Raw genomic sequence first — 56,182 nt, forward strand, 5'->3', positions numbered from 1 at the left:
GTGAGCCACAGGGAGGTGGCGAACAATCGAACGGAGTTCGATGGAGAGTCCGGAAAGCCCAAAAGCAAAAACCCGCCTTTTGGGCGGGTTCTCTGAATAAGTGGTGCCCGGACTCGGAATCGAACCAAGGACACGGGGATTTTCAATCCCCTGCTCTACCGACTGAGCTATCCGGGCAACGGGGCGCATTAAACCGTAAAGGCTGCGGGGCGTCAACGGCTTTGTCATAAAAAATCGGTAAAACTGTGTCGACTGCCTGCTTTTCATGCAAAAACCGCAAAAGCTACGCTCAGGTTAACGCGCCGCCCTGACGACACAGCGCCAGGCGAAGGATATCTTCCGCCAGCCGCTTCGCAGTATCTACATCCGCGCGGTCATGTTTAACCAGCAGACGGCTAAGGCACCCTTCCAGCACCAGCTCCATCTGCTCCGCCACCATCGCCGGGTCGTCCACTTCCAGGCGCGTCAGCAGTTCGTGGGTAAACTCCCATGCGGCGCGTTTTTGCTGATCCGCAAGCTGATGAATAGGATGCGAGGCATCCGGAAAGAACGAGCAGGCGGCGATAAACAGGCAGCCCGGATAGCGCTCGTTATCCACGCAGCCAGAGAGCGCGTCGTAGCGCGCCAGCAGTTTATCTTCGTCGCGCATCTCTTCATCATGGATAAGCTGCCTGCGCCAGGCATCGATTTGTTGACTGTGGTAGCGCAACGCGTCGTACAGCAGCGCCTCACGATCCGGCCAGAAACGCTGCATCTCATCTATCGGGTAATCCGCCCTGGCAGCCACCATCCCGAACGTGGTGTTAGCAAGCCCTTGTTGTTCAAGGACATGCAGGGCGTGCTCTAATACTTCTTCACGTTGCACGGTTCACTCCTCCGTTCATCCCAACGGTTTTTTCCACTCAAAGTGTCGTTTACCGCTGTAGATTGCGCAAATGCGAATTAAACGCGTCGGCATTCATAAACCCCGTCACGCGCTCCGCAGGCTGCTCGTTGCCTGCCGCGTCAAAGAACAAAATAGTCGGCAGGCCAAGGACGTTCAGGCGCTTAAGCAAAGCCGCATCCTGCGCGCTGTTAGCCGTAACGTCCGCCTGCAACAGTACCGTATTTTTTAGCGCGTTCTGCACAGCCGGCTCGCTGAAGGTGTATTTTTCAAACTCTTTGCAGGCGACGCACCAGTCGGCGTAGAGGTCCAGCATCACCGGCTTGCCTTTTGCCTGCGCCAGCGCCTGGTTCAGCTCATCGACATTATTGATGCGCGTGAAGTTCAGGTGCGCCTGCGTGGTGGCGGCAGAGGCGCCAAACACCCAGTCCTGCAAGGGCCGGGCGCTCACCAGCGCGGCGGCGAGCAGCGCAACTTGCACTACGCGCAGCCAGGCTTTTTCCGCCTTCAGGCTGGCGATGAAAGCCCAGCCGAAAAAGGCGACGCCAAGCAGGCCCCAGAGCCGCAGCCCCCAGGTTTCTCCCAGCACGCGCTCAAGCAGAAATACCGGCAGCGCCAGGATAACAAAGCCAAACGCGGTTTTAACCTGCGCCATCCACGGGCCGCTTTTTGGCAACAGCCGGTTGCCGAACACCGTAATCAGCATCAGCGGCAGCCCCATGCCCAGCGCGTAAAGGTAGAGCGTGCCGCCGCCGAGCCAGACATTACCGCTCTGGGCGATATAAAGCAGAATGGCGCTGAGCGGGGCGGTGGTGCAGGGCGAACAGATAAGCCCGGCGATAGCCCCCATAGCAAACACGCCGCCTGCCGAGCCGCCCTGCTGGCGGTTGCTCATCAACGTCAGGCGCGTTTGCAGCGAAGAGGGCAGTTGCAGCGTGAAAAGACCGAACATGGAAAGCGCGAGCAGAATAAACACTACGGAGAGCGAAATCAGCACCCACGGGCTTTGCAGCGCCGCCTGGAATTGCAGCCCGGCGGCAGCGACCACAAGGCCCAGCGCGGTGTAAGTTAGCGCCATGCCCTGCACGTAGATAAAGGTGAGCAGCAATGCCCGCCCGGTAGAAAGCCGTTGCCTGCCGCCAAGCACAATGCCGGAGATAAGCGGATACATTGGCAGCACGCAGGGCGTAAACGCAACGCCGATGCCTATCAGCAAGGCCCATAAGGCGGAGAAGGGGAGCGTGGCGGGAGGGGCTTCGTTATTCGCGCCAGGTTGTTCTTTCGCGGCGAAAGGCGCGTGTTCTGCGCCCGCTTCCGGCGAACCGGCCGCCGCGCTGGCTGGAGGAAGCGGCGGCATAAGCGCATTGGGTTTTGTTTTCGCGCCTGGCGCTGGCGCAGACTGCGCTGCGGCGCTTACCGGCACCACGCGAGTCTCTGGCGGATAACAGAAGCCCGCCTCGGCGCAACCCTGGTAAGTCACGCTTAACGAGGCGCCCTGGTCTGCATGGCTGAGCGTAACGGGCAGGCTTAACTGCTGCTTATAAATTTCGCTTTTGCCGTAAAACTCATCTTCATGCCACACGCCCTGCGGCATTGCGACGGGCGCAAGGGTCGCTTTATCCGGCGCGATGGTGATTTGCTGGCGGTAGAGGTAGTAGCCTGGCTTAATCTGCCAGTTCAGCACGACCTCCTGGCCGCGCTGCTGAAAGTCAAAGGCGAAAGCCTGGTCTGCGGGAACAAACTGGCTTTTGCCCGGGGCGTCAAACAGCCCGGCGAAAGCCGAAGCGCTGCATAACAGCAGGATCAGCGTAAGGATGCGTTGAGCCATGAGAGGTAATCATTGTCTCCGTGGAGAACTGGCAGAACCAGCAGTTCAGGGGTCTGGTACGGGTGATGGGTTTTCAGGCAAGTCAACAATGCCTGCTGATGAGCCGCATCGCTTTTCAGCAGCATTTGTACTTCATACTCCTGCTCAAGCTTGCCTTCCCAGTAATAGAGCGAAGAGGCGCCCGGCAGCAGCGTAACGCAGGCGGCGAGCTTTTCCGCCAACACTTTTGCCGCCAGCTCCTGCGCGGTGGCTTCATCCGGCGCGGTACATAAGATCACTACAGCATTCTGAGGAGAAGAGCCTGGCGTTTGCGAGTCCGACATGAGCACCTCGTGAGTCATTGCCCGAAAAGGGAAACGGCTACTATACAATGGCTACTCTCATCTTGTTAGCAACGGTATGTAAAGGCGGGTTAACACGTAAAGGGCGCCGCAGCGCCCTTTAAACTAGCGTTACAGCATGACGCTGCCGAGCAGGAAGCCGAAACAGACCGAGAGCACTACGCCCAGCGTGCCCGGAATGAAAAACGGATGGTTAAACACAAAACGCCCGATGCGGGTGGTGCCTGTATCATCCATCTGTACGGCAGCGACCAGCGTCGGATAAGTTGGCAGAATAAACAGCCCGGAAACGGCGGCAAAAGAGGCCACCGCCGTCAGCGGCGACACGTTCAGCGCCAGCGCCATCGGCATCAGGGCTTTCGCCGTTGCCGCTTGCGAGTAAAGCAGCGCGGAAGCGATAAAGAAAATCAGCGCCAGCAGCCACGGGTGGCCCTGAATCACGCTGCCCGCCGTCGCCTTGATCCAGTCAATATTGTGGGAAACAAAGGTATCGCCGAGCCAGGCGACGCCAAGAATACAGATACAGGCGCTCATACCGGCTTTAAAGGTGCTGGAACTGAGAATGCTGTCTGTTTCCACGCGACAGATAAGCGTGATAAGCGTGGCGACGCTGAGCATGATAATCAAAATGGCGCTGGTGGTGTTCATTAGCGGCGTCGCCACCAGCCCAAGGCTTGGGCTATTGACGATGGCGTAGATAACCACACACACCACGCCCAGCAGGAATAACCAGACGGACGTTTTCGCGCGCGGTTTAATCTCAATTTGCTTATCGCCGCGCAGTTCAATCAGCCCTTCGGCAAATCGCTTCTGGTAAACCGGGTCGTCAGAGAGTTTCGAGTTAAACAGCATCGACACGATAAAAGACATCACCAGCACCGCCAGCAGTGTGGAGGGCATTACCACCATCAGCAGGTGAATGTAACTCACGCCGTGGTTTTCCATGACGGAGGACATATATACCACTGCGGCGGAAATCGGCGAGGCGGTAATAGCGATCTGCGCCGCCACAACCGCCGTGGAAAGCGGGCGGCAGGGTTTTATTCCCTGTTCTTTCGCCACTTCGGCAATAACCGGCAGCGTGGCGAGCGAAATATTCCCGGTGCCGGCGAAAATGGTCAGAAAGTAAGTGACGATGGGCGCAAGCACGGTGATGTATTTGGGGTTTTTACGCAGCAGCTTTTCCGTCTGGTTAACCAGATAATCGAGCCCGCCTGCGATTTGCATCGCGGAGATAGCGGCTATCACCGCCATAATGATAGAGATAACGTCAAAAGGGATATTGCCCGGCTTAACGCCGATGGCGGCCAGCACCAGTACTCCCAGCCCGCCGGCATAACCTATGCCGATCCCGCCAAGCCTGGCGCCAAGAAAAATGGCCAGTAAAACGATGATAAGTTCGACAACTATCATGGTGGCTTCCTTGATGGTTAATTGTTGGATAATTAAATGTTGTAATTTGGTATCCACAAAACGAAAAAGGCACGTCCCTGAGGACGTGCCTTTTTAAGTTTACCCTGAATGGGGCTTATTGTTCGCTTTCATCGGTATAACGTTTTGCTTTGTAGACCGGATGCATCAGATTATGCACTGAGAAGATGTCGTCAAGCTCCGCTTCGGTCAGCAAGCCGCGCTCCAGCACCACTTCCCGCACGCTCTTACCGGTCATGGCGCAAATCTTGCCGACGATATCGCCGTTGTGGTGGCCAATGAACGGATTGAGGTAGGTCACGATGCCGATGGAGTTGTAAACGTAGCCTTCGCACACTTCTTTGTTGGCGGTGATGCCGTTAACGCATTTTTCCAGCAGGTTATAGCAGGCGTTAGTCAGGATGTGGATAGATTCAAACATCGCCTGGCCGATAACCGGCTCCATGACGTTGAGCTGCAACTGTCCAGCTTCGGAAGCCATGGTCACCGTGGTGTCGTTGCCAATAACTTTGAAGCACACCTGGTTTACCACTTCCGGCACGACCGGATTGACTTTGGCCGGCATGATGGACGAGCCTGCCTGTAGTTCCGGCAGGTTGATTTCGTTCAGGCCCGCGCGCGGGCCGGAAGAGAGCAGGCGCAGGTCGTTACAGATTTTAGAGAGCTTAACCGCCAGACGTTTCAGCGAGCTGTGCACCATCACGTAAGCGCCGCAGTCAGACGTTGCTTCAATCAGATCTTCTGCCGGCACTACCGGCAGGTTGCTCACTTCCGCCAGTTTCTGCACCGCCAACTGCTGGTAACCGTCCGGCGTGTTGAGGCGCGTGCCGATGGCGGTTGCGCCGAGGTTCACTTCCAGCAGCAATTCCGCTGTGCGCAGCAGGTTTTTGGTCTCTTCGTTCAGCAGCACGGTAAACGCGTGGAACTCCTGACCAAGGGTCATCGGCACCGCGTCCTGGAGCTGAGTGCGGCCCATCTTCAGAATCGTTTCAAACTCTACCGCCTTACGCTGGAAGCCTTCGCCTAACTGGTTGATGGCGTCGACCAGTTTTACGATGGAGGCGTAAACCGCGATACGAAAGCCCGTCGGGTAGGCGTCGTTGGTGGACTGGCATTTGTTCACATGGTCATTCGGGTTGAGGTACTGGTATTCGCCTTTCTGATGGCCCATCAGCTCAAGGCCGATGTTCGCCAGCACTTCGTTGGTATTCATGTTGACGGAAGTGCCAGCGCCGCCCTGGTAAACGTCTACCGGGAATTGATCCATGCACTTGCCGTTGTTCAGCACCTCATCACAGGCGGCGATAATCGCGTTAGCCACGCTTTTTGGAATCGTTTGCAGCTCTTTGTTGGCCATAGCGGCGGCTTTTTTCACCATCACCATGCCGCGCACAAACTCCGGAATATCGCTGATTTTGCTGTTGCTGATGTAAAAGTTTTCAATCGCACGCAGAGTATGAACGCCATAGTAGGCGTCCGCTGGAACTTCCCTGGTACCCAACAAATCTTCTTCGATACGAATGTTGTTTAACATGTGAACCTTCTTTGCTTAATGACTAAGTTTGCACCAAACACGCAGGAGATATGTGGTTATGGAGCCGCGATGACCAACATTTTTAGCCTCATTTGGCCTGGTGCCCGTGATGATATGCTGATGATAGCGAAAAGCCGTAATCTGGATCACTTATTGTCGCCGTCGGGATATAACAATTATTAATCTGTGAAATGCATCACCGCTTATTAATTTCAGGAAAAATATCGCGGCAAAGCGATTGAATGTTGGCTACCGCGCCTCCATGTCTGACTAATCTGCTGAAAAAACGTTTACTTGCGACCGCTATAAGGCGTTCGCCCGAACAGGAGGTGCCGGTGCGCTGGATACCCTTTATCGCTATCTTTCTCTATGTTTACATTGAGATTTCAATTTTCATTCAGGTGGCCCATGCGCTGGGCGTGTTCCTGACGCTGGTGCTGGTGATTTTCACCTCAGTGATTGGCATGTCGCTGGTTCGCAACCAGGGGCTGAAAAACTTTCTGCTGATGCAGGAAAAAATGGCGGCGGGCGAAAGCCCGGCGGCGGAGATGGTGAAAAGCGTTTCGCTTATCATCGCCGGTTTCCTGCTATTGTTACCGGGCTTCTTTACCGATTTCCTCGGCCTGCTGCTTCTGTTGCCGCCTGTGCAAAAACACCTGACGCTGAAGCTGCTTCCCCATTTGCGCTTTGGCCGCATGCCGGGCGGCGGATTTAGCGCGGGCGACGGCAATACTTTCGAAGGCGAATACCAGCGCAAAGACGACGGTCCTAAGCGTCTGGAAGAGCGCGATCGCGACGATCGGTAAAAAAGCGAAAAAAATTTTATTTTTCCCCCTTGAAGGGGGAAAAGCCCATCCCCATCTCTCAGGGCACCAGCCGCGAGCATACAGGCTTCGGCGTTACCCATAACTGATACGGACTTTCTCAAAGGAGAGCTATCAATGAATATTCGTCCATTGCATGATCGTGTGATCGTCAAGCGTAAAGAAGTTGAATCCAAATCTGCTGGCGGCATCGTTCTGACCGGCTCCGCGGCGGGCAAATCCACCCGTGGCGAAGTGCTGGCTGTTGGCAATGGCCGCATCCTTGAAAATGGCGAAGTGAAGCCGCTGGATGTAAAAGTGGGCGACATCGTGATTTTCAATGATGGCTATGGTGTGAAAACCGAGAAGCTGGACGATCAGGAAGTGCTGATCATGTCCGAAAGCGACATTCTGGCAATTGTTGAAGCGTAATTTCACGCGCGACTAACTGAACGTACGAATTTAAGGGAAAAAAAGATATGGCAGCTAAAGACGTAAAATTCGGTAGCGACGCTCGTGTGAAAATGCTGCGCGGCGTAAACGTGCTGGCAGATGCGGTTAAAGTTACCCTGGGCCCGAAAGGCCGTAACGTAGTACTGGACAAATCCTTCGGCGCGCCGACCATCACTAAAGACGGCGTATCCGTTGCTCGTGAGATCGAACTGGAAGACAAATTCGAGAACATGGGCGCCCAGATGGTGAAAGAAGTGGCCTCCAAAGCGAACGACGCGGCAGGCGACGGCACCACCACCGCAACCGTACTGGCGCAGGCTATCGTGAACGAAGGCCTGAAAGCTGTGGCTGCGGGCATGAACCCGATGGACCTGAAGCGCGGCATCGACAAAGCGGTGCTGGCGGCGGTTGAAGAGCTGAAAGCGCTCTCCGTACCGTGCTCTGACTCCAAAGCTATCGCTCAGGTAGGCACCATCTCCGCTAACTCCGACGAAACCGTAGGCACGCTGATTGCAGAAGCCATGGAGAAAGTGGGCAAAGAAGGCGTTATCACCGTTGAAGAAGGCACCGGCCTGCAAGACGAGCTGGACGTAGTGGAAGGGATGCAGTTCGACCGCGGCTACCTCTCCCCTTACTTCATCAACAAGCCGGAAACTGGCGCAGTAGAGCTGGAAAGCCCGTTCATCCTGCTGGCTGACAAGAAAATCTCCAACATCCGCGAAATGCTGCCGGTTCTGGAAGCCGTAGCGAAAGCTGGCAAGCCGCTGGTGATCGTGGCTGAAGATGTTGAAGGCGAAGCGCTGGCGACCCTGGTGGTCAACACCATGCGCGGCATCGTGAAAGTGGCGGCGGTTAAAGCGCCGGGCTTCGGCGATCGTCGTAAAGCAATGCTCCAGGATATCGCTATCCTGACTGGCGGTACCGTTATCTCTGAAGAGATCGGTATGGAGCTGGAAAAAGCAACGCTTGAAGATCTGGGCCAGGCGAAACGCGTGGTTATCAACAAAGACACCACCACCATCATCGACGGTGTGGGCGAAGAAGCTGCAATCCAGGGCCGCGTAGGTCAGATTCGCCAGCAGATCGAAGAAGCGACCTCTGATTACGACCGTGAAAAACTGCAAGAGCGCGTAGCGAAACTGGCAGGCGGCGTTGCGGTAATCAAAGTTGGCGCAGCGACTGAAGTCGAAATGAAAGAGAAGAAAGCCCGCGTTGAAGACGCCCTGCACGCAACCCGTGCTGCGGTGGAAGAAGGCGTGGTAGCTGGCGGCGGCGTGGCGCTGGTTCGCGTTGCGGCGAAAATCGCTGGCCTGACCGGTCAGAACGAAGATCAGAACGTGGGTATCAAAGTTGCGCTGCGCGCAATGGAAGCCCCGCTGCGTCAGATCGTTTCCAACGCCGGCGAAGAGCCGTCTGTTGTTGCTAACAACGTGAAAGCAGGCGACGGTAACTACGGTTACAACGCGGCGACCGAAGAGTACGGCAACATGATCGACATGGGTATCCTGGATCCGACCAAAGTTACCCGTTCTGCGTTGCAGTACGCTTCTTCCGTTGCAGGCCTGATGATCACCACCGAGTGCATGGTGACTGACCTGCCGAAAGAAGACAAAGCTGATTTAGGCGCTGCCGGCATGGGCGGCATGGGTGGCATGGGCGGCATGATGTAATCGCCTTCGTCCGCTGTTTTCGGCGGGCGAGTCCCCAGAAATACGTAAACCCCCGTACCAGAAATGGTCGGGGGTTTTTCTTTTGGTCATCTTTTTAGTATAAGGTCTTACCGGGCAGACTGTGTCCAGCATACTGATAATGAGGAATAACATGCGCGTGAAAGTCTCAGCAGGAATGGTTGTGGCAGCACTGCTGCTGGCAGGATGTAGCTCCAGCTCCAGCAATCAGCTGACAGCGGCAGGTCAGGGCGTTCGTTTCGTAGAAGAAAAACCAGGCGCTGCGTGCCAGCTGGTGGGAACCGCTACGGGCGAGCAGAGCAACTGGCTCTCCGGCCAACAGGGAGATGAGGGCGGCTCTATGCGCGGCGCGGCGAACGATCTGCGCAACCAGGCGGCGCAGATGGGCGGCAATGTGATTTACGGCGTGAGCAGCCCAACGCAAAACCTGCTTTCAAGCTTTGTGCCGACCGCCAGCAAAATGACTGGCCAGGTTTATAAGTGCCCAAACTGATTAAGCATTAATTATGGCGGGTGCGCTGCGCTTACCCGCCCAAAGTTTCTCCCGCTGGCGCGCGCTTTTGTGTAAACCCGGCTTATGAATGGCGCAGGGCTTACGTGCTCAAACTCGCCTTAGCGTTGACGCAGCTGTAAATCCAGCGGCGTTTTACTGGGTTCGCCGCCAATTTCACGAGTCAGTTTCGGCACCATATAACCTGAAACCAGCGTCAGCAATTCCCTCATGATTTCCCGCGCTTCTTCGTCGCTCACCATGAAATGCGCCGCGCCCTGAACTTTATCCAGCACGTGAAGGTAATAAGGCATCACGCCTGCATCAAACAACGCGTTGCTGAGGTCGGCCAGCGACTGCGCGCGGTCATTGACTCCCCTGAGCAGCACGCTTTGATTAAGCAACGTAACGCCCGCTTTGCGCAGCCGCGCCATCGCGTCGCGGAACGCATCGTCAATCTCCCGGGCGTGGTTGATATGGTTGACCAGCAATACCTGTAGCGAAGAGCGCGCAAGACGCGCTACCAGTTCATCGGTAATGCGTGCCGGAATGACTATCGGCAGGCGGCTGTGAATACGCAGCCTTTTAATATGCGGGATAGCCTCAAGCCCGGCGATCAACCAGTCCAGCTCTTTATCTTTCGCCATCAACGGGTCGCCGCCGGAAAAGATGATTTCATCAAGCTCGGGATGCGCGGCGATATAATCCAGCGCTGCCTGCCAGTTGCGCTTGTTGCCCTGGTTATCTGCGTAGGGAAAATGGCGGCGGAAACAATAACGACAGTTTACCGCGCAACCGCCTTTGACCAGAAGCAGGGCGCGGTTGCGGTATTTATGCAGCAGGCCTGGCACTACGCTGTTCTGCTCTTCCAGCGGATCGGTGGAAAAGCCGGGCGTGGCGATGAACTCTTCATGCGAGGTAAGCACCTGACGCAAAAGCGGATCGTGCGGGTTGCCCTTCTCCATGCGGGCGATAAATGCGCGGGGAACGCGCAGCGCGAACAGGCGGCGAGCGTCACGTCCTGCGAGCAGTTGTGCATCAGCGTCTATATTCAGAAGCTGGAGCAACTCATCAGGCTCGGTGACAACATCGGCAAGTTGCGATAACCAATCTTCTCTGGATGGGGGATTTAGGGTTACAATATGCGCCATTTTGTGGCTTAGCTACCAGTTAACAATTTCAGAGGGCCTTATGGCGACTTATTCTAGCAACGATTTTCGTGCCGGTCTTAAAATCATGATGGATGGCGAACCTTACGCCGTTGAATCCAGCGAATTCGTTAAACCAGGTAAAGGTCAGGCGTTCGCGCGCGTTAAGCTGCGCCGTCTGCTGACCGGTTCCCGTGTAGAAAAAACCTTTAAATCCACCGACTCCGCAGAAGGCGCAGACGTTGTCGATATGAATCTGACTTACCTCTACAACGACGGTGAGTTCTGGCATTTCATGAACAACGAAACCTTCGAACAGCTGGCAGCAGACGCGAAAGCCGTAGGCGACAACGCTAAATGGCTGCTGGACCAGGCGGAATGCATCGTGACCCTGTGGAACGGCCAGCCGATCTCCGTCACGCCGCCGAACTTTGTTGAACTGGAAATTGTTGATACCGATCCGGGTCTGAAAGGCGATACCGCAGGTACAGGCGGCAAGCCGGCTACCCTGTCCACTGGCGCAGTGGTGAAAGTACCGCTGTTCGTACAGATTGGCGAAGTGATTAAAGTAGATACCCGCTCTGGCGAATACGTATCTCGCGTGAAATAAGTTCACGTCTGGTATGCGGTGTGGCGCCTGCCACACCGTTGCCTCAGGGATGGCTGACTGATGAAATCCTTTATTCGCTTCCTGCTGCTTACCTTCTTTGCCTGCGCCCTCCTCAGCGGCTGTAATACCGCCCGCGGTATTGGCGAAGATATTCAACACCTCGGCAATGCAATAGAACGTGCCGCCAGCTGACCTCAACTTCTCCTAAAAATTTCTTCTTTCCCGTCGCTTTTCGGGATTTTGTCTATGCTTAAGTGGCTATACACAAACAACATTGGTAACAAAAGGACGAAATTATGGCTAAGAAAACAATGGCGGCGCTCTTTTCTGCACTGGTGCTTTCTTCTCTGCTGACGGCCTGCAACACGACTCGCGGCGTGGGCGAAGATATTCAGAGCGGCGGCAGCGCCATTTCCGGCGCAGCGACCAAAGCTCAGCAGTAATCCTGGTAGGCGGTACGGCTGACTGTGCCGTACCGTTTATTCCACTCTCAGCTCATGCTGGGGGACAAAAAGCGAAAACCGGTTGTCCACGCCAAGCTTCATGCGGATATTGCGCTTATAGGTGTAGACCGTCTTTACCGCGATGCCCATATTGCGGGCAATCACTTCATTGGCTATTCCGTCTGTCCACCATTTCAAAATTCGCTCTTCACGTAAGGTAAGCAATGAGGTGACGGTACGCGCTTCGCGCGTTTGCGGCCGCGTCTGCATCGCCTGTTCAATAACGTCCTTCAGGTCGCCTAGCGGAATAGACTTTTCTACCGTTTGCCACGGTTTATGCGTTTCGCAATAGTGCTCCAGCGCTTCGGACATACCGCTTTGCAGCAGCAGTAAGCGAGTATGCTTGCCGCAGGCGGCAAAAATGGAGGAAAGCTGGCTAATATGATGAATATCCGACATAAAGCCATGCAGGTCAGCGATGACCATATCCGGCTGCCACTGCATAATGTATTCCCTTGCACGTAGCAGATGGTCTGTCGCGGTTATCTCAAAAGGCGATGCAAAGTACTCAGAGTGATTGAGCCAGCCCACCATGCCAAGACGGCTAAAATAACAGTGGTCAATCAGTAAAATTTTATACATGGTCAGTTTCGTAATGAGCGGTCGGACAAGAGGTCACTGAATAACCATCATAAAAGGATTTACCGCCGCTGAATCACGGATTTACGCGCTCTAACGCCTCTATTTCTGCGCTTAAGCCTTTGCTTATCCGAAATTAAGCCCCGGTAAGTTGCATTCCGGTTCTGATAACGCGATCATTTATAAGTTTTTCAACTGGCCTTATGGGACGACCCATAAGCGCGTCATATGAACGGGGACGACCCCAGCTCGAACGGGAGTCATCTTTATGTCCTGGATTATCCTTTTTATCGCTGGTCTGCTTGAAGTGGTCTGGGCTGTCGGCCTGAAATACACCCACGGCTTTACGCGCCTCGTACCAAGCCTTATTACCGTTACGTCGATGATTATCAGCATCGTTATGCTGTCATTTGCTATGAAAACGCTGCCTACCGGAACGGCTTATGCGGTCTGGACAGGCATTGGCGCGGTTGGCGCGGCGATAGCGGGCATTGTGTTGCTAGGGGAATCGGCGAGTCTCGCCCGAATCGCGAGCCTCGCGCTGATAGTGGTAGGGATCGTCGGGTTAAAATTCAGCACGCATTAAAGCGGCTTCTGTTTTACCCAGATCAGTTTTTCTACAGCGAAACCCTGCCGCGTCGCGGCATCCAGCATCTCTTGCTTAACCTGCGGGCTGATGGTCGGCGTACGTGAAAGGATCCACAAGTAGTCGCGATTCGGCCCGCACACCAGCGCATGCTGATAATCTTTATCAAGCGCTATCACGTTATAGCCGCCGTAGAACGGGCCGAAAAACGAAACTTTTAGCGCCGCGCGGTTTGGGCTGCCGGTAAAATAGGCTCTGCCATCGGTATCTTGCCATTTAGCGCGATCGGGGTTGTAGCCACGGTTGATGACATTAATTCCGCCATCTTCACGCAGGCTGTATGTCGCCGTCACTTGTTCAAGCCCGCGCTCAAACCGATGGTCGAAACGGGCTATTTCATACCATTTTCCCAGGTAGCGTGTGGAGTTGAAATTCTCAACGACGGTAACGCCTCGTGGCGGTGTCGGCGTGCTACAGGCAACAACCAGAAAAGCAGCGGCAACGGCGGTAACAACGGGCAGGATTTTCATCGCGTATTCCTTTTTAGTCTTTTTGCTAAGTGTAGAATCAGCCGGGCATTTTTGCTTATGGCGGGCGCGGCAAAGAGAGGTAAAAGAAAGAGGGCGCGCATAAAAAAGCCCGCTTTTGCGCGGGCTTTTTGCTGAGGGCTTTTCAGACGGTCACGACGCCGGTCAGCGTGACTACCGTCAGGATAGCGGCCAGGCCGTAGAACACCCATTTGCCGCTCGGCACGTGGATTTTCAGGTCGTGCATGGCGTGATGAATACGGTGCAACCCGCACCATAGCGGCAGCACAATCATCAGAAAAATAAACAGGCGGCCGATATAGCTCTGGGCGAACGCGAGCACGCGCTCGTAACTTAACGCCTCGCCCGGATAAAGACCGAGCGGCAGCATAATGCCCACCAGCAGCACAATAACCGGCGCGAAAATAGCGCCCCACATGCCGCCTGCGCCAAACAGGCCCCAGAATACCGGCTCGTCGGAACGTTTAGGGTTTGAATGAATCACGGTATCCTCCTTACCAGAAAAGAGCCACAAACAGCACGACAGCGGTGACGACGACGGTAACCACCCAGAGTCCTTTTATAATCGGCTCCGGCCCCAGCTTTTCATCTTTGATAATGATATTGGCCGCTTTCGGCGCCAGCTCAAACCAGGTTTTGGTATGCAGCAGCGCCGCCGCCAGGGTGATAAGGTTTAAAATCACGACCACCGGATTTTGCAAAAAGCTCGTAAACGCAGCCCAGCTGTCCGGGCCATTTTTTAACGAGAACAAGCCGCAAATCAGCACAATGCTGAACCAGACGGTGGGAACGGATGTGCCTTCGCGCAGCATATAAAAGCGGTAAAAACCCAGCTTTTGCCACCATGTCGGCGTCATGGTGCGCACATAAGGTTTACGTTTTGTAGTCATTGGGCGCTCCTTAGCGTGGTTTCAGGGTGGCAATCAGGAAATCTTTCGCGCTTTCCACTTTGCCCTGCTGAATGGCGGCGGCCGGATCAACATGCTTTGGACACACCTGCGAGCAGAAGCCGACGAAGGTGCAGGTCCAGACGCCGTTCTGGCCGTTCAGTTGCGCCATACGCGCTTTTTTACCGCGATCGCGGCTATCCAGGTTGTAGCGGTGGGCGAGGGTAATGGCCGCCGGGCCGATAAACTCTGGATTCAGGCCGAACTGTGGGCAGGCGGCATAGCACAGGCCGCAGTTGATGCAGCCGGAAAACTGGTGATATTTCGCCATTTGCGCCGGCGTCTGGTTATTCGGCCCCTGATCCGGCGTGCGCGGGTTGCCGATGATATAAGGCTTAATCGCCTCCAGGCTCTCGATAAAGTGGGTCATATCGACCACTAAATCGCGCTCGATGGGAAAGTTCGCCAGCGCTTCAACCTTCATGCCGCCAGGGTAGTCGCGCAGGAACGTTTTGCAGGCAAGCTTCGGCACATTGTTGACCATCATGCCGCAGGAGCCGCAAATCGCCATGCGGCAGGACCAGCGGTAGCTCAGGTCCGCCGCCAGGTTATCCTTGATGTAGCCCAGCGCGTCCAGCAGCGAGGTTTGCTCATCGTAAGGCACGTCGTAAAACACGCTGTGCGGGGCGTTATCCGTTTCCGGGTTATAACGCACCACCTCTACTTTCAGGTTTTTCATCTCAGCCATTGGCCTGCTCCTTCTTCTCGGCCGCTTCCGCCTCCGCGCCATAGACGCGTTTCGCCGGCGGCAGCGTAGTGATTTTCACGTCACTGTAATCAAGACGAACTGAACCGTCCGCGTTCAGGAAGGCGAGGGTATGTTTCAGAAAGTTAACGTCGTCGCGCTCGGTGCAGCCTTCATCAAGGCGCTGGTGCGCGCCGCGAGACTCTTTTCGCGCCATGGCGGAATGCGCCATGCATTCGGCCACATTAAGGCCATGGCCCAGCTCAATGGTGTAAAGCAGGTCGGTGTTGAAAACGCTGGAGGTATCGGTAATACGTATGCGCTTAACGCGCTCCTGCAACTCTGCAAGCTTGTCGATAGTCTTTTGCATTAATTCCGGCGTGCGATAAATGCCGCAGCCTTCTTCCATCGAAAGGCCCATCTCGTCGCGGATTTTCGCAAAGCTTTCATTGCCTTGCTGACTGGCCAGCGCGTTCAGGCGCGCTTCCACATCCGCCGCCTGCGCGCTGAGCGCCGCGTCGTTGGCCGGTTGCGCTTCGTTTGCCCGCGCCATCGCCTGTTCGCCGGCGAGGCGGCCAAACACCACCAGCTCCGCCAGTGAATTTGAGCCAAGACGGTTAGCGCCGTGAAGCCCTACGCTTGAACATTCGCCCACGGCGAACAGCCCTTTAATACGCGTTTCGCACTGCTGGTCGGTTTCAATGCCGCCCATGGTGTAATGAGCGGTCGGACGTACCGGGATAGGTTCTTTTACCGGGTCGACGCCAACGTACGCTTTTGCCAGTTCGCAGATAAACGGCAGACGCTCCAGCAGTTTTTTCTCGCCAAGATGGCGCAGGTCGAGATAAACCACATCGCCGCGCGGCGTGGCGATAGTGTTGCCTTTGCGCCATTCGTGCCAGAACGCCTGGGAAACTTTATCGCGCGGGCCAAGTTCCATATATTTATTCTTCGGCTCGCCGAGCGGCGTTTCCGGCCCCATGCCGTAATCCTGGAGGTAGCGATAGCCGTTTTTATTTACCAGGATGCCGCCTTCGCCGCGACAGCCTTCCGTCATTAAAATGCCGGAGCCGGGCAGGCCGGTGGGGTGATACTGCACAAATTCCATGTCGCGCAGCGGCACGCCGTGCGCCAGCGCCATTCCCATGCCGTCGCCAGTGACAATGCCGCCATTGGTGTTGTAGCGATAAACCCGGCCCGCGCCGCCTGTCGCCAGCACCACGGCGTTGGCGCGGATCTGCACCAGCGAGCCTTCCATCATGTTCATTGCTACCAGTCCGCGCGCCTGGCCATCATCCACCAGGATATCAAGCACGAAATGTTCGTCGAAGCGTTGAATTTGCGGGAACTGTAAAGAGGTCTGGAAGAGGGTGTGAAGCATGTGGAAGCCGGTTTTATCCGCGGCAAACCAGGTGCGCTCAATCTTCATGCCGCCGAAGCGACGCACATTTACCGAGCCGTCCGGGCGACGGCTCCATGGGCAGCCCCATTGTTCAAGTTGCGTCATCTCTGTTGGACAGTGGCGCACAAAATAGTCCACCACGTCCTGTTCACAGAGCCAGTCGCCGCCAGCGACCGTGTCGTGGAAATGGTAATCGAAACTGTCATGATCCTGAGCGACGGCCGCCGAACCGCCTTCTGCGGCGACAGTGTGGCTGCGCATGGGATAAAGTTTGGAAATCAAAGCGATTTTCGCGTTGGGGTTGGCTTGCGCTGCGGCAATGGCGGCACGCAGACCCGCGCCACCGGCGCCTATCACGGCAAGATCGGCTTGAAAGATTTGCACGACATTCCTCCAGATTATGGTTTTTTCGCAACGCGTTACTGCCCAGGGGTAGTGAAAACGACACGCTGACGCCGCTGCGAAGCAATTCCCCTGCTCCTTTGTGGGTAAGTGAGTATAACCGCGGCAATCATAAGGAAATTTGACCCGATCGATTTTTTTACCGTTCTGCCAGGGCTTTTAACCGCTTGCCCAGGCCTTGAGGTTTAACCCGGCCAGGACGTTATTGCGCAAAATTTGTCTCGTGACGCGCTAACGAGTAGACTTCGTGCCCTTGTTTGTCTTAGGAGAAAAGCACCATGAGCGAGACGGCCAGCTGGCAGCCGAGCGCATCCATCCCCAACCTGTTGAAACGCGCCGCGATAATGGCGGAGATCCGCCGCTTTTTCGCGGATCGTTGCGTTCTGGAGGTGGAAACCCCCTGCATGAGCCAGGCGACGGTGACCGATATTCACCTGTTCCCGTTTAAAACTCGCTTCGTGGGCCCGGGCCATTCTCAGGGGCTCGACCTCTACCTGATGACCAGCCCGGAATACCATATGAAACGCCTGCTGGCGGCGGGTTGCGGCCCGGTATTCCAGCTTTGCCGCAGCTTTCGTAACGAAGAGATGGGACGCCACCATAATCCGGAATTCACCATGCTGGAGTGGTATCGTCCGCATTACGACATGTACCGGCTGATGAATGAAGTGGATGACCTGCTGCAACAGGTGCTGGAGTGCCAGCCTGCGGAAAGCCTCTCTTATCAGCAGGCGTTTTTGCGCCACCTGGATATTGATCCGCTGTCGGCGGATAAAAACCAGCTGCGCGAAGCGGCGGCAAAGCTCGATTTAAGCAACATTGCCGATACGGAAGAAGATCGCGATACGCTGCTGCAATTGCTTTTCACCATGGGCGTGGAACCGCACATTGGTAAAGAGCGCCCGGCTTTTGTCTATCACTTCCCGGCAAGCCAGGCGGCGCTGGCGCAAATCAGTACGGAAGATCACCGCGTGGCGGAGCGCTTTGAGGTTTATTTCAAAGGCATGGAGCTGGCGAACGGTTTCCACGAGCTGACGGACGCGCGCGAGCAGCGCCAGCGTTTCGAACAGGATAACCGTAAGCGCGCGCAGCGTGGGCTTGAACAGCAGCCGGTTGACTATAACCTGCTGGAGGCGCTTGAAGCGGGGCTGCCGGATTGCTCCGGCGTAGCGCTGGGCGTTGACCGCCTGATCATGCTGGCGCTGGGGGCAGAAAGCCTTTCTGAGGTGATAGCCTTTACCGTAGATCGGGCCTGATCAACGATCGCTTGTAAAAAAGGAGCCTTTCGGCTCCTTTTTGTTTACATGCTTCCGGGCGCGCGGGTGGTTTTCCCGGCGGAGGTGAAGGTTCGCGCTGAACGTTTGCCGTCCAGACTTTCAAGACGCATCTGGAAAGGCGGGAAGGGCAGGTCGATGCCATGCTCGCGGAAACCCTGCAAAATCAACTGATGGATTTCGTGACGCAGCGGCATGCGATGCCCCATCTCTGCGGCGTGAATACGCAGTTCGAACAGTTGAATACCCTGCTGCAAATCCACCAAAAAGACTTCCGGCGGTGGGTTATCAATCACATAAGTACACTTCTCAGCGGCGCGGTAAAGCAGCTGCGTGACCTCTTCGCTGTTGGCGTCCACTGGCGCAGGCACCGTTAACACCACGCGGGTGACGGAATCTGACAGCGACCAGTTAATGAACTGTTCGGTGATAAACGCCTTGTTCGGCACGATAATCTCTTTGCGGTCCCAGTCGCTGATGGTGGTGGCGCGGGTGTTAATGCGCGTCACGCTGCCGGTTAAATCGCGAATGGTTACGGTATCGCCGATACGGATCGGTTTTTCAAAAAGGATAATCAGACCGGAAATAAAGTTGGCGAAAATCTCCTGCAAACCAAAACCCAGCCCTACACCGAGCGCGGCGACCAGCCATTGCAGCTTCGACCACTCAATACCAATCATCGAGAAGCCCACCAGACCGCCAAACAGCATCAGCAGATACTTAGTGATGGTGGTAATGGCGTAACCGGTGCCTGGCGTTAAGTCGAGATGCTGCAAGAGCGCCAGCTCCAGCAGCGCAGGCAGGTTACGCACCAGCTGCGTGGTGACGATAAACACCAGAATGGCGATAAGCACGGCGCCGAGGGTTATCGGCTCCAGGCTCTCCACGCCTTTCACCGTGGAAGTCACATCCCAGAGCGTGATGTTTTCAAGAAAGCCAAACGCGGAATGGATTTCTGACCACAGCACAATCACGGAAAGCAGAGCGATGAGCGTGAGGATCGAACGCACCAGCCGCAGCGACTGGGCGCTGATGGTATCGAGATCGATTTCCGCCACTTCCACTTCCGCCGCCCCTTCCGTGCTGTGCGTCGGCGCCTGTTCTTCTTCGCCGCGCGCGCGCTGGGCGAGGATCTCCGCACGTCGCTGCCTGGCGCGGTCAAACGCCAGGCGGCGGCGCTGAATCAGCATCCAGCGGCGGATAATGTGATAGACCACCAGCAGCAGGAACCAGATAGCGACAGAGGTTTCCAGGCGCGCCAGCAGCGCCTGCGCGGTCGCGAGGTAGCCTACCGCCGCGGCGAGAATGGCGGTCAGCGGCGCGCACAGCATTAAATTCCACAGCAGCCGGTTGACCCAGTTGTCGCCGTTGCCCTCTTTATCAAGATAGAGCGGAATGCCCGCGCGCTTGAGGCTTAGCGTGACGATTGCCAGCGCGCCGCAAATCAGCACAAAGCACAGCCGGCCAAGCGAACCGGAAAACTCCCGATCGTTAAGGTTATCGAACATGATAAGCGCCATGATGAGCGGCACGATAAAGCCGATGCTCATCAGGTAGTAGCGCATCGCACGCGCTACCCGGTTGCGCGGCCAGCCGAAATGGACGATGAACAGACCATTGGAGCGGGCAAAGGCAGCGCAAATCATCACCACCCACAGCAGCGGAACGGTTGCCGTTACGCCGTCGCCTACTGCGACCGCAATGGGATAAGGCCAGGCTTCGCGCAGGCCATAACCCAGCGTCGCCCACAGCACCGGCAACGGCGAAGCCACCAGCACAGACCAGAACACGGTGCGCAGCGTAAGGCGGAAATGGTCCTGCGTTACTTTGCCCACTTTTGCGCTCGATCGCTCAAGGAAAGCCGTAAAGTGGCGACGCGAGCTGATGCTAAAGCCCACCAGCAGCAGCGCGCCGAAAAGCGGCAGCAGCGTCTCTTTGCTGGTCACCATCATAATGGCCGCTTTGCCGAGCTGACCGAAGGTGTCGAGCGAAATAAGACGGCGCAGATCCTGCACGATTTCCAGCGGCCAAGCGAACGTGAGCGGGCTAACGTCCGACGTCCAGAACAGGTAGCGGTGGGTCGCTTCATTCACCTCTTTGAGCGCATCTTCAAGCTGGCTGTTGGAGACCTTAAGCTTGGTCAGCTCCAGCAGCAGCGTGTCGCCGCCCTGTAGCAAAGAGCCGAGCAGTTCGCGCTGGGTACGGAGCTGCGCTTCCAAGATCCGGCTCTGTTCAGCGGTCAACTGTTGGCCGTCCAGCTGGCGGATTTGCCGCAGCTGAGGCTGCTTATTGAGCAAATCCTCATAGCGCATGCGATGGACGCGAAGCTGGGCCATTTCGGTATCAAGCTGCTGCGGCTTCGGCATTTCCGGCAGTCGCGCCACCTGGGCGCGCAGCGCTTCGCCAAGCACATTGGAAACGCCCAGCCACTGCGACTGCTCGCGAAGCGTGGTTAACGCCTGGCGTACCTGCAACGTCTGGCTGGTGGCCTGCCGCTGCTGCGAGGCGACGAGATCCATGCGCTGCGCCTGCTGGTTCAGCGCCTGGGAAAGCTCGCGGTTAACTTTAAACTGCTTGAGGATCTCAGGCGGCAGGTTAGCGCTGTTTTCAGCGAGCATCTCGGTGCTTTCCAGCGCCTGCTCGGCTTCTTTCTGCCGCTGGCTGTTAAGATGATTGCGCAGCGCCTGGAGATAGGCATCCAGCTGTTCCGCCTGTTTTTGCGCCAGCTCCGCGCGCAGGCGCGAAAGCTCCTGCCGGTTGCTGGCGGAAAGCTGCGCCAGCTCCAGCTCATCTACCTGCGCCTTGAGGCGAGCCGATTCCGCCTGCGCGGCAAGATTCTGCGCCTGGGCAAGCGGACCGCTGACGCCGTTCTGGCTGCCGGCGCGGCGCTCCACTTCATTCAACTGACGCCGGGCGTCGGTTTGCTGCTGGGGGAGCTGGCTTAACGAGTCGGCGATTTCCCGCGCCCGGTCCTGCTCCTGCTGCGCCTGACGGCTTTTGTCCAGCAACTGGCTGCTGACCTGCACGATCTCCTGATTGAGCGCGTCGGTGGTCAGGCCCGCCGGCACGCTTTTCGGTTCATCGCGCAGGTTATTAAGCTGCTGGCGCAGGGTTTGCGAGAGTTTGGGGAAATTATCGATAACTTCCTGATACTGCTGGGCGCGCTCAAGAGAGGCTTTGCGCTCTTCAAGCGCGTTGAGGGCGGACTGGAGCGTTTCCACCGTTTCCGGCTGGTTGGGCTGATCTTTTGCAGCCTTCGCCTGCTCCAGTTCCTGGGTTATCTGTTTTGCATCGGGGGCCGTCGCAGCGTACGCCCCCAGGCTGAGGCACCAGGCCATCAGTATAGTGATAATCAGGCGCACGTCAGTCTACCTTTCGTTGTGCTGTTAACCTTCGTCTTTCTCATCGACCAGCGGATTAGCTTCCCGCTCGGCCTGCACTTCTTCTGCCGGGATGATAGCTGGCGCAACGTCCGCCGCCACCGCTTCAGTAGAGACCGCCAGCGGTTCGCCAAGACGGGTTACCGACAGGCTTTGCAGGTGGTCAACCAGCTCGACTTTGCCCGGCGCGAACAGGTTAATAACCGTTGAGCCAAGCTTGAAGCGGCCCATCTCCTGGCCTTTCAGCAGCGCTACGGCGCCTTCGTTTTCGCCTGCCGGCCAGGTCCAGCGCTTGATGACCCCTTCGCGCGGCGGCGTGATAGTGCCCGCCCAGACGGTTTCGATGCTGCCGACAATCGTCGCGCCGACCAGAATCTGCGCCATCGGGCCAAATTCCGTGTCGAACAGGCAAATAACACGTTCATTACGGGCAAACAGGTTCGGCACGTTCTGCGCGGTCAGATGATTAACCGAGAAGAGATCGCCGGGCACGTAGATCATCTCGCGCAGGATACCGTTGCACGGCATGTGTACGCGGTGATAGTCGCGAGGAGAGAGGTAAGTGGTCGCGAACGTCCCGTTACGGAACAGATCGGCCATGATGTAATTGCCCGCGAGCAGCGCTTCCAGGCTGTAGTTATGGCCTTTGGCCTGCAAAATTTTATCGTTTTCAATGCGCCCAAGCTGGCTAATAACGCCATCTGCCGGCATGACCAGCACGTTCGGGTCGGTATTCAGCGGACGCACTTCGTCGCGCAGCGGGCGAACAAAGAATTCATTAAAGGTGCGGTAGCTGGCGGTGTCGGGCTTTTGCGCCTCTTGCATGTTGACCTTGTAGTATTTCACAAACAGGTCGATGACCAGTTTGGTCAGCCAGCCGGCACGCTTGCTTGCGCCCCAGCCCGCCAGGCGAGTGAGCCACAGTTTTGGCAGAAGGTATTGAAGCGAAAGTTTGATGTCGTTTAGCAAGATAGCCTCCAGGCTAAGTTTATTGCCAGTCCTGGCCCGTTCCGCGTAGGGCGAAGCGGGCATTGCAGAAAAAGGGGGCGATTTTAGCGACGCCCAGCTTAATTGTCAGTCGTCGCTTTCAGAAAAGCTTTTACGCGTTTTTACCTGCGCCATGCTTTCCAGGATTCGGTGATAGTTGTCAAAACGGCTTTCGGCGATTTCGCCGCGCTCCACCGCCGCGCGAATGGCGCAGCCCGGGTCGTTGCCGTGACGGCAATCGCGGTATTTGCAGGTGCCCAGATAGTCGTGGAATTCGACAAAACCCTGGGTGATTTGTTCCGGCTCCAGGTGCCAGAGACCAAACTCGCGCACGCCGGGAGAATCGATCACATCGCCGCCGTGCGGGAAGTGATAAAGGCGCGCGGCTGTCGTGGTGTGCTGGCCCAGGCCGGAGACATCTGAAACGTCGTTAGTGAGGATTTCATCCTCTTTAAGCCCTAACAGCGCGTTCAGCAGACTGGATTTGCCGACGCCAGACTGCCCGGCAAAAATGCTGATGCGGCCGATAAGCGCCTGTTCAAGCGCCTCCAGTCCATGTTCGGCATGGCTTGAAACCAGCAGCACGCGATAACCGATGCCGCGGTAGATATCCATTTGCTCATTAACAAAATTCATTCCTGCTTCATCCAGCAGGTCGATTTTGTTCAGCACGATAAGCGGCTCAACGTCCAGCGTCTCGCAGGCCACCAGATAACGGTCGATAATATTCAGCGACAGCTCCGGCAAAATGGCAGAGACAATCACTATCTGGTCGATGTTGGCGGCGACCGGCTTCACGCCGTCATAAAAATCCGGGCGCGTAAGAACCGAGGTACGCTCATGCACCGCCTCGACGATGCCGTTGATGGTGACCCCTTCTGCGGCGTCTTTCGCCGGGCGCCACACCACGCGATCGCCCGTTACCAGCGAACGGATAGTGCGGCGGATATTGCAGCGGTGTAAGGCGCCGTCCGCCGACTCTACGTCCGCATGCATGCCAAACCGGCTGATGACCGTGCCTTCGCGCGGTTCGCCGAACAGGTTGTCATCGTAATCGGCCTTCTCCGTTGATTGCTTAAGCCGACGCTGATGATTGGCCTTTACGCGGCGCTGCTGACCTTTGGAGAGTTTATTTTTACTCAATCGCCCTGGCTCCTGGTCGCCCGTTATGGGCAAAACCTCTATGATACACGCTATTTTATACGAATTAACCGAGAGTCACCGTGGGGTGACGCGAGAAGGGTGGAAAATAACATGAGTGGAACTGAAAACAATCTGATTTGGATAGACCTGGAGATGACCGGGCTTGATCCAGAACGCGACCGCATTATCGAAATCGCCACCCTGGTGACCGACGCGAACCTGAATATCCTGGCGCAAGGGCCGGTCATTGCGGTGCATCAGTCTGATGAACAGCTGGCGCTGATGGATGAGTGGAACGTGCGCACCCATACGGGCAGCGGGCTGGTAGAGCGCGTGAAGGCGAGCACGATGGGCGATCGCGACGCGGAGCTTGCGACCATCGCGTTTCTGAAAGAGTGGGTGCCAGCAGGGACATCGCCCATCTGCGGCAACAGCATCGGGCAGGATCGCCGTTTTCTGTTTAAGTACATGCCGGAGCTGGAAGCCTATTTCCACTACCGCTACCTGGACGTGAGCACGGTGAAAGAGCTGGCGCGCCGCTGGAAGCCGGAAATTCTTGACGGTTTTAAAAAGCAAAATACCCATCAGGCGCTGGATGATATTCGCGAGTCGATTGCAGAACTGGCTTATTACCGCGAACATTTTATCAAGCTGTGACCGGGAGAGGGGTTTTAACCCCTCTTTCGCCGATAAAATCATCAGTCTGGCGAATTAATCAGCATTCAAACAAAAAGCACGAAAAAATTCGTTTAAGGGGTTGCGGTGAAAATCATTTCTCGTATAATGCGCCTCCCGTGACGACACAGAAATGTTAAGCACGCAGAGCGGGAATAGCTCAGTTGGTAGAGCACGACCTTGCCAAGGTCGGGGTCGCGAGTTCGAGTCTCGTTTCCCGCTCCAAAATTTGAAATGCCGTCAGGCAGCACCACCCAAGCGGGAATAGCTCAGTTGGTAGAGCACGACCTTGCCAAGGTCGGGGTCGCGAGTTCGAGTCTCGTTTCCCGCTCCAGATTTCTCCATAACGTATAAATTATCCACAGCGCCAGAGCCTGCTGTTGCTGATGATTTTCACTTCCGTTAAAAACTTCTGAACAGAGTTATCCACAATCCGGAACGGCACCGTCGCGCCTGGAAAACGTTATTTTTGTTTACATTATTTATTTAACTTATTGTTATTTAAGAAGTTAATTAGATTTCAAAATATTAATACGCGACGCTGTTTATTTTTTGTGCATTGAATGACAAGGGTTTTTTAATTTTATTCACAGGCTGTGGAAAGCTCAGGCATCCCTCGGCAACCCTTTCTCCACCACTCTCACCAGCCGCTGTTTCTTCGGTAATTGCACTTCAACGACATTGGCGTTACGCCTGGCTATTTGTTGCGCAATCGCCCATTCAATGTGTTCATCCAGAAGTGGGTGCTCACCTTTTCTGCTTTCCAGCGCCCGCAGGTTAGCTTCATCCCATGGCGCGTTGCCGAGCGCAACGGCGATATTTCGCAGCCAGCGTAAATGGCCTATGCGGCGGATCGCCGACCCTTCCGTTACTTTCAGAAAATGCGCTTCGCTCCAGCCGAAGAGTTCCACCAGCCTGGGCGCATGCAGCGCCTGACGCGGGCTGAAATCTTCTTCATCCGTCAATTGAGAAAAACGGTTCCAGGGACAGATAAGCTGACAATCGTCGCAGCCGTAAATGCGGTTGCCGATGAGCGGGCGAAACGCCTCAGGGATGGCGCCTTCCAGTTCGATGGTGAGGTAAGAGATGCAGCGGCGCGCATCGACCGTGTACGGCTCGACAATAGCGCCGGTGGGGCAGATGGTCATACAGGCTACGCATTTTCCGCAGCCTTCCTCAACGGGCTTATCCACCGGCAACGGCAGGTCTATCAGCAATTCCCCTAAAAAGAAAAAGGAGCCTGCATCGCGGCTAAGGATAAGGGAATGTTTACCCGTCCAGCCTAATCCTGCTTTTTCCGCCAGCGGTCGTTCAAGCAGCGGCGCGGAATCGACAAAAGGTCTAAAATTCAGCGACGCGCACTGTTGCTGGATGCGCTCGCCGAGCTTTTTAAGCCGGTTGCGCAGCAGCTTATGGTAGTCGCGGCCCAGCGCATAACGGCTTACGTAGCCGAGCGAGGGATCTTTCAGCGTGCGGGCGAAGGCGGCGTTGGCGGGCAGATAGTTCATCCGCACGCTAATCACCCGCAGCGTGCCGGGTAAGAGTTCATGCGGGCGCGCGCGCATCATGCCGTGGCGCGCCATCCACTCCATCTCGCCGTGATATTGTTTATCCAGCCACGCCTGCAACGCGCCTTCGCTGGCGCTCAGGTCGGTATCGGTAATACCAACCTGCTGAAAACCCAGCTCCGCGCCCCATTGTTTTATATCGAGCGCTAACTGGTTGAGATCGAGGGGAGCAGACATGACGGACCATCAGATGAAGAAAAACGGGCGTAGTATACCACACTCTGTCTGGCCCGCAGACTGGCTGCGGGCGGCAGAAAAAGAGGCGGCGGACAGCATGGGCCTGACGCTGTTCGAGCTGATGCAGCGCGCAGGCGAAGCCGCTTTTCATATCGCCCATGACGCTTACCCCCAAAGCCAGCACTGGCTGGTGCTGTGCGGCCACGGCAATAACGGCGGCGACGGCTATGTGGTCGCGAGACTAGCGCAGGCGGCGGGTATTCGCGTGACCCTGCTGGCGCAGGAGAGCGACTCGCCTTTACCGGAAGAGGCAAGCGCCGCGCGCGACGCCTGGCTGAACGCCGGAGGCATGATTCATTCGGCGCAAATGTCCTGGCCGGACGGCGTGGATCTTATTATTGACGGCTTACTCGGCACCGGCCTGAAAAGCGCGCCCAGAGAGCCTGTCGCCCGCCTTATTGAACACGCTAACCAGCATCCGGCGCCGGTTGTGGCGCTTGATATTCCCTCCGGGCTGCTGGCGGAAACCGGCGCCACGCCAGGCGCGGTAATCCACGCCGCGCATACCATTACGTTTATCGCCCTTAAGCCCGGCCTGCTTACCGGCAAAGCGCGGGATGTCACGGGCGTGCTCCATCATCATGCGCTGGGGCTGGAACCCTGGCTGGCTGGCCAGCAGGCGCCCATTGTTCGCTATGACGCCTCGCAGCTGGCTTACTGGCTACGCCCGCGACGCCCGACAAGCCATAAGGGCGACAACGGCAAGCTGGTGATAATTGGCGGCGATCACGGCACCGCCGGAGCGATCCGCATGGCGGGCGAAGCGGCGCTACGTGCGGGAGCAGGGCTAGTGCGAGTACTTACTCGCATAGAAAATATCGCCCCCCTGTTAACGGCGCGCCCGGAACTCATGGTGCATGAACTGACCCCTCAGTCGCTTAGCGAAAGCCTGGAATGGGCCGATGTGGTTGTCGTGGGGCCCGGGCTTGGGCAGCAGGCATGGGGCAAGCAGGCGCTGCAAAAAGTGGAAAACTTCACCGGCCCGATGCTGTGGGACGCCGACGCGCTGAACCTGCTGGCAATCAATCCGGATAAACGTCACAATCGCATTCTCACGCCGCACCCTGGCGAAGCCGCACGGTTGCTGAATATTTCCGTATCAGAAATTGAAAGTGATCGCTTACTTTCTGCCGATCGTCTGGTAAAACGGTATGGCGGTTGCGTCGTGCTGAAAGGCGCGGGCACCCTCGTGGCGAGCAACGACGCGGGGCCTGGCATTATTGACGCCGGAAACGCTGGCATGGGCAGCGGCGGCATGGGCGATGTGCTGAGCGGCATTATAGGCGGCTTGCTGGCGCAAAAGCTCACCCCGTATGATGCGGCTTGCGCAGGGTGTGTGGCGCATGGCGCGGCGGCGGATTATCTCGCCAGCCGCTACGGTACCCGGGGCATGCTGGCGACCGATCTGTTCTCAGCGCTCCACCGTTTTGTTAACCCGGAAGTGAATTGACGTAAACCATGATTAATCGTGTTATCCCTCTACCCGACGAGCAGGCGACGCTCGCGCTTGGCGCCCGCGTGGCGCAGGCCTGCGAAGGCGCAACCGTCATTTATCTTTATGGCGACCTGGGCGCGGGTAAAACCACCTTTAGCCGTGGTTTCTTACAAACCTTAGGCCACAACGGCAATGTGAAAAGCCCCACCTACACGCTGGTGGAGCCTTATGCATTAGAAGCATTGACGGTCTATCATTTCGATCTTTATCGTCTGGCGGACCCTGAAGAGCTGGAGTTTATGGGCATTCGCGACTATTTCGCCAATGACGCCATTTGCCTCGTTGAATGGCCGCAGCAGGGGGCTGGCGTGTTGCCCGAGCCGGATATCGAGATCCATTTATCGTATCAGGCGCAGGGGCGCGAAGCGCTCGTCAAAGCGGTTTCCGCATCAGGTAATTCGTTACTGGCTCGCTTAGCCGAATAACAAGGGTGACGGGATGATGACTCGCGTAAAAGGTTGGTTGATGGCGGCTCTGCTGGCGCTGTGTTCGCAGGCCGGAGCGGCAGTGTTGTCCGATATTCAGGTTTCCAATGGCGATGACCAGGCCCGCATCACCTTGAGTTTTATGGGCGACCCGGAGTATGCCTTTTCGCAGCAGGATAAACGCAGCGTGGCGCTGGATATCCAGCAAACTGGCGTTATCCAGGGGTTGCCGCTGGTGTTCAGCGGCAATAACCTGGTGAAAAGCATTCGCTCCGGCCAGCCGAAGGATAACCAGTCACTGCGGCTGGTGGTCGATTTAACAAAGAACGGCAAAACCCGCGCCGTGAAACAGCAGAACGGTGCCAGCTATACGGTGGTCTTTACGATTAACGCCGATGCGCCGCCGCCCCCGCCCCCTGTGGTAGCGAAACGCGTAGAGCCGTCTGCGCCGCGCGCTTCAGCCCCGGCAAAGAACCCGTTCAGCTCGGAAAATAACCGTGTAACCAGTGTGGTAGGCAGCAATACCGCAACGCGTCCTGCGCGCAGCAATACGGCTATCTCCTCCGATCGCGTTATCGTGGCGATCGACGCCGGTCACGGCGGACAGGATCCTGGCGCCATCGGCCCGGGCGGCGTACGCGAGAAAAACGTGACTATCGCTGTGGCTCGTAAATTGCGCGCGCTGCTTAATGACGATCCGATGTTTAAAGGGGTGCTGACCCGCGACGGCGATTACTTTATCTCAGTCATGGGGCGCTCAGACGTGGCGCGCCAGCAAAACGCTAACTTGCTGGTGTCTATTCACGCTGACGCCGCGCCGAACCGGGAAGCCACAGGCGCATCGGTATGGGTGCTGTCAAACCGTCGGGCCAACAGCGAAATGGCAGGCTGGCTCGAACAACATGAAAAACAGTCTGAACTGCTGGGCGGCGCAGGCGATGTGCTTGCAAACAGCCAGGCGGACCCTTATTTAAGTCAGGCGGTGCTCGATTTGCAGTTCGGCCATTCGCAGCGCGTCGGGTATGATGTCGCTACCAGCGTTCTGAGCCAGTTGCAAAGGGTGGGCGATATCCATAAGCGCCGCCCGGAACATGCGAGCCTTGGCGTATTGCGCTCACCGGATATTCCTTCTTTGCTGGTGGAAACCGGGTTTATCAGCAACAGCGGCGAAGAAAAGTTGCTGGCGAGCAGTGACTATCAGGAACAGCTTGCCGAGGCCATTTATAAAGGCCTGCGCAACTATTTCCTCGCGCATCCGTTACAATCCGCGCCGAAAAATAGCAGCGGCTCGGGCCAGACCGCCCGCGCCGCCAGCGACGCTGTCAATCAGGTCGCGGTGACCAACTAAGGAGATTTCATGCCGATTCAGGTTCTGCCGCCGCAGCTCGCGAACCAAATCGCCGCCGGCGAAGTGGTGGAACGTCCTGCGTCGGTCGTGAAAGAGCTGGTCGAAAACAGCCTTGATGCGGGCGCCACCCGCATCGACATTGATATTGAGCGCGGCGGCGCGAAGCTTATCCGCATTCGCGATAACGGCTGCGGCATCGGCAAAGCGGAACTGGCGCTGGCGCTGGCGCGTCATGCCACCAGTAAAATCGCCACGCTTGACGATCTGGAAGCGATTATCAGCCTTGGCTTTCGCGGCGAAGCGCTGGCCAGCATCAGCTCCGTCTCGCGCCTCACGCTGACTTCCCGCACAGCGGATCAGCAGGAAGCCTGGCAGGCTTATGCCGAGGGGCGCGATATGGACGTGTCCGTCAAGCCTGCGGCGCACCCGGTCGGCACTACCCTTGAAGTGCTCGATCTCTTCTATAACACGCCGGCGCGGCGCAAGTTCATGCGCACCGAGAAAACCGAATTCGCCCATATTGATGAAGTGGTGCGGCGCATCGCGCTGGCGCGTTTTGACGTCACCATCAACCTTAACCACAACGGCAAGATGGTGCGCCAGTATCGCGCCGTGCAGCCTGAGGCGCCTCGCGAGCGCCGTCTGGGCGCTATCTGCGGCGCCGCATTTCTTGAGCAAGCGCTGGCTATCGACTGGCAACATGGCGATTTAACCCTTCGCGGGTGGGTCGCAGACCCGAAAGGCACCACGGCGGCGCTGGCGGAAATCCAGTATTGCTATGTGAATGGCCGCATGATGCGCGACCGGCTTATCAATCACGCCATCCGTCAGGCCTGTGAAGATAAACCTGGCGCGAATCAACAACCGGCGTACGTGCTTTATCTGGAAATCGATCCGCATCAGGTCGATGTCAACGTCCATCCCGCCAAGCATGAGGTGCGCTTTCATCAGTCGCGGCTGGTACATGATTTTATCTATCAGGGCGTGTTGAGCGTCCTGCAAGCGCAGCAGTCCAGCGCCTTGCCGCTTGAGACGCAAGAGGCGCCGCGCTGGCAGCCTGAAAACCGCGTGGCGGCAGGGAAAAACCATTTTGCCGAGCCGGCGGCGGCGAAAGAGCGCGCTGCGTCAGACTATGTATCTTCAGGCAGCGGCGGCGCCTCTGCGCGCGCATCCGGCGCTGGCGCCTCAAGAAGCGCAGGCGCAAGCTGGCCGCATGCTACGCCTGGTTATCAGAAGCAACAGGGCGAGATTTATCGTCAGCTGCTTGAGACGCCGCAAGCGCCGCCCGCGATGAAAAAGCCCGCGCTCGCGCCTGCGCAGCCCGCCCTTGAAGGCCACGCGCAAAGTTTCGGGCGCGTATTGACGATAGTTCGCCATAACCTTGCCCTGCTGGAGCGAGACGGGCAGCTTATGCTGCTGGCGCTTGAAGTGGCGGAGCGCTGGCTAAAACAGGCGCAACTGTTGCCGGGCGAAGAAAAGCCTTGCGCGCAACCGTTGCTGATTCCGGTGCGTTTCAAAGTCTCTGCCGAAGAGCGCGAAACCCTCGTCAACGCTAAGCCTTTCCTCGCCAGCATGGGCGTAGAACTGGCCAGCGATGCGCATTATGTGACGATTCGGGCAGTGCCTTTACCCTTACGACAACAAAATTTACAAATCTTGATTCCTGAACTGATAGGCTACCTGGCGCAGCAGAGTCATATTGACGCAGCGGCTATTGCGCTGTGGCTGGCGCGCCATCTGGCGAGCGAGCATGAACAGTGGAGCGTGGCGCAGGCTATCGCGCTGCTGGCTGATGTCGAACGGCTCTGCCCGCAACTGGTGAAGTCACCGCCTGGTGGTTTATTACAATCTGTTGATTTACAACCGGCGATGAATGCCCTGAAACATGACTGAAGTAAGCAAGGCTGGCCTGCCGAAGGCTATTTTTTTGATGGGGCCGACCGCCTCGGGCAAAACCGCGCTGGCGATTAATTTACGCAAAACGCTGCCGGTAGAGTTGATTAGCGTGGATTCCGCCCTGATTTATAAAGGGATGGATATCGGCACCGCTAAACCCAGCGCGCAGGAGTTGGCCGAAGCGCCGCACCGCCTGCTTGATATTCTGGACCCAGCCGAGGCGTATTCGGCGGCGGATTTTCGCCGCGATGCGTTGAAGGCGATGGCGGAAATCACCGCCGCCGGGCGAATACCGTTGCTGGTGGGCGGCACCATGCTTTACTTCAAAGCATTACTTGAGGGGCTTTCTCCCTTGCCGTCGGCGGATCCGGCGATAAGGGCGCAGATTGAACAGCAGGCCGCAGAGCAAGGGTGGGAAACGTTGCATCGCCAGCTTCAGGATATTGATCCCGTTGCGGCTTCACGTATTCATCCCAACGACCCGCAAAGGCTTTCCCGGGCACTGGAAGTTTTTATCATTTCGGGTAAAACTTTAACGGAACTGACGCAAACGTCAGGAGAAGCTCTGCCGTATCAGGTGCACCAGTTCGCCATCGCCCCGGCGAGCCGTGAACTGCTCCATCAGCGAATTGAGCAGCGTTTTCATCAGATGTTGGCTTCAGGTTTTGAAGCAGAAGTGCGGGCCCTTTTCGCCCGAGGAGATTTGCATACGGACTTGCCTTCCATTCGTTGCGTAGGATACCGCCAGATGTGGTCTTATCTGTCCGGCGAAATCCCGTTCGACGACATGGTTTATCGAGGTATTTGCGCTACGAGGCAGTTAGCAAAACGCCAGATTACCTGGCTGCGCGGCTGGGAAGGCGTTCACTGGCTTGATAGTGAATCACCGGAACAAGCGCGTAATGAAGTATTACAGGTTGTTGGTGCGAAGCACTGACGAATGTGTACAATTGAATTTGTATCGTGCGCAAAATTTTATGTATTTTCAGAGTCTATGGGCTCATGAGTATAAACAACAAGCATATAAGGAAAAGATAGAATGGCTAAGGGGCAATCTTTACAAGATCCGTTCCTCAACGCTCTGCGTCGGGAACGTGTTCCAGTTTCTATTTATTTGGTGAATGGTATTAAGCTGCAAGGTCAGATCGAATCTTTCGACCAGTTTGTGATCCTGTTGAAAAACACGGTCAGCCAGATGGTCTACAAGCACGCGATTTCTACTGTGGTGCCTTCTCGTCCGGTGTCTCATCACAGCAACAACGCGGGTGGCGGTTCCAGTAACTATCACCACAGCAACAACGCGCAGTCTTCTGCGCCGCAGCAAGACAGCGAAGACGCCGAATAAAGTCGATGGCTGTTGTTCCATGTCGGGGGACCAGGTCATCTGTGTTCCCCGCTGGTCTTTTAAGAGGGTTTACGCTTGTTTGACCGTTATGATGCCGGTGAGCAGGCGGTGCTGGTACACATCTACTTTACGCAAGACAAAGATATGGAAGACCTCCAGGAGTTTGAATCTCTGGTCTCTTCCGCCGGTGTCGAAGCATTACAGGTGATTACCGGTAGCCGTAAAGCTCCGCACCCAAAATATTATGTCGGTGAAGGTAAAGCAGTCGAAATCGCCGAGGCAGTGAAAGCTACTGGGGCGTCGGTCGTGCTGTTTGATCATGCGTTGACCCCCGCTCAGGAGCGCAACCTTGAGCGCTTGTGCGAGTGTCGTGTTATCGACCGCACCGGTTTGATTTTAGATATTTTCGCTCAGCGTGCGCGCACCCACGAAGGGAAGTTGCAGGTTGAGCTGGCGCAGTTGCGTCATTTGGCTACGCGTCTGGTGCGTGGCTGGACCCACCTTGAACGCCAGAAAGGCGGTATTGGCCTGCGCGGGCCGGGTGAAACCCAGCTGGAAACCGACCGCCGTTTGCTGCGTAATCGCATCAGCCAGATCCTCTCGCGCCTGGAGCGCGTTGAAAAACAGCGAGAGCAGGGGCGTCGGTCGCGTGCAAAAGCCGATATTCCAACCGTCTCGCTGGTGGGCTACACCAACGCCGGTAAATCCACCCTGTTTAACCAGATAACCGAAGCTGAAGTCTATGCGGCTAACCAACTGTTCGCCACGCTGGACCCTACGCTTCGTCGTATCGACGTGGCGGATGTAGGCGAAACGGTGCTGGCGGATACGGTGGGCTTTATTCGCCATTTGCCGCACGATCTGGTCGCTGCGTTCAAAGCTACGCTGCAAGAGACGCGTCAGGCGACGCTGTTGCTGCACGTGGTGGATGCCGCAGACCTGCGCATGCAGGAAAACATTGATGCTGTGAATACCGTACTGGAAGAGATCGAGGCCAATGAGATCCCGACTCTGCTGGTAATGAACAAAATCGATATGCTTGAAGAGTTTGAGCCGCGTATCGATCGCAATGATGAAAATCTGCCCATACGCGTCTGGCTTTCCGCGCAGACGGGTGCAGGCGTACCACTGCTTTTCCAGGCCCTGACGGAGCGTCTTTCTGGCGAGATAGCGCAGCATTCGCTGCACCTTCCTCCTGACGAGGCGGGCCGCTTGAGGAGCCGTTTTTATCAGCTTCAGGCGATAGAAAAAGAGTGGGTAGAGGAGGACGGTAGCGTCGGGATGCAGGTGCGCATGCCGGTGGTGGACTGGCGTCGCCTCTGTAAACAGGAACCGGCATTGGTTGACTATGTTGTCTAACCGGCCGCTCAAAGCCTGAAGACCTTTCCCCTCTGGGGGATCTCACCGCATAACAAATATGGAGCACAAACATGGCGTGGAATCAGCCCGGTAATAACGGACAAGACCGCGACCCGTGGGGAAGCAGCAAGCCAGGCGGCAACTCTGGGGGCAACAAGGGCGGTCGTGAACAAGGACCGCCCGATCTGGACGATATCTTCCGTAAGCTAAGCAAAAAGCTTGGCGGTTTCGGCGGCGGTAAAGGAACCGGCGGCTCCACTCAGGGGCCTCGCGGCCACATGGGTGGGCGCGTGGTTGGCATTGTCGCGGCGGCAGTCGTGATTATCTGGGCCGCCAGCGGGTTCTACACCATTAAAGAAGCAGAGCGCGGCGTGGTAACCCGTTTTGGCAAATTCAGCCATCTGGTGGAGCCGGGCCTGAACTGGAAACCCACTTTTATTGACGACGTGGTTGCGGTGAACGTAGAAGCGGTTCGCGAACTGGCGGCCTCCGGCATCATGTTGACCTCTGACGAAAACGTCGTGCGTGTTGAAATGAACGTGCAGTACCGCGTGACCGATCCGCAGCGTTACCTGTTTAGCGTCACCAGCGCCGACGACAGCCTGCGCCAGGCGACAGACAGCGCGCTGCGCGGCGTTATCGGCAAATACACCATGGACCGTATCCTCACGGAAGGCCGTACCGTTATTCGTAGCGATACCCAGCGGGAACTGGAAGAAACCATTCGTCCATACAACATGGGTATTACGTTGCTGGACGTAAACTTCCAGGCGGCGCGTCCGCCGGAAGAGGTGAAAGCGGCGTTTGATGACGCTATCGCCGCGCGTGAAAACGAGCAGCAATATATTCGCGAAGCGGAAGCGTACACCAATGAAGTGCAGCCGCGCGCGAACGGTCAGGCTCAGCGTACGCTGGAAGAAGCGCGCGCTTATCGCACGCAAACTATCCTGGAAGCGCAGGGTGAAGTCGCCCGCTTCGCTAAGATCCTGCCGGAATATAAAGCCGCGCCGGAAATCACCCGCGAGCGTCTCTATATCGAAACCATGGAACGTGTGCTTAGCCATACCCGTAAAGTGCTGGTCAACGACAAAGGCGGCAACCTGATGGTGCTTCCGCTTGATCAGATGCTTAAAGGCGGCAGTTCAGCGCCTGCTTCCACAAGCGACAGCCCGAACTCGCTGCTGCGCTTACCGCCTGCTTCAGGCAGCAACAGCAACGCCACCACGACGCCTTCCGGCAACGCTGGCGACATTATGGACCAGCGCCGCGCCAACGCGCAGCGTAACGACTTCCAGCGCCAGGGGGGTGAATAACGATGCGTAAGTCAGTTATTGCAATCATCATTATCGTGCTGGTAGTGCTCTACACCTCGATCTTCGTGGTGAAAGAGGGCGAGCGCGGCATTACTTTGCGTTTCGGTAAAGTGTTACGTGACAACGAAAACAAACCGCTCGTCTTTGAGCCGGGCTTGCATTTCAAGATCCCGTTTATCGAGTCGGTGAAGACGCTGGACGCCCGTATCCAGACCATGGATAACCAGGCCGACCGCTTTGTCACCAAAGAGAAGAAAGACCTGATTGTCGACTCTTACATCAAATGGCGCATCAGCGACTTTAGCCGTTACTACCTGGCGACGGGCGGCGGCGACGTCTCTCAGGCCGAGGTGCTGCTCAAGCGTAAATTCTCGGACCGTCTGCGTTCTGAGATTGGTCGCCTTGATGTAAAAGACATTGTGACCGACTCCCGCGGTCGACTGACCCTGGAAGTCCGCGATGCGCTGAATTCCGGCTCTTCGGGTACGGAAGATGAAGTGGCGACGCCGGCGGCGGATGACGCCATCGCCAAAGCCGCTGAGCGCGTTCAGGCTGAAACCAACGGCAAAGTGCCGGTGATTAACCCGAACAGTATGGCGGCGCTGGGCATTGAAGTGGTGGACGTACGCATCAAGCAGATCAACCTGCCTGCGGAAGTCTCCGAAGCTATCTTCAACCGTATGCGCGCTGAGCGTGAAGCGGTAGCCCGTCGTCACCGTTCGCAGGGTCAGGAAGAGGCGGAAAAACTGCGCGCGGCGGCGGATTACGAAGTGACCCGCACGCTGGCGGAAGCCGAGCGCCAGGCGCGTATCCTGCGTGGTGAAGGCGATGCTGAAGCGGCGAAACTGTTCGCAGACGCGTTCAGCCAGGATCCGGACTTCTATGCCTTTATTCGTAGCCTGCGCGCTTACGAAAACAGCTTCCAGAGCAATCAGGATGTGATGGTGCTGAGCCCGGAGAGCGACTTCTTCCGCTACATGAAGACGCCGACGACCAGTACGCGTTAATATCACGCCTTATCAGACAAGAGCCGGTTTCGACCGGCTCTTTTTTTATCGTTAATATGCAGCAGGAAAGGGAATCATGAATAGTACGATTATACTGGCGCTCGCGCTGGTGCTGGTCCTTGAAGGGCTGGGGCCAATGCTTTTTCCGCGTATCTGGCGCCGTCTGGTCCTGGGAATGGCTCAACTACCCGATACCTTATTGCGGCGCTTCGGCGGAGGTCTTGTGGTTGCGGGCGTGGTCATCTACTACATGTTGACGAAAACGATTAACTGAGCAAATTTCAGCCGTTTTAGCCTGAATTTGTATACAAAAAGTGCTGATCATCCTGAAAGCTGGTGGTAGAATCCATTTTTAAGCAAACGGTGATTTTGAAAAATGGGTAACAACGTCGTCGTACTGGGCACCCAATGGGGTGACGAAGGCAAAGGAAAGATCGTTGATCTTCTGACTGAACGCGCTAAATATGTGGTTCGCTACCAGGGTGGCCACAACGCTGGCCATACTCTCGTAATTAACGGTGAAAAAACCGTTCTCCATCTTATTCCTTCAGGCATTCTTCGCGATAACGTCACCAGCATCATCGGCAACGGTGTAGTGCTCTCTCCGGCCGCGCTGATGAAAGAGATGAAAGAGCTTGAAGATCGCGGCATTCCGGTTCGCGAGCGTCTGCTTATCTCTGACGCTTGCCCGCTTATCCTCGATTACCACGTGGCGCTGGACGTCGCGCGTGAAAAAGCGCGTGGCGCCAAAGCTATCGGTACTACCGGTCGCGGCATTGGCCCGGCTTATGAGGATAAAGTTGCTCGTCGCGGCCTGCGCGTCGGCGACCTGTTTGACAAAGCTACCTTCGCTGAAAAGCTGAAAGAAGTGATGGAATACCATAACTTCCAGCTGGTTAACTTCTATAAAGTCGACGCGGTGGACTACCAGAAAGTGCTGGATGACGTGATGGCTATCGCCGACATCCTGACTTCCATGGTGGTGGACGTTTCCGACCTGCTGGATCAGGCGCGTAAGCGCGGCGATTTCATCATGTTTGAAGGCGCTCAGGGCACGCTGCTGGATATCGACCACGGTACTTATCCCTACGTAACCTCTTCTAACACCACCGCAGGCGGCGTAGCGACAGGTTCCGGCATCGGTCCGCGCTATGTTGACTATGTGCTCGGCATCATCAAAGCCTACTCCACCCGCGTGGGCGCAGGTCCGTTCCCGACCGAACTGTTCGACGACATCGGCGAATTCCTGTGTAAGAAAGGCAACGAATTTGGCGCCACCACAGGCCGTCGCCGTCGCACCGGCTGGCTGGATGCCGTTGCGGTACGCCGCGCCGTGCAGATCAACTCCCTTTCCGGCTTCTGCCTGACCAAGCTTGATGTGCTGGATGGCCTGGAAGAGGTGAAAATTTGCGTCGCTTACCGTATGCCGGATGGTCGTGAAGTCACCACTACGCCGATGGCGGCCGACGACTGGGAAGGCATCGAGCCGATTTACGAAACCATGCCAGGCTGGTCTGAGTCGACTTTCGGCGTGAAAGAGCGCAGCGGCCTGCCGCAGGCGGCGCTGAACTACATCAAACGTATTGAAGAAGTGACTGGCGTGCCGATCGACATCATTTCTACCGGTCCGGATCGCACCGAGACCATGATTCTGCGCGATCCGTTCGACGCATAATCGTCTAAGGGCGCGCCTGTCGCGCCCTTTTTTCATCCTTTTTACCCGCCTTTTTCAAATAAATTAGCGGCCTTATCGCTGGCTGGTTTATCATCAATATATCTCGCCATCTGGCGATCCGCGTTTTTTCCTGCCCTGTTCTGAGGTTGATGTGCAGTTAACGAGTTTTACCGATTTCGGATTGCGTGCTTTGATTTATATGGCATCGCTGCCTGAAGGACGCATGACCAGTATTTCGGAAGTAACGGCGGTCTACGGCGTATCCCGAAATCATATGGTCAAAATCATTAATCAGCTGAGCCGCGCCGGTTATGTTACTGCGGTCCGCGGGAAAAACGGCGGCATTCGCCTTGGCAAGCCTGCATCACAGGTTCGCATCGGCGATGTAGTGCGCGAACTGGAGCCGCTGTCCGTTGTGAATTGCAGCAGCGCGTTTTGCCATATTACCCCTGCCTGCCGTCTGAAACAGGCGCTGACTAAGGCAGTGGAAAGTTTCCTTCAGGAACTGGATAACTACACGCTGGCCGATTTAGTGGAAGAAAACCAGCCGCTCTACAAATTACTGCTGGTGGAATAATCATTGCGCCGCAGCTGACAACGGAGGAACCGCAATGTCACAAGATCCTTTTCAGGAAAGAGAAGCCGAAAAATACGAAAACCCGATCCCGAGCCGGGAATTTATCCTCGAACACCTGACGAAACGGGAAAAACCGGCCAACCGGGAAGAGCTTGCGCAGGAGCTGCACATTGAAGGCGAAGAGCAGCAGGAAGCGCTGCGTCGTCGGCTGCGCGCCATGGAACGCGACGGCCAACTGGTCTTCACTCGCCGCCAGTGCTACGCGCTGCCGGAGCGCCTCGATCTTTTAAAAGGCACCGTTATCGGCCACCGCGACGGTTACGGCTTCCTGCGCGTGGAAGGGCGTAAAGACGATCTGTACCTCTCATCCGAACAGATGAAAACCTGCATCCACGGCGACATCGTGCTGGCGCAACCGCTCGGCTCGGACCGCAAAGGGCGTCGCGAAGCGCGTATCGTGCGCGTGCTGGTGCCAAAAACCAGTCAGATTGTCGGGCGTTACTTTACTGACGCAGGCGTTGGCTTCGTGGTGCCGGATGACAGCCGTCTGAGCTTCGATATCCTGATCCCGCCGGAAGAGATCATGGGCGCCCGTATGGGCTTCGTGGTGGTGGTCGAACTGACCCAACGCCCAACGCGGCGTACCAAAGCGGTAGGGAAAATCGTTGAAGTGTTAGGCGACAACATGGGCACCGGTCTGGCCGTTGACATGGCGCTGCGCACGCATGAAATTCCGTATATCTGGCCGAAAGAGGTTGAACAGCAAATCGCCGGGCTGAAAGAAGAAGTGCCGGAAGAGGCGAAAGCGGGGCGCGTAGACCTGCGCCAACTGCCGCTGGTGACCATCGACGGCGAAGACGCCCGCGACTTTGACGACGCCGTTTACTGCGAGAAAAAACGCGGCGGCGGCTGGCGCCTGTGGGTAGCTATCGCCGACGTCAGCTACTACGTGCGCCCTTACACGCCGCTTGATAAAGAAGCGCGCAACCGCGGCACTTCGGTCTACTTCCCTTCGCAAGTCGTGCCCATGCTGCCGGAAGTCCTCTCAAACGGGCTTTGCTCGCTTAACCCGCAGGTAGACCGCCTGTGCATGGTCTGTGAAATGACCGTCTCCGCCAAGGGGCGCCTGACCGGTTACAAATTCTATGAAGCGGTAATGAACTCGCACGCGCGCCTCACCTACACCAAGGTGTGGCACATTCTGCAAGGCGACCAGGATTTACGCAGCCAGTACCAGCCGCTGGTGCGCCACATTGAAGAGCTGCATAACCTCTACAAAGCGCTGGATGAAGCGCGCGACGAGCGCGGCGGCATCTCTTTTGAAAGCGAAGAGGCGAAGTTCATCTTTAACGCCGAACGCCGTATCGAGCGCATTGAACAGACCGAGCGCAACGACGCCCACAAGCTCATCGAAGAGTGCATGATTCTGGCGAACATCTCTGCGGCGCGTTTTGTTGAGAAAAACAAAGAGCCGGCGCTGTTCCGTATTCACGATCGCCCAACCAACGACGCCATCACGGCGTTTCGCACGGTGCTGGCGGAGCTGGGGCTTGAATTGCCTGGCGGCAACAAGCCGGAGCCGCGCGATTACGCAGAGCTGCTGGAGTCGATTGCGGATCGTCCCGATCATGAAATGCTGCAAACCATGCTGCTGCGCTCCATGAAGCAGGCTATCTACGATCCGGAAAACCGCGGTCACTTCGGCCTGGCGTTGCAGTCTTACGCGCACTTTACCTCGCCGATCCGCCGTTACCCCGATTTACTGCTGCACCGCGCGCTGAAATACCTGGTGGCGAAGCAGGAAGGGCACCAGGGCGAAAGTACCGAAACGGGCGGCTGGCACTACAACATGGATGAGATGCTGCAACTCGGCCAGCACTGCTCCATGGCGGAACGTCGCGCCGACGAAGCAACGCGTGAAGTGGCGGACTGGCTGAAGTGCGACTTTATGCAGGATCACGTTGGCGGCACTTTTTCCGGCGTTATCGCAAGCGTCACCGGCTTCGGCTTCTTTGTGCGCCTGAGCGATCTCTTTATCGATGGTCTGGTGCACGTCTCGTCGCTGGACAACGACTACTACCGCTTCGATCAGGTTGGTCAGCGGCTTATCGGCGAGTCCAGCGGGCAGACCTACCGGCTTGGCGATCGCGTTGAGGTGCGGGTAGAAGCGGTCAACATGGACGAGCGTAAGATAGACTTCTCGCTTATCTCCAGCGAACGCGCGCCGCGCGGCGCCGGTAAAACCGCCCGCGAGCGCGAAAAACGCGGCGCAGGCGCGAACAGCGGTAAAGGCGGCAAACGCCGTCAGGCCGGCAAGCGTGTCAACTTCGAGCCGGACAGCGCGTTCCGCAAGGGTAAACCTAAAGCGAAGCGCAGCGATCGCGACGAGCCGAAAGGCAAAGCGAAAGGGAAAACACCGTCGGCAAAAACCGCTAAAATCGCCGCTGCGACAAAAGCGAAGCGTGCGGCGAAAAAGAAGCAGGCTGAGTAACCTTTATCCCTCCCTGAACGGGGAGGGAAGCAAGTCAAAAAGGCGGTTCGCCGCCCCTAATGAGTACTATTCATGAGTGAAATGATTTACGGCATCCACGCCGTTCAGGCGCTGCTTGAGCGTGCGCCGGAGCGCTTTCAGGAAGTTTTTATTCTCAAGGGACGCGAAGACAAGCGCCTGTTGCCGCTTATCCACGCGCTGGAAGCGCAGGGCGTGCCGATCCAGGTCGCGAGCCGCCAGTTTCTTGATGAGAAAGCCGACGGCGCCGTGCATCAGGGCATTATCGCCCGCGTGAAGCCAGGACGTCAGTATCAGGAAAACGATCTACCAGATCTGATCGCCCAGTACGATCAGCCGTTTCTGTTGATCCTGGATGGCGTGACCGATCCGCATAACCTCGGCGCCTGCCTGCGCAGCGCGGATGCCGCGGGCGTGCATGCGGTTATCGTACCGAAAGATCGTTCCGCCCAGCTTAACGCTACGGCGAAAAAAGTGGCCTGCGGCGCGGCGGAAAGCGTACCGCTGATCCGCGTCACCAACCTGGCGCGCACTATGCGTCAGTTGCAGGAGGCGAATGTCTGGATCGTCGGCACGGCGGGCGAAGCGGACCACACGCTTTACCAGAGCAAAATGACCGGCCCGATGGCGCTGGTGATGGGCGCGGAAGGCGAAGGCATGCGCCGTCTCACGCGCGAACATTGCGACGAGCTTATCAGCATCCCCATGGCGGGCAGCGTCTCTTCTCTGAACGTATCGGTAGCGACGGGGATTTGCCTGTTTGAAGCGGTGCGCCAGCGCGGTTGAGCATAGTTAATAAAGAAAAAAGCCACCTTTCGGGGTGGCTTTTTTTTTGCCGCAGCGTCAAAAACCAGGGGGATAAATTTCCAGACGTATAGTGTAAAGTTTTGGCAGGAAAATCAGTCGCTCCACGCAGGCTGCTACTATAAACGTCACAGGCGCGTGGCCTGTTAACTTCCATTACTTTTAACCGGATCGGGAGAAGCGACCGTGCAGACATTCCATGGACTGATGGCGTTTTGCGCTTACTTTTTTATCGGGCTGGTGATGATTAACTGTTTTATGTTTATCTACACCCGAATCACCCCGTACAACGAATGGCAGTTAATTAAAGAAAATAACAGCTCGGCGGCAGCGGCCTTTAGCGGCGCTATTCTTGGGTATGTTATTCCGCTGGCCAGCGCGGCGGTAAACTCCGTCAGCCTGCTGGACTATCTCATCTGGGGAGCGATTGCGCTGGTCGTTCAGCTTATCATCTACGCTGGCGTGCGCGTTTATATGCCGAAGCTGAGCAATAAGATTGCGGATGGCAATATAGCGGCCGGGATATTTATGGGCGCGGCGTCGCTGGCGGGCGGTATTCTCAACGCAGCCTGCATGACCTGGTAAACAATAACGAATAAAGCTAATCAAGGGTAAAAATGGCGGCATCAAGGAAGAGGCGAAAAAAACGCCGTCTCCCCAGCCCGGTAATGAATTCTGCCGATCTGGATATCTATAAAAACACGAAGAAACGTAAAGGGCCGAAAGTTTTAACGCTCGCCATTATGGGCGGCGCGGCCTTTTTCGCAATTAAAAGCGGCGGCAAGGCCAGCGATAACGATGGCGACGGCTATTTCTATAACTCTGTCGAGTCATGCGTCGCGGACGACAATCCGCGCGACGTTTGCACTCAGGCATGGAATGCCTCAAAAACGGCTTTAGAAAATGAGGCTTCGCTGCCGTTAACCTGGGCTGCCTGTTATGACCGTTACGATAACTGCATCTGGGATGCGCAGCGACAAACATGGATGCCGGTTATGGCGGGTTTTCTGTTGGCGAAACGGCAGAAACAGGATGAAGAGCAGGAGAGCCATACCAGCACTTATCATGGCAGCTCGTTCTATTATTCCCGCCCGGTCTGGCGCAATACCTCAGGCGATTACGCCTGGCGCTCCCGCTCAACATCCAGCGTGAATGGCTATGCAACCCGCAGCGTTAAAACGCTTTCGCGCGGCGGTTTTGCAGGCTCCTCCGGCGCTCACGGCCGCTGGGGAGGCTAGATGTTGCGTCACGCCGTCCCGGTGCGCCCGGGGCTTGAGCGCACTGCGCGCGATCACGGCTTTAATTTCCATATCATTGATAATGAAATTTACTGGGACGAAAGCCGCGCCTATCGCTTCACGCTTAAGCAAATCGAAGAGCAGATTGAAAAGCCCACCAACGAACTGCACGCCATGTGTCTTGATGTGGTTGACCGCGCGCTGCGTAACGAGGCTATGCTGGAACAGCTGGCCATCCCGGAACTGTACTGGGATGCCATTGCCCGCAGCTGGCAGGAAAACGACCCCTCGCTCTATGGCCGTATGGATTTTGTCTGGTGCGGAAAAGGCCCGGTAAAGCTGCTGGAATACAATGCCGATACGCCTACGTCGCTTTATGAGTCAGCTTACTTTCAGTGGCTGTGGCTTGAGGAGGCGCGCGCGCATCGTTTCATTCCCCGCAATGCCGATCAATACAACGCCATCCAGGAAAAGCTTATCGCCCGGTTCGCCGAGCTGAAAAGCGCAGACCCGCTCTATTTTTGCTGCTGTAAAGAAACCGAAGAAGATCGCGGCACGGTGCTTTATCTGGAGGATTGCGCGGTGCAGGCGGGGCTTAATACCCGTTTTATCTACATGGAAGATCTGGGGCTTGGCGTAGGCGGGCTGTTGACAGATTTGCAGGATAACGTGATTCGTCAGGCGTTTAAGCTCTACCCGCTGGAATGGATGATGCGCGACGAAAACGGGCCATTACTGCGCAAGCGGCACGAGCGCTGGATTGAACCGCTCTGGAAAAGCATCCTGAGCAACAAAGGGCTTTTGCCGCTGCTGTGGCGCTTTTTCCCTGGACATCCTAATCTGCTGCCCGCCTGGTTTGATGGCGAAGCGGCGATAGTCGCGCCGGGCGAAAGCTATGTGCGTAAGCCGCTCTTTTCCCGCGAGGGCGGAAACGTCACGATTTTCGACGGCCAGCATCGCGTGCTTGACCAGCAGGGCGGCGTCTACGGCGCGGAGCCGGTTATCTGGCAGGCTTTCCAGCCGCTGCCGCGCTTTGGCGACAGTTATACCCTCATTGGCAGTTGGGTGGTGGATGATGAAGCCGTGGGGATGGGCATTCGCGAAGACAGTACCCTGATAACCAAAGATACCTCGAGGTTTGTACCGCACTATATCGCGGGTTAACCGCGCTTTTGTGACCGCATTCCATGCGCGCCTTCCCGCCGCTGCCATAATGAGTGGCGGTGCCCATAACGGAGGGAGAGCGCATGTCGTGGCAAACGCACACTGTTTTTAATCAACCCATTCCCTTAAATAACAGCAACCTCTTTTTATCCGACGCCGCTCTGCGCGAGGCGGTAAACCGCGAAGGCGCAGGCTGGGACGCCGGGCTGCTCGCCAGTATCGGCCAGCAGCTCGGCACAGCGGAATCGCTTGAGCTGGGACGGCTGGCGAATGCTAACCCGCCGGAACTGCTGCGCTACGACGCCAGCGGCGCGCGGCTGGACGATGTACGCTTTCACCCCGCCTGGCACCTGCTGATGCAAGGCTTGTGCACTAACCGGGTACACAACCTTCCCTGGACAGAAGAGGCGCGCCAGGGCGCGTTTGTCGCCCGCGCCGCGCGTTTCGTGCTGCATGCCCAGGTAGAAGCAGGCACGCTGTGCCCCATCACCATGACCTTCGCCGCCACGCCTTTACTGAAAACCGCGCTGCCTGCGCCGTTTCGCGACTGGCTAAAACCGCTGTTAAGCGACCGTTATGACTCCCATTTGCAGCCCGGCGCGCAGAAGCGCGGCCTGCTGATTGGCATGGGCATGACGGAGAAACAAGGCGGTTCGGATGTGCTCAGCAATACCACCCGTGCAGAGCCGCTGGCGCGCCGCGGGCCTGAAGAGGCTTACCGGCTGGTAGGGCATAAGTGGTTCTTCTCAGTGCCGCAAAGCGATGCTCACCTGGTACTGGCGCAGGCGAAAGGCGGGCTCTCCTGCTTTTTCGTGCCCCGTCTCTTGCCGGACGGGCAGCGCAACGCGGTGCGCCTTGAGCGGTTAAAAGAGAAGCTCGGCAACCGCTCCAACGCCAGCAGCGAAGCGGAGTTTTTTGACGCCACAGGCTGGCTGGTGGGCGAAGAGGGGGAAGGCGTAAGGCAGATCCTGAAAATGGGCGGGCTGACGCGCTTTGACTGCGCGCTCGGCAGCCATGGCCTGATGCGCCGTGCGCTTTCAGTCGCGCTTTATCATGCGCATCAGCGGCAGGCATTCGGCAAAAACCTCATCGAGCAACCGTTAATGCGCCAGGTTTTAGGGCGCATGGCGCTGCGGCTTGAAGGACAAACGGCGTTGCTGTTCCGCCTGGCGGGGGCGTGGGAAAAGCGCGGCGATGAGCGCGAAACGGCTTACTGCCGTCTCTTTACCCCTGCGGCGAAATACGCCGTTTGCAAAGGCGGCATTCCGTTTGTCGCCGAGGCGATGGAGGCGCTGGGCGGCATCGGCTACTGCGAAGAAAACGAGCTGCCGCGACTTTACCGCGAAATGCCGGTCAACAGTATCTGGGAAGGCTCCGGCAATATCATGTGCCTTGATGTACTGCGCGTGCTTGCACGCCATCCGGGGGCGCTTGAGATGCTGCATGCGGAATTTGATGAGGTGAAAGGACAAAACCGCCACTTTGATCGCGCCTGGCGACAGCTTCAGCAGCAGTTGCGCAAGCCGCAGGAGGCGGCCGGCAGGCTGTTGACCGGGCAGCTTTACGCGCTTGCCGCTGGCGCGCAGGTTTTGCGCCATCTGACGCCGCCGATAGCGGAGGCCTGGTGCCAGATGGCGCTGGATGTCCGTGGCGGCAACGTGCTCTCTGAACAGGTATTGAGCGATGTGCTGCTGCGCGCCACGGGCGGGGCGGGGTAATTACCCCTTGAGATGAAAGAGGCTCACCAGCTCGTTAAGGTGATGGCCTTTTTCCCGTAGCGACTGCGCCGTCTGTTCGCTGCGGGAGACTCGCCCGGCATTGATGTGCGTCGCTTCGCCAATCTGCGCCATCGCGATGTTCACCTGGCCAATACCCGCAGACTGCTCGTGTGAAGCGTGGTTTATCTCGGTCACCAGCTGGTTAATCTGATCAATGCGGCCAATGATGGTTTCCATTGCCTGGCGCGTCTGTTCAGAAAGCTGGTGGCCTTCGCTCACTTTGCCGAGCGTGTCGCTGATAAGCTCATCAATTTCTTTTACCGCGTTGGCGCTGCGCGCCGCCAGCGCCCGCACTTCCTGCGCCACCACTGCAAAGCCTTTGCCATGTTCGCCTGCGCGCGCGGCTTCAACGGCGGCGTTTAACGCCAGAATATTGGTCTGGAAAGCAATCGACTCAATAACCTGCGTGATATCGGCGATGCGCTGCGACGCGACGCGAATCGCTTCCATAGTCACAACGGCATTACCGACGGTCTCGCCGCCTTCATGCACCGCGTGCGAGGCTTCTTTCACCAGGCTTTGCGTCTGCGCCATGTTTGCCGCGTTTTGCTGTACGGTGGCGGCGAGCTGTTCCATGCTGGCGGAAGTCTCTTCCACACTGCTTGCCTGCTTGTTGATTTGCTCGCTGATCTCTTCGCTGTCGGCAGCAAGCGTGGTGGTGCCCTGACGGATATCGCCCGCGGCGTCGCGCACTTTGCTGACTATCTCCTGAAGCCCGTTGCCAATGCCGTTCAGCGCCTGAATCAGCTGGCCGACCTCATCATGACGCCTGGTCTGAATAGCGGAACGCAGATCGCCCGCAGCATACTGCTGCGCCAGCGCTATTGCTTCGCGCAGCGGCGCGGTCAACAGGCGGCGGGTCATCCAGACAAAGGCGGCGGCAAAAAGCAGAGAGATGACGATGCCGGCAGCCAGGAACTGATTACGCAGCGTCGTTACGCTTGCCAGCAGCACCGCTTTATCCGCTTCGCCAACGATAACCCAGTTCCAGCCGGGCAGATGGGTGAAGCTCATAATCACTTTACGGCCCTGAGCGTTTGTGCGCTCCAGCGTGCCTGTTTCCTCTTTTAACAGCGTTTGCTGGATGGCTTGCGGCCACTGCGGCAGCTGGCCCTCCTGTTTGCTGTGAAAGAGGAACTGGCCGTAGTTTTTACCGGCCGCGCCGTTCAGCACATAGAAATGGCCACTGTCGCCCAGGCGGCGGTTAAGGATCTTTTCACGCATCACTTGCCAGGAGTCAGTGATATCCACGCCGACAAACAGAATCGCGATAACGTCGCCTGTGGCATCTTTTACCGGCTGGTACTGCGTGATGTAGCGCTTGCCGAAAAGCGAGGCCAGACCACGGTAAACCTCGCCGCGGCGAGCGTTAGCGAAGGCGGGGCTTTCGCGATCGAGTTGCGTGCCGATAGCGCGCTCGCCATTTTCTTTACGAAGCGAGGTGGCTACGCGCACAAAATCATCGCCGCTGCGAACAAACAGCGTGGCGATGGCTCCGGTGCGCGCCAGAAAGTCATCGGGCAGGGCGTTGTTTTCATGCAGCGAAACGTCCGCGCCTTTCAGCATCGGCACGCTGATGCCGTTAATGGTTTGCGGCTGGCTGGCGTCACGCGTAAGGGGCTGCGGCAGAAAACTGTTGAACAGCGTGGTGTAGCTCGCCACTTCGGCATTTAAGCTGCTGTCGAACATCTGCACCATATCTACCACGCTGGTTGTCTGATTATGCAAATCTTCAGTAGCCAGCGCTTCCAGCTGTTGGCTGGCTTTATGGCTTAAAGCGAGCGTAAAGAGAAGAAAAAGCAGGGCAACGGCAAGACCGGTCAGCAATGAGAGCTTCGCGCCAAGCCCCCAACGGCGAAAAAAAAGTGTCATAAACGAGCCTGTTATTGGTAAGGGGGTGGCTCGTTCAACGGCAGCGCGCGGTTAATATTTATTAATCAAATGTAACTATTTATTTCTGCGAATAATGATTCAGATCATTGCGTGAGGAAAAAATCGTCAATAAATGACGAGATATTCCCCATCAGGCATAAATAATGGCCTGCGCCTGCCAGCTGTCGGCGCGCAGGGTTTCGTGCATCTGCACGATGCGATAATAAGAAGCGCCTTGCTCATCGGCTTTCCAGGCAATAAGGCGTTCGACATCCTGCGGGCTGCCGACGACTTCGCTCACGGAAATGGTGCCGATTTCACTCAGGCCGGTAACGCGATCGGCGCTGGCGTTTTCCGCCGACTGGGCGGAGGTGGTGATAAGCCCTACCGAGAGCAGCAGGGAAGTCAAAGCAAGCGATTGTTTCATTATCGTCTCCTCACATTACCCTGTCCGGGCAGGGCATTCCTTCGCGTTCGGGTCCTGATCCTTCAGGCTTACCAGGAGATAATTGTGCACAAGTAACGATCAACGTACGCAAGGCAGTGTAAATTTGCTTAATTACTGTTGATTAGGGGCCTTTACGAAACAAAATGGCCTGGCCATACCAGCGGCCCGGCACCACGGTTTCGTCGTTAACCAGCACCTGATAATAATCCGCTTTCGCCGCCGCCGCTTTTTCGCGTAATTCCCGCAGGCTGTCGTCAGGCGAACCACGCTCAAGCGAGGTAACTGTGCCGATTTTTACCAGCCCCTGAGTCTGGTTACGCTGAATTTCCTGCGGCTGGTCCGTAACCGGCGGCGCAGGTTGCGGCGTGCCCTGTAGTGCGCTGCACGCGCTCAGCGTAAAAATCAGCAAAAGGGGTACGATTCGTTGCATCACCATCTCTTTAACCTGATAGCCTTAGTGTAGTTGGGGACAAACGGAAAGCGTGTGGCAGCTTCCCGTTCTGTTATCTCTGGCGCGCTTTTTGTCGGCGCCCGTGTCAAAAGCGTAATGTATATCTCACACCGTTGCCTGATTGACTGGCCGGCTTTACAGAACAAAAAACGTCCATAAGCGCTTTTATAGTATGAAAGGGATGAATTTATGATGATTGAAATCACATCAGAAAGGTTGGGCGCAGGCGAAGTGCTTCATGCCACTCCTGCCGGAAAAGGGCGTCATCCTCTTCCCACCGTAGTGTTTTATCATGGCTTTGCATCATCAAAAACGGTTTACAGCTACTTTGCTGTGGCGCTGGCGCAGGCAGGTTTTCGGGTGATCATGCCCGATGCGCCGGAGCACGGCGCGCGTTTTACTGGCGATGCGGCAGGCCGCATTCAGCGTTTCTGGCCCATCCTTCACGGCAATTTAACGGAGTATCCGGCGTTGCGGGATGCCCTGTTTGCTGAAGATCTGGTGGCAGATGGACGACTGGCGGTAGGCGGCGCCTCTATGGGCGGCATGACGGCGCTGGGCATTATGGCGCGTTACCCTGAGGTGCGTTGCGTCGCCTCGTTGATGGGCTCCGCTTATTACGGGTCGCTTTCAAAAACGCTTTTCCCGCCTGCGGAAAATAGCGCCGGCGTGCTGGCGTCCCTCGCGGACTATGAGGCCAGCCAGCAACTGGCGAACCTCTCTAACAGGCCGCTCTTTTTGTGGCATGGCGAGGAAGATGACGTTGTGCCTGCGGTTGAAAGCTTCCGTTTGCAGCATGCGCTGGCGCGCGAGGGGCTGAATAAAAACCTCACCTGCGTATGGGAGGCGGGAGTAAAACATCGCATCACGCCGCTGGCGCTGGAGTCCGCCACAGGTTTTTTCTTACAGCATCTGTAAACCAGGAAAAAGCCCCCGGAGCGGGGGCAAAAGGTTTATGGCTATTTCGTTGTGGTTATCCTGGTGGAAAGCGAACCATACCGTTTTGGCATCGTTATAAATTAGCTGCCTGATCACGGCTCAACGGGCGCTGCCGCCTCTGCTTTTATCAACTCTGCTTCGTTAAATGCACGTTGCGCAGTCTCGTCGCCAGCAGCGCGGTTATGGTTGATATAAATAACGCCCAGGCTGTGCACGTCATCCATATTTCGGGCCATCGGCCCCTGGACTTCTATCGCTGCGGTTGCGCTTGCGGCAGGAATAAGCGCAGCCAGCAGAATGAATGTGAAGGTTTTCATAAGTACGCTCCACTACAGCTCATTAATTACGTTTGGTTTATTCCTCCTTTGTTTAATGACCCTTACAAAAAGTGTAATGCTACTTTGGCGTTTAAAAAGTGACCATTTTTGAACAACTCCAACAAAAAACAGCGGCGAATGAAGATTAAAGGAGCGAAATCAGCACGTTGGACACGCGTTAACCAGCGCGGGCAATTAATTGCGCGATTGCCTTGAGTTTACGAAGGGGCGCAAGTAGAATGACGCGTCAATTTTTCAGCCGCCCTTTAACACGTTCCTTGCCTCCCCGGGCCGCGGCTGACCCAGACAGGAGGCTGAATAATCCGTAAGGAGCAATTCGATGCGTCATTACGAAATCGTTTTTATGGTCCATCCTGACCAGAGCGAACAGGTTCCGGGCATGATCGAGCGTTACACTGGTGCTATCACTGGTGCAGAAGGCAAGATCCACCGTCTGGAAGACTGGGGCCGCCGTCAGCTGGCTTACCCGATCAACAAACTGCACAAAGCTCACTACGTTCTGCTGAACGTTGAAGCGCCGCAGGAAGTTATCGATGAGCTGGAAACTAACTTCCGCTTCAACGATGCCGTTATCCGCAGCATGGTTATGCGTACCAAACACGCCGTGACTGAAGCATCTCCGATGGTTAAAGCGAAAGACGAGCGCCGTGAGCGTCGTGAAGATTTCGCTAACGAAACCGCAGATGATGCTGATGCTGGGGATTCTGAAGAGTAATTACTGATGGCCAACCGTCTGGTGTTGTCCGGCACCGTGTGCAGGGCACCCCTTCGAAAGGTCAGCCCATCAGGAATTCCTCACTGCCAGTTCGTGCTTGAGCACCGTTCCGTGCAGGAGGAAGCCGGTTTACACCGGCAGGCGTGGTGTCAAATGCCAGTTATTATTAGCGGGCACGAGAACCAGGCCGTTACTCACAGTATAACGGTCGGCACGCACATTACCGTTCATGGCTTCATCAGCTGCCACAAGGCGCGAAATGGCCTGAGTAAAATGGTGTTGCATGCCGAGCAGATTGAATTGATAGATTCTGGAGACTAGCCAAATGGCACGTTATTTCCGTCGTCGCAAGTTCTGCCGTTTCACCGCGGAAGGCGTTCAAGAGATCGACTATAAAGATATCGCTACGCTGAAAAACTACATCACCGAAAGCGGTAAGATTGTCCCGAGCCGTATCACCGGTACCCGTGCAAAGTACCAGCGTCAGCTGGCTCGCGCTATCAAACGCGCTCGCTACCTGTCCCTGCTGCCGTACACTGATCGTCATCAGTAATCGGTCACGGTCCATTAATACGACTTTGAGAGGATAAGGTAATGCAAGTTATTCTGCTTGATAAAGTAGCAAACCTGGGCAGCCTGGGCGACCAGGTAAACGTTAAAGCGGGCTACGCTCGTAACTTCCTGGTTCCGCAGGGCAAAGCTGTGCCGGCAACCAAGAAAAACGTTGAGTTCTTCGAAGCACGTCGTGCTGAACTGGAAGCTAAACTGGCTGACGTTCTGGCGGCTGCTGAAGCTCGCGCTGAGAAAATCAACGCGCTGGGCTCTGTTACCATCGCGTCCAAATCTGGCGACGAAGGTAAACTGTTCGGTTCCATTGGTACCCGCGACATCGCTGACGCTGTAACCGCAGCTGGCGTTGAAGTGGCTAAGAGCGAAGTTCGTCTGCCGAACGGCGTTCTGCGTACCACTGGCGAGCACGAAGTGGACTTCCAGGTTCACAGCGAAGTATTCGCTAAACTGACTGTAAACGTAGTCGCTGAATAAGTTTTTATTCGCCATTACGTAAAGACGCCGGCCTTGCGCCGGCGTTTTGCTTTTTATTTCCCGGCTAACGGATCTGCCTCCCGCTTTGGCTCTGGTATGGTAGCTATTTTTTGCGCATTCCTTAATAATAAAATGAAACGCAATTTTATCTTTGGGATGTGCCATGGAAACCGCGCTTCAGGCCCCGCTCTTTGCCCGTAAAAATGTTGCTTATGCTGGCGCCACGCTCTGTTGTCTGCTGTGGGGCAGCTCTTATCCCGCTATTAAAAGCGGATACGAACTTTTTCAAATAGCCACTGACGATATCCCTTCTAAGGTGGTGTTCGCAGGCTATCGCTTCCTGTTTGCCGGGCTGTTGTTACTGCTTTTCGCGCTGGCGCAGCGCAAACCCATCGCCAGGCTTAGCTCGCATCAGTACGGTCAGCTTGCTCTGCTGGGCCTGACGCAAACCTCTATTCAGTATCTCTTTTTCTACATAGGACTGGCTTTCACCACTGGCGTGAAAGGGTCGATCATGAACGCCACCGGCACCTTCTTCAGCGTGTTGCTGGCGCATTTTATCTACCAGAACGACAGGCTGAGCTATAACAAAACGCTGGGCTGCATTCTTGGGTTCGCAGGCGTCATGCTGGTGAACTTCAACCATTCGCTGGTGGATTTTACTTTTGTCTGGACGGGCGATGGTTTCGTGGTGCTGGCGGCATTTATCCTTTCAGCGGCCACGCTTTACGGTAAGCGAATTTCACAGACCGTCGATCCGACGGTCATGACGGGCTGGCAGCTGGCATTCGGCGGCGGCGTGCTGGTGGCGGGCGGCTATCTGACAGGCGGCACGCTGGAACTGCATAGCCTGAAAGCGGCTCTGGTGCTGGGGTATCTGACGCTGCTTTCGTCTGTCGCGTTCGCTTTATGGAGCGTGTTACTCAAGCACAACCGCGTCAGCATGATAGCGCCGTTCAACTTTGTGGTGCCGATTGCGGGAACGGTGCTCTCCGCCATTTTCCTCGGCGAAAATATCTTCGACATTAAATACGCCATCGCGCTGGTGCTGGTCTGTTCGGGGATCTGGTGGGTAAATAAAAGAAACGCTTAAAAGAAGGGCCGGGCAGGATCGCCCGGCTTTTACGCATTACCGCACGCGAATAAAGCTGCCGTCCGGCTGCCGGGTAAACAACACTTGCTGGTTCTCAGACACATCAATGGTCAGCGCCGTCACCACGCCGCTGGCATTCTGGCGTACCTGCACCATCTGGCCGGTTTGCAGATTGCTCAGCGGTTTGCCTTCGCCCTCAACCTTCGCCATGGCGTAAATGTCGGTAGCCGGGAGGTTATGGTCGCGAAAAAGCTGCGCCAGGGTTTTGCCTGACTCCACGCGGTAGCTGCGCCATTGCTGATCGATATCGCTGTTATTGGCCTGGAAGGGCTGTTCCGCCTGGTTACCGGCAGGCGCAGGCTCCTGCACCGGCTGCGGTTCCACGGGCTGGTTTTGCGGCGCGCTGGCGGGCGGATTAACCAGCTCCGCCTGCATCGGCGCCTGAGACGAGGAGCGAATATCAAGCTCGGCGTCGCGTGTTACCGGGGTTGCGGTTTCCTGCGGCGATGGCCAGAGAAAGCAGATAATAATCACCACGGCGGCGAGAATAATGCCGCGGCGATGCAAAGGCGGCAGAGGATCCATAATCCGCAGCCGGTCCGGTGCGTGCCAAATCCGCGCCAGGGTGGGTTTAAAGGCGAATCGTCCAGGCATGCTTTCCTCCCGTTTTGCTCATCGCGCTGTCGCCTGCGCAAGTGTATCCAGTATAGTTGCCTAACTGCTTGATGCCTGTGGCAATGTCATCTTTCGTGATTTCAGCGTCGTAATGCAGACGTCCGGGCGCTATTGTTTCTGTTTCTCTGTAATTTGTCATCTTTCCGACGGAAAGTTTTACCCTGAGTGGCTGGGCTGCTATGCTGCGCGGAATTTTTTCACTTCATGAAAGGAAAAACCATGACGACCCCTTCTTTTGACACCATCGAGTCGCAAGCAAGTTACGGTATTGGTCTGCAAGTTGGTCAGCAACTGCGTGAATCTGGCCTGGAAGGGCTGATGCCGGAAGCGCTGCTGGCGGGCCTGCGTGACGCGCTGGAAGGGAATCAGCCTGTCGTGCCGGTAGACGTAGTGCACCGCGCGCTGCGTGAAATTCATGAACGCGCCGATGCGGTGCGTCGCGAGCGCCAGAAAGCGCTGGCAGTGGAAGGCGAAAAGTATCTGGAAGAGAACCGCCAGCGTGAAGGCGTGAACAGCACCGAATCCGGTCTGCAATTCCGCGTTATCACCCAGGGCGAAGGTCCGATCCCGTCCCGTAAAGATCACGTTCGCGTGCACTATACCGGCAAGCTTATCGACGGCACCGTGTTCGACAGCTCCGTCGCGCGCGGCGAGCCGGCAGAATTCCCGGTAAGCGGCGTTATCGCCGGCTGGATTGAAGCGCTGACCCTGATGCCGGTCGGTTCGAAGTGGGAGCTGGCTATCCCGTATAACCTCGCCTACGGCGAGCGCGGCGCGGGTGCTTCCATTCCGCCGTTCAGCACGCTGATATTCGAAGTGGAATTGCTGGAAATCCTGTAAAGGAAACCACAACCCCCGCTTCGGCGGGGGTTTTGTTTATAGCAAGACAGAAAAACGCGCGATTATTCTGGCCAGGTAAATAAGCATGGCATTTTTGTGATGCGTTTCGCGGCTTGAAAGTGATTTGACACTCATTTTAAACATATATTTAACATTGCATTTAAAACCCAGTATTCAACCTTCCGGTTCTTACCTAATATCGATGATGTTTTGCGAAAGACATCGTCTCTTCAACGCGTATATAGAGGCCAGCAGAGCCTGAACAACACAACAGGTACAGGAAATAAACATGGTAGATCAGGTTAAAGTCGCCGGGACGACGGCCGCTCCGGAGGAGCAGTCGCTACGGCGCAATCTCACTAACCGCCATATTCAGCTCATTGCCATCGGCGGCGCCATCGGCACCGGGTTGTTTATGGGTTCTGGCAAAACCATCAGCCTCGCGGGGCCGTCGATCATCTTCGTTTATATGATCATCGGCTTTATGCTCTTCTTTGTTATGCGTGCGATGGGCGAGCTGCTGCTTTCCAATCTTGAATATAAATCGTTCAGCGATTTCGCCGCCGATTTGCTTGGCCCCTGGGCGGGCTATTTTACCGGCTGGACTTACTGGTTCTGCTGGGTGGTCACCGGCATGGCGGACGTGGTGGCGATAACCGCCTACGCCCAGTTCTGGTTCCCCGGCCTGTCGGACTGGGTCGCCTCGCTTGCCGTGGTGGTGCTGCTGCTAAGCCTGAACCTCGCCACCGTAAAAATGTTCGGCGAGATGGAGTTCTGGTTCGCGATGATAAAAATCGTCGCTATCGTCGGGCTTATCGTCGTGGGTCTGGTGATGGTGCTGATGCATTTTAAATCGCCGACTGGCGTTGAAGCCTCGTTCACGCATTTGTGGAATGAGGGCGGCTGGTTCCCGAAAGGGCTGAGCGGTTTCTTTGCCGGCTTCCAGATTGCGGTGTTTGCCTTTGTGGGGATTGAACTGGTCGGCACCACGGCGGCGGAAACCAAAGATCCGGAGAAATCGCTGCCGCGCGCCATTAACTCCATTCCGATTCGCATCATCATGTTCTATGTGTTCGCGCTGATTATTATCATGTCAGTGACCCCGTGGAGCTCGGTCGTGCCGACGAAGAGTCCGTTCGTTGAGCTGTTTGTGCTGGTGGGGCTGCCTGCGGCGGCGAGCCTGATTAACTTCGTGGTGCTGACTTCCGCGGCTTCTTCAGCAAACAGCGGCGTCTTCTCCACCAGCCGTATGCTTTACGGCCTGGCGCAGGATGGCGCGGCGCCGAAGGCGTTCGCTAAGCTCTCTAAGCGCGCGGTGCCGGCAAAAGGGCTGACCTTCTCCTGCATCTGCCTGCTGGGCGGCGTGGTTATGCTCTACATTAATCCGAACGTGATTACCGCCTTTACTATGATCACCACCGTATCGGCGATCCTCTTTATGTTCGTCTGGACTATCATCCTTTGCTCGTACCTGGTTTATCGCAAACAGCGCCCGCAACTGCATGAGAAATCCCTCTACAAAATGCCGCTCGGTAAACTGATGTGCTGGGTCTGCATGGCGTTCTTCGTCTTCGTTATCGCATTGCTGACGCTGGAAGACGATACCCGTCAGGCGCTGCTGGTTACGCCGCTGTGGTTTGTGGTGCTGGGCGTCTGCTGGTTATTTATCGGCAAGAAACGTCTGGCGAACTTCCGCAAATAAAAAAAGG

General features: G+C 56.4%; 56 protein-coding genes, 3 tRNA genes and 1 pseudogene. 38 read left to right on the forward strand and 22 right to left on the reverse strand.

The genetic code is table 11. The features are described 5' to 3' along the window. Positions 1–101: 101 nt before the first annotated feature. The 6 genes from DW56_RS02280 to aspA all read right to left on the reverse strand — a co-directional run bounded on the left by DW56_RS02280 (position 102) and on the right by aspA (position 6,017). A tRNA-Phe gene (locus DW56_RS02280) sits at positions 102–177 on the reverse strand. A gap of 112 nt (positions 178–289) precedes the next feature. Next, on the reverse strand, positions 290–865 hold the full coding sequence (locus tag DW56_RS02285) for a transcriptional regulator (RefSeq protein ID WP_024553415.1): 576 nt from the start codon (positions 863–865) through the stop codon (positions 290–292). Positions 866–914: 49 nt separating this feature from the next. Continuing rightward, on the reverse strand, positions 915–2,711 hold the full coding sequence (locus DW56_RS02290; protein ID WP_024562159.1) for a protein-disulfide reductase DsbD: 1,797 nt from the start codon (positions 2,709–2,711) through the stop codon (positions 915–917). Beyond that, complete coding sequence (gene cutA / locus DW56_RS02295) at positions 2,687–3,034, reverse strand: divalent cation tolerance protein CutA (protein WP_024553413.1); 348 nt, start codon at positions 3,032–3,034, stop codon at positions 2,687–2,689. Before cutA ends, DW56_RS02290 begins: the two co-directional genes overlap by 25 nt. A gap of 129 nt (positions 3,035–3,163) precedes the next feature. Continuing rightward, positions 3,164–4,465, reverse strand: coding sequence for an anaerobic C4-dicarboxylate transporter (locus DW56_RS02300; protein ID WP_024553412.1), 1,302 nt, complete (start codon positions 4,463–4,465; stop codon positions 3,164–3,166). A gap of 115 nt (positions 4,466–4,580) precedes the next feature. Further along, positions 4,581–6,017 (reverse strand): aspartate ammonia-lyase, encoded by a 1,437-nt coding sequence (gene aspA, locus DW56_RS02305; protein ID WP_024553411.1) that lies wholly within the window; start codon positions 6,015–6,017, stop codon positions 4,581–4,583. A gap of 335 nt (positions 6,018–6,352) precedes the next feature. Here aspA and DW56_RS02310 point away from each other — a divergent pair, with 335 nt between their 5' ends. From DW56_RS02310 to DW56_RS02325, 4 genes are all read left to right on the forward strand, one after another. Continuing rightward, on the forward strand, positions 6,353–6,823 hold the full coding sequence (locus tag DW56_RS02310; RefSeq protein ID WP_024553410.1) for an FxsA family protein: 471 nt from the start codon (positions 6,353–6,355) through the stop codon (positions 6,821–6,823). A gap of 135 nt (positions 6,824–6,958) precedes the next feature. Beyond that, on the forward strand, positions 6,959–7,252 hold the full coding sequence (locus DW56_RS02315) for a co-chaperone GroES (RefSeq protein WP_024553409.1): 294 nt from the start codon (positions 6,959–6,961) through the stop codon (positions 7,250–7,252). A gap of 47 nt (positions 7,253–7,299) precedes the next feature. Continuing rightward, positions 7,300–8,943 carry a chaperonin GroEL gene (gene groL / locus DW56_RS02320; protein ID WP_024553408.1) on the forward strand — a complete coding sequence of 548 codons (1,644 nt, stop codon included), beginning with the start codon at positions 7,300–7,302 and terminating at the stop codon, positions 8,941–8,943. Positions 8,944–9,094: 151 nt separating this feature from the next. Then, entirely contained in the window at positions 9,095–9,454 is a 360-nt protein-coding gene (locus tag DW56_RS02325) for a DUF4156 domain-containing protein (RefSeq protein WP_035889403.1), read from the forward strand. A gap of 119 nt (positions 9,455–9,573) precedes the next feature. On the opposite strand, the gene epmB is transcribed toward DW56_RS02325, so the two are convergent. Beyond that, positions 9,574–10,602 (reverse strand): EF-P beta-lysylation protein EpmB, encoded by a 1,029-nt coding sequence (gene epmB / locus DW56_RS02330; RefSeq protein WP_024553406.1) that lies wholly within the window; start codon positions 10,600–10,602, stop codon positions 9,574–9,576. A gap of 40 nt (positions 10,603–10,642) precedes the next feature. Between epmB and efp the strand changes: the two genes are divergently transcribed. The 3 genes from efp to ecnB all read left to right on the forward strand — a co-directional run bounded on the left by efp (position 10,643) and on the right by ecnB (position 11,652). Further along, the gene (efp, locus tag DW56_RS02335) at positions 10,643–11,209 is read left to right on the forward strand and encodes an elongation factor P (protein ID WP_004386068.1); all 567 of its coding nucleotides are present in this window, start codon (positions 10,643–10,645) and stop codon (positions 11,207–11,209) included. Between the two features lie 60 nt (positions 11,210–11,269). Then, positions 11,270–11,401 (forward strand): entericidin A/B family lipoprotein, encoded by a 132-nt coding sequence (locus DW56_RS21190; RefSeq protein ID WP_064503431.1) that lies wholly within the window; start codon positions 11,270–11,272, stop codon positions 11,399–11,401. A gap of 104 nt (positions 11,402–11,505) precedes the next feature. Continuing rightward, a complete protein-coding gene (gene ecnB, locus DW56_RS02340) occupies positions 11,506–11,652 on the forward strand; it encodes a lipoprotein toxin entericidin B (RefSeq protein ID WP_024553405.1) in 147 nt (48 codons plus the stop codon). A 36-nt stretch (positions 11,653–11,688) separates the two neighbouring features. Here the strand turns inward: ecnB and DW56_RS02345 are convergent, their stop codons facing one another. After that, the gene (locus DW56_RS02345; RefSeq protein ID WP_024553404.1) at positions 11,689–12,294 is read right to left on the reverse strand and encodes a LuxR C-terminal-related transcriptional regulator; all 606 of its coding nucleotides are present in this window, start codon (positions 12,292–12,294) and stop codon (positions 11,689–11,691) included. A gap of 265 nt (positions 12,295–12,559) precedes the next feature. Here DW56_RS02345 and sugE point away from each other — a divergent pair, with 265 nt between their 5' ends. Continuing rightward, positions 12,560–12,877 carry a quaternary ammonium compound efflux SMR transporter SugE gene (sugE, locus tag DW56_RS02350; RefSeq protein ID WP_024553403.1) on the forward strand — a complete coding sequence of 106 codons (318 nt, stop codon included), beginning with the start codon at positions 12,560–12,562 and terminating at the stop codon, positions 12,875–12,877. Here sugE and DW56_RS02355 read toward each other — a convergent pair. The 5 genes from DW56_RS02355 to frdA form a co-directional block, all read right to left on the reverse strand. Further along, positions 12,874–13,407, reverse strand: a complete 534-nt coding sequence (locus DW56_RS02355) for a lipocalin family protein (protein ID WP_024553402.1) — start codon at positions 13,405–13,407, stop codon at positions 12,874–12,876. The two genes, sugE and DW56_RS02355, sit on opposite strands and share 4 nt — an antisense overlap. Positions 13,408–13,549: 142 nt before the next feature. Further along, entirely contained in the window at positions 13,550–13,909 is a 360-nt protein-coding gene (frdD, locus tag DW56_RS02360) for a fumarate reductase subunit FrdD (protein ID WP_024553401.1), read from the reverse strand. A 10-nt stretch (positions 13,910–13,919) separates the two neighbouring features. Beyond that, the gene (frdC, locus tag DW56_RS02365) at positions 13,920–14,315 is read right to left on the reverse strand and encodes a fumarate reductase subunit FrdC (RefSeq protein ID WP_024553400.1); all 396 of its coding nucleotides are present in this window, start codon (positions 14,313–14,315) and stop codon (positions 13,920–13,922) included. Positions 14,316–14,325: 10 nt separating this feature from the next. Beyond that, a complete protein-coding gene (locus tag DW56_RS02370; protein ID WP_024553399.1) occupies positions 14,326–15,060 on the reverse strand; it encodes a succinate dehydrogenase/fumarate reductase iron-sulfur subunit in 735 nt (244 codons plus the stop codon). Further along, positions 15,053–16,843 (reverse strand): fumarate reductase (quinol) flavoprotein subunit, encoded by a 1,791-nt coding sequence (frdA, locus tag DW56_RS02375; protein ID WP_024553398.1) that lies wholly within the window; start codon positions 16,841–16,843, stop codon positions 15,053–15,055. Before frdA ends, DW56_RS02370 begins: the two co-directional genes overlap by 8 nt. Before the next feature lie 296 nt (positions 16,844–17,139). Here frdA and epmA point away from each other — a divergent pair, with 296 nt between their 5' ends. Then, the gene (epmA, locus tag DW56_RS02380) at positions 17,140–18,117 is read left to right on the forward strand and encodes an elongation factor P--(R)-beta-lysine ligase (RefSeq protein ID WP_024553397.1); all 978 of its coding nucleotides are present in this window, start codon (positions 17,140–17,142) and stop codon (positions 18,115–18,117) included. A 44-nt stretch (positions 18,118–18,161) separates the two neighbouring features. On the opposite strand, the gene mscM is transcribed toward epmA, so the two are convergent. The 3 genes from mscM to rsgA all read right to left on the reverse strand — a co-directional run bounded on the left by mscM (position 18,162) and on the right by rsgA (position 23,645). After that, positions 18,162–21,497 carry a miniconductance mechanosensitive channel MscM gene (gene mscM, locus DW56_RS02385; RefSeq protein ID WP_024553396.1) on the reverse strand — a complete coding sequence of 1,112 codons (3,336 nt, stop codon included), beginning with the start codon at positions 21,495–21,497 and terminating at the stop codon, positions 18,162–18,164. Positions 21,498–21,521: 24 nt separating this feature from the next. Next, positions 21,522–22,484 (reverse strand): archaetidylserine decarboxylase, encoded by a 963-nt coding sequence (asd, locus tag DW56_RS02390; RefSeq protein ID WP_024553395.1) that lies wholly within the window; start codon positions 22,482–22,484, stop codon positions 21,522–21,524. A 105-nt stretch (positions 22,485–22,589) separates the two neighbouring features. Further along, positions 22,590–23,645, reverse strand: a complete 1,056-nt coding sequence (rsgA, locus tag DW56_RS02395) for a small ribosomal subunit biogenesis GTPase RsgA (protein WP_024553394.1) — start codon at positions 23,643–23,645, stop codon at positions 22,590–22,592. A gap of 111 nt (positions 23,646–23,756) precedes the next feature. Between rsgA and orn the strand changes: the two genes are divergently transcribed. The 3 genes from orn (at position 23,757) to DW56_RS02410 (ending at position 24,654) form a co-directional block, all read left to right on the forward strand. After that, on the forward strand, positions 23,757–24,302 hold the full coding sequence (gene orn, locus DW56_RS02400) for an oligoribonuclease (protein WP_024553393.1): 546 nt from the start codon (positions 23,757–23,759) through the stop codon (positions 24,300–24,302). Positions 24,303–24,469: 167 nt separating this feature from the next. Next, positions 24,470–24,545 (forward strand) — tRNA-Gly (locus DW56_RS02405). Positions 24,546–24,578: 33 nt separating this feature from the next. After that, positions 24,579–24,654, forward strand: a tRNA-Gly gene (locus tag DW56_RS02410). A gap of 271 nt (positions 24,655–24,925) precedes the next feature. Here DW56_RS02410 and queG read toward each other — a convergent pair. Beyond that, positions 24,926–26,065 (reverse strand): tRNA epoxyqueuosine(34) reductase QueG, encoded by a 1,140-nt coding sequence (gene queG, locus DW56_RS02415; protein ID WP_024562072.1) that lies wholly within the window; start codon positions 26,063–26,065, stop codon positions 24,926–24,928. Here queG and nnr point away from each other — a divergent pair. The 18 genes and pseudogenes from nnr (at position 26,064) to DW56_RS02505 (ending at position 45,998) form a co-directional block, all read left to right on the forward strand. After that, positions 26,064–27,591, forward strand: a pseudogene (gene nnr, locus DW56_RS02420) (bifunctional ADP-dependent NAD(P)H-hydrate dehydratase/NAD(P)H-hydrate epimerase). The gene queG and the pseudogene nnr overlap by 2 nt on opposite strands. Then, complete coding sequence (gene tsaE / locus DW56_RS02425) at positions 27,584–28,045, forward strand: tRNA (adenosine(37)-N6)-threonylcarbamoyltransferase complex ATPase subunit type 1 TsaE (RefSeq protein WP_024554920.1); 462 nt, start codon at positions 27,584–27,586, stop codon at positions 28,043–28,045. The pseudogene nnr and the gene tsaE overlap by 8 nt, the downstream one beginning before the upstream one ends. A gap of 13 nt (positions 28,046–28,058) precedes the next feature. Then, a complete protein-coding gene (gene amiB / locus DW56_RS02430; RefSeq protein WP_024554921.1) occupies positions 28,059–29,393 on the forward strand; it encodes an N-acetylmuramoyl-L-alanine amidase AmiB in 1,335 nt (444 codons plus the stop codon). A gap of 9 nt (positions 29,394–29,402) precedes the next feature. Next, a complete protein-coding gene (mutL, locus tag DW56_RS02435; protein WP_024554922.1) occupies positions 29,403–31,286 on the forward strand; it encodes a DNA mismatch repair endonuclease MutL in 1,884 nt (627 codons plus the stop codon). Continuing rightward, positions 31,279–32,226: a tRNA (adenosine(37)-N6)-dimethylallyltransferase MiaA gene (gene miaA / locus DW56_RS02440; protein ID WP_024562281.1), complete on the forward strand. Its 948-nt coding sequence runs from the start codon at positions 31,279–31,281 to the stop codon at positions 32,224–32,226. The genes mutL and miaA overlap by 8 nt, the downstream gene beginning before the upstream one ends. A 102-nt stretch (positions 32,227–32,328) precedes the next feature. Continuing rightward, positions 32,329–32,634 carry an RNA chaperone Hfq gene (gene hfq / locus DW56_RS02445; RefSeq protein WP_024553292.1) on the forward strand — a complete coding sequence of 102 codons (306 nt, stop codon included), beginning with the start codon at positions 32,329–32,331 and terminating at the stop codon, positions 32,632–32,634. 75 nt (positions 32,635–32,709) lie between these two features. Next, positions 32,710–33,993, forward strand: coding sequence for a ribosome rescue GTPase HflX (hflX, locus tag DW56_RS02450; protein ID WP_024553293.1), 1,284 nt, complete (start codon positions 32,710–32,712; stop codon positions 33,991–33,993). 71 nt (positions 33,994–34,064) lie between these two features. Further along, entirely contained in the window at positions 34,065–35,306 is a 1,242-nt protein-coding gene (gene hflK, locus DW56_RS02455; protein ID WP_024553294.1) for an FtsH protease activity modulator HflK, read from the forward strand. A 2-nt stretch (positions 35,307–35,308) separates the two neighbouring features. Continuing rightward, on the forward strand, positions 35,309–36,313 hold the full coding sequence (gene hflC, locus DW56_RS02460; RefSeq protein ID WP_024553295.1) for a protease modulator HflC: 1,005 nt from the start codon (positions 35,309–35,311) through the stop codon (positions 36,311–36,313). Positions 36,314–36,389: 76 nt separating this feature from the next. Continuing rightward, positions 36,390–36,587: a DUF2065 family protein gene (locus tag DW56_RS02465; protein ID WP_024553296.1), complete on the forward strand. Its 198-nt coding sequence runs from the start codon at positions 36,390–36,392 to the stop codon at positions 36,585–36,587. A gap of 102 nt (positions 36,588–36,689) precedes the next feature. After that, on the forward strand, positions 36,690–37,988 hold the full coding sequence (locus DW56_RS02470; protein ID WP_029589716.1) for an adenylosuccinate synthase: 1,299 nt from the start codon (positions 36,690–36,692) through the stop codon (positions 37,986–37,988). Positions 37,989–38,139: 151 nt separating this feature from the next. Continuing rightward, positions 38,140–38,565 (forward strand): nitric oxide-sensing transcriptional repressor NsrR, encoded by a 426-nt coding sequence (gene nsrR, locus DW56_RS02475; RefSeq protein ID WP_024553298.1) that lies wholly within the window; start codon positions 38,140–38,142, stop codon positions 38,563–38,565. 34 nt (positions 38,566–38,599) lie between these two features. Further along, positions 38,600–41,056, forward strand: a complete 2,457-nt coding sequence (gene rnr / locus DW56_RS02480; RefSeq protein WP_024553299.1) for a ribonuclease R — start codon at positions 38,600–38,602, stop codon at positions 41,054–41,056. A gap of 72 nt (positions 41,057–41,128) precedes the next feature. Further along, complete coding sequence (gene rlmB / locus DW56_RS02485) at positions 41,129–41,860, forward strand: 23S rRNA (guanosine(2251)-2'-O)-methyltransferase RlmB (protein ID WP_024553300.1); 732 nt, start codon at positions 41,129–41,131, stop codon at positions 41,858–41,860. A 225-nt stretch (positions 41,861–42,085) separates the two neighbouring features. Further along, the gene (locus tag DW56_RS02490; protein ID WP_029697537.1) at positions 42,086–42,463 is read left to right on the forward strand and encodes a DUF350 domain-containing protein; all 378 of its coding nucleotides are present in this window, start codon (positions 42,086–42,088) and stop codon (positions 42,461–42,463) included. Between the two features lie 83 nt (positions 42,464–42,546). Beyond that, positions 42,547–43,116 (forward strand): DUF1190 domain-containing protein, encoded by a 570-nt coding sequence (locus DW56_RS02495; protein WP_051179258.1) that lies wholly within the window; start codon positions 42,547–42,549, stop codon positions 43,114–43,116. Continuing rightward, entirely contained in the window at positions 43,117–44,280 is a 1,164-nt protein-coding gene (locus DW56_RS02500) for a glutathionylspermidine synthase family protein (RefSeq protein WP_024553303.1), read from the forward strand. Positions 44,281–44,363: 83 nt separating this feature from the next. Beyond that, positions 44,364–45,998, forward strand: a complete 1,635-nt coding sequence (locus DW56_RS02505; protein ID WP_024562280.1) for an isovaleryl-CoA dehydrogenase — start codon at positions 44,364–44,366, stop codon at positions 45,996–45,998. Here DW56_RS02505 and DW56_RS02510 read toward each other — a convergent pair whose 3' ends face one another. The 3 genes from DW56_RS02510 to bsmA all read right to left on the reverse strand — a co-directional run bounded on the left by DW56_RS02510 (position 45,999) and on the right by bsmA (position 48,814). Then, a complete protein-coding gene (locus DW56_RS02510) occupies positions 45,999–47,930 on the reverse strand; it encodes a methyl-accepting chemotaxis protein (protein ID WP_024554937.1) in 1,932 nt (643 codons plus the stop codon). It lies immediately after the preceding gene. Positions 47,931–48,081: 151 nt separating this feature from the next. Continuing rightward, positions 48,082–48,357 carry a YdgH/BhsA/McbA-like domain containing protein gene (locus DW56_RS02515; RefSeq protein WP_024554936.1) on the reverse strand — a complete coding sequence of 92 codons (276 nt, stop codon included), beginning with the start codon at positions 48,355–48,357 and terminating at the stop codon, positions 48,082–48,084. 142 nt (positions 48,358–48,499) lie between these two features. Beyond that, positions 48,500–48,814: a biofilm peroxide resistance protein BsmA gene (gene bsmA / locus DW56_RS02520; RefSeq protein ID WP_035889406.1), complete on the reverse strand. Its 315-nt coding sequence runs from the start codon at positions 48,812–48,814 to the stop codon at positions 48,500–48,502. 207 nt (positions 48,815–49,021) lie between these two features. On the opposite strand from bsmA, the gene yjfP reads away from it, so the two are divergent. Then, the gene (gene yjfP, locus DW56_RS02525; RefSeq protein WP_024554934.1) at positions 49,022–49,747 is read left to right on the forward strand and encodes an esterase; all 726 of its coding nucleotides are present in this window, start codon (positions 49,022–49,024) and stop codon (positions 49,745–49,747) included. Between the two features lie 113 nt (positions 49,748–49,860). Here yjfP and DW56_RS02530 read toward each other — a convergent pair whose 3' ends face one another. Continuing rightward, positions 49,861–50,085, reverse strand: a complete 225-nt coding sequence (locus DW56_RS02530) for a hypothetical protein (RefSeq protein WP_051179260.1) — start codon at positions 50,083–50,085, stop codon at positions 49,861–49,863. 340 nt (positions 50,086–50,425) lie between these two features. Between DW56_RS02530 and rpsF the strand changes: the two genes are divergently transcribed. The 5 genes from rpsF to DW56_RS02555 all read left to right on the forward strand — a co-directional run bounded on the left by rpsF (position 50,426) and on the right by DW56_RS02555 (position 52,958). Continuing rightward, a complete protein-coding gene (rpsF, locus tag DW56_RS02535) occupies positions 50,426–50,821 on the forward strand; it encodes a 30S ribosomal protein S6 (protein ID WP_024554932.1) in 396 nt (131 codons plus the stop codon). A 6-nt stretch (positions 50,822–50,827) separates the two neighbouring features. Further along, on the forward strand, positions 50,828–51,142 hold the full coding sequence (gene priB, locus DW56_RS02540) for a primosomal replication protein N (RefSeq protein WP_024554931.1): 315 nt from the start codon (positions 50,828–50,830) through the stop codon (positions 51,140–51,142). A gap of 4 nt (positions 51,143–51,146) precedes the next feature. Continuing rightward, entirely contained in the window at positions 51,147–51,374 is a 228-nt protein-coding gene (rpsR, locus tag DW56_RS02545) for a 30S ribosomal protein S18 (RefSeq protein WP_000135199.1), read from the forward strand. Between the two features lie 41 nt (positions 51,375–51,415). After that, on the forward strand, positions 51,416–51,865 hold the full coding sequence (rplI, locus tag DW56_RS02550; protein ID WP_024554930.1) for a 50S ribosomal protein L9: 450 nt from the start codon (positions 51,416–51,418) through the stop codon (positions 51,863–51,865). A 163-nt stretch (positions 51,866–52,028) separates the two neighbouring features. Beyond that, positions 52,029–52,958, forward strand: coding sequence for a DMT family transporter (locus DW56_RS02555; RefSeq protein ID WP_024554929.1), 930 nt, complete (start codon positions 52,029–52,031; stop codon positions 52,956–52,958). A gap of 36 nt (positions 52,959–52,994) precedes the next feature. Here the strand turns inward: DW56_RS02555 and DW56_RS02560 are convergent, their stop codons facing one another. Then, on the reverse strand, positions 52,995–53,612 hold the full coding sequence (locus tag DW56_RS02560) for an OapA family protein (protein ID WP_024554928.1): 618 nt from the start codon (positions 53,610–53,612) through the stop codon (positions 52,995–52,997). 240 nt (positions 53,613–53,852) lie between these two features. Here DW56_RS02560 and fklB point away from each other — a divergent pair, with 240 nt between their 5' ends. After that, positions 53,853–54,473 (forward strand): FKBP-type peptidyl-prolyl cis-trans isomerase, encoded by a 621-nt coding sequence (gene fklB / locus DW56_RS02565; RefSeq protein ID WP_024562013.1) that lies wholly within the window; start codon positions 53,853–53,855, stop codon positions 54,471–54,473. 289 nt (positions 54,474–54,762) lie between these two features. Further along, positions 54,763–56,175, forward strand: a complete 1,413-nt coding sequence (gene cycA / locus DW56_RS02570) for a D-serine/D-alanine/glycine transporter (RefSeq protein ID WP_024553687.1) — start codon at positions 54,763–54,765, stop codon at positions 56,173–56,175. The last annotated feature ends 7 nt before the right edge of the window (positions 56,176–56,182 follow it).

This window comes from Franconibacter helveticus LMG 23732 (assembly GCF_000463115.2).
GTDB classification, from domain to species: Bacteria; Pseudomonadota; Gammaproteobacteria; order Enterobacterales; family Enterobacteriaceae; genus Franconibacter; species Franconibacter helveticus.

Bases quoted from the DNA above. Each gene is read 5' to 3' on its own strand.
- DW56_RS02290 (WP_024562159.1), bottom strand. From the start codon at position 2,711: ATGGCTCAACGCATCCTTACGCTGATCCTGCTGTTATGCAGCGCTTCG.
- cutA (WP_024553413.1), bottom strand. From the start codon at position 3,034: ATGTCGGACTCGCAAACGCCAGGCTCTTCTCCTCAGAATGCTGTAGTG.
- DW56_RS02300 (WP_024553412.1), bottom strand. From the start codon at position 4,465: ATGATAGTTGTCGAACTTATCATCGTTTTACTGGCCATTTTTCTTGGC.
- aspA (WP_024553411.1), bottom strand. From the start codon at position 6,017: ATGTTAAACAACATTCGTATCGAAGAAGATTTGTTGGGTACCAGGGAA.
- DW56_RS02315 (WP_024553409.1), top strand. From the start codon at position 6,959: ATGAATATTCGTCCATTGCATGATCGTGTGATCGTCAAGCGTAAAGAA.
- groL (WP_024553408.1), top strand. From the start codon at position 7,300: ATGGCAGCTAAAGACGTAAAATTCGGTAGCGACGCTCGTGTGAAAATG.
- DW56_RS02325 (WP_035889403.1), top strand. From the start codon at position 9,095: ATGCGCGTGAAAGTCTCAGCAGGAATGGTTGTGGCAGCACTGCTGCTG.
- epmB (WP_024553406.1), bottom strand. From the start codon at position 10,602: ATGGCGCATATTGTAACCCTAAATCCCCCATCCAGAGAAGATTGGTTA.
- efp (WP_004386068.1), top strand. From the start codon at position 10,643: ATGGCGACTTATTCTAGCAACGATTTTCGTGCCGGTCTTAAAATCATG.
- DW56_RS21190 (WP_064503431.1), top strand. From the start codon at position 11,270: ATGAAATCCTTTATTCGCTTCCTGCTGCTTACCTTCTTTGCCTGCGCC.
- ecnB (WP_024553405.1), top strand. From the start codon at position 11,506: ATGGCTAAGAAAACAATGGCGGCGCTCTTTTCTGCACTGGTGCTTTCT.
- DW56_RS02345 (WP_024553404.1), bottom strand. From the start codon at position 12,294: ATGTATAAAATTTTACTGATTGACCACTGTTATTTTAGCCGTCTTGGC.
- sugE (WP_024553403.1), top strand. From the start codon at position 12,560: ATGTCCTGGATTATCCTTTTTATCGCTGGTCTGCTTGAAGTGGTCTGG.
- DW56_RS02355 (WP_024553402.1), bottom strand. From the start codon at position 13,407: ATGAAAATCCTGCCCGTTGTTACCGCCGTTGCCGCTGCTTTTCTGGTT.
- frdC (WP_024553400.1), bottom strand. From the start codon at position 14,315: ATGACTACAAAACGTAAACCTTATGTGCGCACCATGACGCCGACATGG.
- DW56_RS02370 (WP_024553399.1), bottom strand. From the start codon at position 15,060: ATGGCTGAGATGAAAAACCTGAAAGTAGAGGTGGTGCGTTATAACCCG.
- epmA (WP_024553397.1), top strand. From the start codon at position 17,140: ATGAGCGAGACGGCCAGCTGGCAGCCGAGCGCATCCATCCCCAACCTG.
- orn (WP_024553393.1), top strand. From the start codon at position 23,757: ATGAGTGGAACTGAAAACAATCTGATTTGGATAGACCTGGAGATGACC.
- queG (WP_024562072.1), bottom strand. From the start codon at position 26,065: ATGTCTGCTCCCCTCGATCTCAACCAGTTAGCGCTCGATATAAAACAA.
- tsaE (WP_024554920.1), top strand. From the start codon at position 27,584: ATGATTAATCGTGTTATCCCTCTACCCGACGAGCAGGCGACGCTCGCG.
- amiB (WP_024554921.1), top strand. From the start codon at position 28,059: ATGATGACTCGCGTAAAAGGTTGGTTGATGGCGGCTCTGCTGGCGCTG.
- mutL (WP_024554922.1), top strand. From the start codon at position 29,403: ATGCCGATTCAGGTTCTGCCGCCGCAGCTCGCGAACCAAATCGCCGCC.
- miaA (WP_024562281.1), top strand. From the start codon at position 31,279: ATGACTGAAGTAAGCAAGGCTGGCCTGCCGAAGGCTATTTTTTTGATG.
- hfq (WP_024553292.1), top strand. From the start codon at position 32,329: ATGGCTAAGGGGCAATCTTTACAAGATCCGTTCCTCAACGCTCTGCGT.
- hflK (WP_024553294.1), top strand. From the start codon at position 34,065: ATGGCGTGGAATCAGCCCGGTAATAACGGACAAGACCGCGACCCGTGG.
- hflC (WP_024553295.1), top strand. From the start codon at position 35,309: ATGCGTAAGTCAGTTATTGCAATCATCATTATCGTGCTGGTAGTGCTC.
- DW56_RS02465 (WP_024553296.1), top strand. From the start codon at position 36,390: ATGAATAGTACGATTATACTGGCGCTCGCGCTGGTGCTGGTCCTTGAA.
- DW56_RS02470 (WP_029589716.1), top strand. From the start codon at position 36,690: ATGGGTAACAACGTCGTCGTACTGGGCACCCAATGGGGTGACGAAGGC.
- rnr (WP_024553299.1), top strand. From the start codon at position 38,600: ATGTCACAAGATCCTTTTCAGGAAAGAGAAGCCGAAAAATACGAAAAC.
- rlmB (WP_024553300.1), top strand. From the start codon at position 41,129: ATGAGTGAAATGATTTACGGCATCCACGCCGTTCAGGCGCTGCTTGAG.
- DW56_RS02490 (WP_029697537.1), top strand. From the start codon at position 42,086: ATGGCGTTTTGCGCTTACTTTTTTATCGGGCTGGTGATGATTAACTGT.
- DW56_RS02495 (WP_051179258.1), top strand. From the start codon at position 42,547: ATGAATTCTGCCGATCTGGATATCTATAAAAACACGAAGAAACGTAAA.
- DW56_RS02500 (WP_024553303.1), top strand. From the start codon at position 43,117: ATGTTGCGTCACGCCGTCCCGGTGCGCCCGGGGCTTGAGCGCACTGCG.
- DW56_RS02505 (WP_024562280.1), top strand. From the start codon at position 44,364: ATGTCGTGGCAAACGCACACTGTTTTTAATCAACCCATTCCCTTAAAT.
- DW56_RS02510 (WP_024554937.1), bottom strand. From the start codon at position 47,930: ATGACACTTTTTTTTCGCCGTTGGGGGCTTGGCGCGAAGCTCTCATTG.
- DW56_RS02515 (WP_024554936.1), bottom strand. From the start codon at position 48,357: ATGAAACAATCGCTTGCTTTGACTTCCCTGCTGCTCTCGGTAGGGCTT.
- bsmA (WP_035889406.1), bottom strand. From the start codon at position 48,814: ATGGTGATGCAACGAATCGTACCCCTTTTGCTGATTTTTACGCTGAGC.
- yjfP (WP_024554934.1), top strand. From the start codon at position 49,022: ATGATTGAAATCACATCAGAAAGGTTGGGCGCAGGCGAAGTGCTTCAT.
- DW56_RS02530 (WP_051179260.1), bottom strand. From the start codon at position 50,085: ATGAAAACCTTCACATTCATTCTGCTGGCTGCGCTTATTCCTGCCGCA.
- rpsF (WP_024554932.1), top strand. From the start codon at position 50,426: ATGCGTCATTACGAAATCGTTTTTATGGTCCATCCTGACCAGAGCGAA.
- priB (WP_024554931.1), top strand. From the start codon at position 50,828: ATGGCCAACCGTCTGGTGTTGTCCGGCACCGTGTGCAGGGCACCCCTT.
- rpsR (WP_000135199.1), top strand. From the start codon at position 51,147: ATGGCACGTTATTTCCGTCGTCGCAAGTTCTGCCGTTTCACCGCGGAA.
- rplI (WP_024554930.1), top strand. From the start codon at position 51,416: ATGCAAGTTATTCTGCTTGATAAAGTAGCAAACCTGGGCAGCCTGGGC.
- DW56_RS02555 (WP_024554929.1), top strand. From the start codon at position 52,029: ATGGAAACCGCGCTTCAGGCCCCGCTCTTTGCCCGTAAAAATGTTGCT.
- DW56_RS02560 (WP_024554928.1), bottom strand. From the start codon at position 53,612: ATGCCTGGACGATTCGCCTTTAAACCCACCCTGGCGCGGATTTGGCAC.
- fklB (WP_024562013.1), top strand. From the start codon at position 53,853: ATGACGACCCCTTCTTTTGACACCATCGAGTCGCAAGCAAGTTACGGT.
- cycA (WP_024553687.1), top strand. From the start codon at position 54,763: ATGGTAGATCAGGTTAAAGTCGCCGGGACGACGGCCGCTCCGGAGGAG.